This window comes from Amycolatopsis sp. NPDC048633, assembly GCF_040650695.1.
In the GTDB taxonomy this organism is placed as follows: Bacteria; Actinomycetota; Actinomycetes; order Mycobacteriales; family Pseudonocardiaceae; genus Amycolatopsis.
This window is the reverse complement of the sequence record NZ_JBEZHS010000022.1, coordinates 1-57,671: the sequence shown is the minus strand read 5'-3', so window position 1 is coordinate 57,671 and position 57,671 is coordinate 1. Positions and strand designations below refer to the sequence as shown.

General features: G+C 71.3%; 48 protein-coding genes and 1 other RNA gene (1 of these 49 running past the window's edge). 34 read left to right on the top strand and 15 right to left on the bottom strand.

Translation table 11 applies throughout. From position 1 onward, the window contains the following. The 12 genes from AB0C38_RS31710 to AB0C38_RS31655 form a co-directional block, all read left to right on the top strand. On the top strand, positions 1-728 hold the 3' portion of the coding sequence (locus AB0C38_RS31710; RefSeq protein ID WP_360680583.1) for a ferredoxin. 79 nt of this gene lie to the left of the window's left edge; the window shows 728 of its 807 coding nt (coding positions 80-807); its start codon lies beyond the left edge, outside the window; it ends in the stop codon at positions 726-728. Then, positions 725-1,975, top strand: a complete 1,251-nt coding sequence (locus tag AB0C38_RS31705) for an FAD-dependent oxidoreductase (RefSeq protein WP_360680580.1) — start codon at positions 725-727, stop codon at positions 1,973-1,975. Before AB0C38_RS31710 ends, AB0C38_RS31705 begins: the two co-directional genes overlap by 4 nt. 20 nt (positions 1,976-1,995) lie before the next feature. After that, positions 1,996-2,391, top strand: an RNA gene (rnpB, locus tag AB0C38_RS31700) — RNase P RNA component class A. 195 nt (positions 2,392-2,586) lie between these two features. Then, entirely contained in the window at positions 2,587-3,444 is an 858-nt protein-coding gene (locus AB0C38_RS31695; protein WP_360680577.1) for a hypothetical protein, read from the top strand. A 452-nt stretch (positions 3,445-3,896) separates the two neighbouring features. Continuing rightward, positions 3,897-4,163: a hypothetical protein gene (locus tag AB0C38_RS31690; protein WP_004562703.1), complete on the top strand. Its 267-nt coding sequence runs from the start codon at positions 3,897-3,899 to the stop codon at positions 4,161-4,163. A 13-nt stretch (positions 4,164-4,176) separates the two neighbouring features. Then, positions 4,177-4,656 (top strand): hypothetical protein, encoded by a 480-nt coding sequence (locus AB0C38_RS31685; RefSeq protein ID WP_360680574.1) that lies wholly within the window; start codon positions 4,177-4,179, stop codon positions 4,654-4,656. 3 nt (positions 4,657-4,659) lie between these two features. Next, positions 4,660-7,656, top strand: coding sequence for an ATP-binding protein (locus AB0C38_RS31680; RefSeq protein ID WP_360680572.1), 2,997 nt, complete (start codon positions 4,660-4,662; stop codon positions 7,654-7,656). A 94-nt stretch (positions 7,657-7,750) separates the two neighbouring features. Then, positions 7,751-9,832: a magnesium transporter gene (locus tag AB0C38_RS31675; protein WP_360680569.1), complete on the top strand. Its 2,082-nt coding sequence runs from the start codon at positions 7,751-7,753 to the stop codon at positions 9,830-9,832. Between the two features lie 3 nt (positions 9,833-9,835). Next, positions 9,836-10,438: a hypothetical protein gene (locus tag AB0C38_RS31670; RefSeq protein WP_360680566.1), complete on the top strand. Its 603-nt coding sequence runs from the start codon at positions 9,836-9,838 to the stop codon at positions 10,436-10,438. Positions 10,439-10,440: 2 nt separating this feature from the next. Next, positions 10,441-11,442, top strand: coding sequence for a C40 family peptidase (locus tag AB0C38_RS31665; protein ID WP_360680564.1), 1,002 nt, complete (start codon positions 10,441-10,443; stop codon positions 11,440-11,442). Between the two features lie 121 nt (positions 11,443-11,563). Continuing rightward, positions 11,564-14,569, top strand: coding sequence for a hypothetical protein (locus tag AB0C38_RS31660; protein WP_360680562.1), 3,006 nt, complete (start codon positions 11,564-11,566; stop codon positions 14,567-14,569). Positions 14,570-14,600: 31 nt separating this feature from the next. Continuing rightward, positions 14,601-14,789: a hypothetical protein gene (locus AB0C38_RS31655; RefSeq protein WP_360680560.1), complete on the top strand. Its 189-nt coding sequence runs from the start codon at positions 14,601-14,603 to the stop codon at positions 14,787-14,789. On the opposite strand, the gene AB0C38_RS31650 is transcribed toward AB0C38_RS31655, so the two are convergent. Further along, on the bottom strand, positions 14,786-15,730 hold the full coding sequence (locus tag AB0C38_RS31650; RefSeq protein ID WP_360680557.1) for an ATP-binding protein: 945 nt from the start codon (positions 15,728-15,730) through the stop codon (positions 14,786-14,788). The genes AB0C38_RS31655 and AB0C38_RS31650 overlap by 4 nt on opposite strands. 130 nt (positions 15,731-15,860) lie before the next feature. On the opposite strand from AB0C38_RS31650, the gene AB0C38_RS31645 reads away from it, so the two are divergent. Together AB0C38_RS31645 and AB0C38_RS31640 are read left to right on the top strand one after the other, a co-directional pair. Then, entirely contained in the window at positions 15,861-17,267 is a 1,407-nt protein-coding gene (locus tag AB0C38_RS31645; protein WP_360680824.1) for an RNB domain-containing ribonuclease, read from the top strand. Further along, positions 17,264-18,037 carry a helical backbone metal receptor gene (locus AB0C38_RS31640; RefSeq protein WP_360680554.1) on the top strand — a complete coding sequence of 258 codons (774 nt, stop codon included), beginning with the start codon at positions 17,264-17,266 and terminating at the stop codon, positions 18,035-18,037. The genes AB0C38_RS31645 and AB0C38_RS31640 overlap by 4 nt, the downstream gene beginning before the upstream one ends. Here AB0C38_RS31640 and AB0C38_RS31635 read toward each other — a convergent pair. The 3 genes from AB0C38_RS31635 to gabT are packed head-to-tail and all read right to left on the bottom strand — an operon-like array spanning position 18,012 to position 21,138. Continuing rightward, on the bottom strand, positions 18,012-18,302 hold the full coding sequence (locus AB0C38_RS31635) for a hypothetical protein (RefSeq protein ID WP_360680551.1): 291 nt from the start codon (positions 18,300-18,302) through the stop codon (positions 18,012-18,014). The two genes, AB0C38_RS31640 and AB0C38_RS31635, sit on opposite strands and share 26 nt — an antisense overlap. A gap of 56 nt (positions 18,303-18,358) precedes the next feature. Next, positions 18,359-19,786, bottom strand: coding sequence for an aldehyde dehydrogenase family protein (locus AB0C38_RS31630; protein WP_360680549.1), 1,428 nt, complete (start codon positions 19,784-19,786; stop codon positions 18,359-18,361). After that, positions 19,783-21,138 (bottom strand): 4-aminobutyrate--2-oxoglutarate transaminase, encoded by a 1,356-nt coding sequence (gene gabT, locus AB0C38_RS31625; RefSeq protein WP_360680546.1) that lies wholly within the window; start codon positions 21,136-21,138, stop codon positions 19,783-19,785. The genes AB0C38_RS31630 and gabT overlap by 4 nt, the downstream gene beginning before the upstream one ends. A gap of 106 nt (positions 21,139-21,244) precedes the next feature. Here gabT and AB0C38_RS31620 point away from each other — a divergent pair, with 106 nt between their 5' ends. After that, complete coding sequence (locus AB0C38_RS31620; protein WP_360680543.1) at positions 21,245-22,693, top strand: PucR family transcriptional regulator; 1,449 nt, start codon at positions 21,245-21,247, stop codon at positions 22,691-22,693. 15 nt (positions 22,694-22,708) lie between these two features. On the opposite strand, the gene AB0C38_RS31615 is transcribed toward AB0C38_RS31620, so the two are convergent. After that, positions 22,709-23,422: a cache domain-containing protein gene (locus AB0C38_RS31615; protein ID WP_360680540.1), complete on the bottom strand. Its 714-nt coding sequence runs from the start codon at positions 23,420-23,422 to the stop codon at positions 22,709-22,711. Between the two features lie 34 nt (positions 23,423-23,456). Next, positions 23,457-24,185, bottom strand: a complete 729-nt coding sequence (locus tag AB0C38_RS31610; protein ID WP_360680538.1) for a GntR family transcriptional regulator — start codon at positions 24,183-24,185, stop codon at positions 23,457-23,459. A gap of 111 nt (positions 24,186-24,296) precedes the next feature. On the opposite strand from AB0C38_RS31610, the gene AB0C38_RS31605 reads away from it, so the two are divergent. From AB0C38_RS31605 to AB0C38_RS31585, 5 genes are read left to right on the top strand one after another with little or no spacing between them, the layout of a single operon-like run. Further along, the gene (locus AB0C38_RS31605; protein ID WP_360680535.1) at positions 24,297-25,718 is read left to right on the top strand and encodes a gamma-aminobutyraldehyde dehydrogenase; all 1,422 of its coding nucleotides are present in this window, start codon (positions 24,297-24,299) and stop codon (positions 25,716-25,718) included. 8 nt (positions 25,719-25,726) lie between these two features. Next, positions 25,727-26,803 carry an ABC transporter ATP-binding protein gene (locus tag AB0C38_RS31600; RefSeq protein ID WP_360680532.1) on the top strand — a complete coding sequence of 359 codons (1,077 nt, stop codon included), beginning with the start codon at positions 25,727-25,729 and terminating at the stop codon, positions 26,801-26,803. A 20-nt stretch (positions 26,804-26,823) separates the two neighbouring features. Then, the gene (locus AB0C38_RS31595) at positions 26,824-28,026 is read left to right on the top strand and encodes an ABC transporter substrate-binding protein (RefSeq protein ID WP_360680530.1); all 1,203 of its coding nucleotides are present in this window, start codon (positions 26,824-26,826) and stop codon (positions 28,024-28,026) included. Between the two features lies 1 nt (position 28,027). Continuing rightward, complete coding sequence (locus AB0C38_RS31590; protein WP_360680528.1) at positions 28,028-28,867, top strand: ABC transporter permease; 840 nt, start codon at positions 28,028-28,030, stop codon at positions 28,865-28,867. 9 nt (positions 28,868-28,876) lie between these two features. Then, positions 28,877-29,674: an ABC transporter permease gene (locus AB0C38_RS31585; RefSeq protein ID WP_360680526.1), complete on the top strand. Its 798-nt coding sequence runs from the start codon at positions 28,877-28,879 to the stop codon at positions 29,672-29,674. 51 nt (positions 29,675-29,725) lie between these two features. Here AB0C38_RS31585 and AB0C38_RS31580 read toward each other — a convergent pair whose 3' ends face one another. Continuing rightward, a complete protein-coding gene (locus AB0C38_RS31580) occupies positions 29,726-30,505 on the bottom strand; it encodes an SDR family NAD(P)-dependent oxidoreductase (protein ID WP_360680524.1) in 780 nt (259 codons plus the stop codon). Positions 30,506-30,564: 59 nt separating this feature from the next. On the opposite strand from AB0C38_RS31580, the gene AB0C38_RS31575 reads away from it, so the two are divergent. Next, the gene (locus tag AB0C38_RS31575; RefSeq protein ID WP_360680521.1) at positions 30,565-31,119 is read left to right on the top strand and encodes a TetR family transcriptional regulator; all 555 of its coding nucleotides are present in this window, start codon (positions 30,565-30,567) and stop codon (positions 31,117-31,119) included. Here the strand turns inward: AB0C38_RS31575 and pip are convergent. Further along, positions 31,105-32,049 carry a prolyl aminopeptidase gene (gene pip, locus AB0C38_RS31570; RefSeq protein ID WP_360680518.1) on the bottom strand — a complete coding sequence of 315 codons (945 nt, stop codon included), beginning with the start codon at positions 32,047-32,049 and terminating at the stop codon, positions 31,105-31,107. The two genes, AB0C38_RS31575 and pip, sit on opposite strands and share 15 nt — an antisense overlap. 425 nt (positions 32,050-32,474) lie before the next feature. On the opposite strand from pip, the gene AB0C38_RS31565 reads away from it, so the two are divergent. Both AB0C38_RS31565 and AB0C38_RS31560 read left to right on the top strand, forming a co-directional pair. Further along, the gene (locus AB0C38_RS31565) at positions 32,475-33,401 is read left to right on the top strand and encodes an undecaprenyl-diphosphate phosphatase (RefSeq protein WP_360680515.1); all 927 of its coding nucleotides are present in this window, start codon (positions 32,475-32,477) and stop codon (positions 33,399-33,401) included. A gap of 1 nt (position 33,402) precedes the next feature. Continuing rightward, positions 33,403-34,269 carry a cytochrome c oxidase assembly protein gene (locus tag AB0C38_RS31560; protein ID WP_360680512.1) on the top strand — a complete coding sequence of 289 codons (867 nt, stop codon included), beginning with the start codon at positions 33,403-33,405 and terminating at the stop codon, positions 34,267-34,269. 110 nt (positions 34,270-34,379) lie between these two features. On the opposite strand, the gene panB is transcribed toward AB0C38_RS31560, so the two are convergent. Further along, complete coding sequence (gene panB / locus AB0C38_RS31555; RefSeq protein ID WP_360680509.1) at positions 34,380-35,261, bottom strand: 3-methyl-2-oxobutanoate hydroxymethyltransferase; 882 nt, start codon at positions 35,259-35,261, stop codon at positions 34,380-34,382. 239 nt (positions 35,262-35,500) lie between these two features. Between panB and lysX the strand changes: the two genes are divergently transcribed. Both lysX and AB0C38_RS31545 read left to right on the top strand, forming a co-directional pair. After that, positions 35,501-38,824, top strand: coding sequence for a bifunctional lysylphosphatidylglycerol synthetase/lysine--tRNA ligase LysX (gene lysX, locus AB0C38_RS31550; protein ID WP_360680822.1), 3,324 nt, complete (start codon positions 35,501-35,503; stop codon positions 38,822-38,824). A gap of 63 nt (positions 38,825-38,887) precedes the next feature. Beyond that, on the top strand, positions 38,888-39,460 hold the full coding sequence (locus tag AB0C38_RS31545) for a hypothetical protein (protein ID WP_360680506.1): 573 nt from the start codon (positions 38,888-38,890) through the stop codon (positions 39,458-39,460). Here the strand turns inward: AB0C38_RS31545 and AB0C38_RS31540 are convergent. Continuing rightward, entirely contained in the window at positions 39,423-39,869 is a 447-nt protein-coding gene (locus AB0C38_RS31540) for a MarR family transcriptional regulator (RefSeq protein WP_360680503.1), read from the bottom strand. The two genes, AB0C38_RS31545 and AB0C38_RS31540, sit on opposite strands and share 38 nt — an antisense overlap. 130 nt (positions 39,870-39,999) lie before the next feature. Between AB0C38_RS31540 and AB0C38_RS31535 the strand changes: the two genes are divergently transcribed. After that, positions 40,000-40,590: a DinB family protein gene (locus tag AB0C38_RS31535; protein ID WP_360680501.1), complete on the top strand. Its 591-nt coding sequence runs from the start codon at positions 40,000-40,002 to the stop codon at positions 40,588-40,590. Between the two features lie 449 nt (positions 40,591-41,039). On the opposite strand, the gene AB0C38_RS31530 is transcribed toward AB0C38_RS31535, so the two are convergent. Beyond that, the gene (locus AB0C38_RS31530; protein ID WP_360680499.1) at positions 41,040-41,573 is read right to left on the bottom strand and encodes a methylated-DNA--[protein]-cysteine S-methyltransferase; all 534 of its coding nucleotides are present in this window, start codon (positions 41,571-41,573) and stop codon (positions 41,040-41,042) included. Positions 41,574-41,664: 91 nt separating this feature from the next. Between AB0C38_RS31530 and AB0C38_RS31525 the strand changes: the two genes are divergently transcribed. Beyond that, positions 41,665-43,005: a S8 family serine peptidase gene (locus AB0C38_RS31525; protein ID WP_360680497.1), complete on the top strand. Its 1,341-nt coding sequence runs from the start codon at positions 41,665-41,667 to the stop codon at positions 43,003-43,005. Between the two features lie 7 nt (positions 43,006-43,012). Next, a complete protein-coding gene (locus AB0C38_RS31520; RefSeq protein WP_360680494.1) occupies positions 43,013-43,627 on the top strand; it encodes a VOC family protein in 615 nt (204 codons plus the stop codon). Between the two features lie 58 nt (positions 43,628-43,685). Here AB0C38_RS31520 and AB0C38_RS31515 read toward each other — a convergent pair whose 3' ends face one another. Next, the gene (locus AB0C38_RS31515; RefSeq protein ID WP_360680492.1) at positions 43,686-45,407 is read right to left on the bottom strand and encodes an NAD+ synthase; all 1,722 of its coding nucleotides are present in this window, start codon (positions 45,405-45,407) and stop codon (positions 43,686-43,688) included. 124 nt (positions 45,408-45,531) lie between these two features. Here AB0C38_RS31515 and AB0C38_RS31510 point away from each other — a divergent pair, with 124 nt between their 5' ends. Next, complete coding sequence (locus tag AB0C38_RS31510; RefSeq protein WP_360680489.1) at positions 45,532-46,116, top strand: hypothetical protein; 585 nt, start codon at positions 45,532-45,534, stop codon at positions 46,114-46,116. Between the two features lie 3 nt (positions 46,117-46,119). On the opposite strand, the gene AB0C38_RS31505 is transcribed toward AB0C38_RS31510, so the two are convergent. Together AB0C38_RS31505 and secA2 are read right to left on the bottom strand one after the other, a co-directional pair. Beyond that, positions 46,120-46,671, bottom strand: coding sequence for a DUF5565 family protein (locus tag AB0C38_RS31505; RefSeq protein WP_360680486.1), 552 nt, complete (start codon positions 46,669-46,671; stop codon positions 46,120-46,122). Between the two features lie 79 nt (positions 46,672-46,750). Continuing rightward, positions 46,751-49,102 carry an accessory Sec system translocase SecA2 gene (secA2, locus tag AB0C38_RS31500; RefSeq protein ID WP_360680483.1) on the bottom strand — a complete coding sequence of 784 codons (2,352 nt, stop codon included), beginning with the start codon at positions 49,100-49,102 and terminating at the stop codon, positions 46,751-46,753. Between the two features lie 155 nt (positions 49,103-49,257). Here secA2 and AB0C38_RS31495 point away from each other — a divergent pair, with 155 nt between their 5' ends. Then, positions 49,258-50,820, top strand: a complete 1,563-nt coding sequence (locus AB0C38_RS31495) for an alpha/beta hydrolase (RefSeq protein WP_360680480.1) — start codon at positions 49,258-49,260, stop codon at positions 50,818-50,820. Beyond that, positions 50,805-52,259, top strand: a complete 1,455-nt coding sequence (locus AB0C38_RS31490; RefSeq protein WP_360680477.1) for an alpha/beta hydrolase — start codon at positions 50,805-50,807, stop codon at positions 52,257-52,259. Before AB0C38_RS31495 ends, AB0C38_RS31490 begins: the two co-directional genes overlap by 16 nt. Here the strand turns inward: AB0C38_RS31490 and AB0C38_RS31485 are convergent. After that, positions 52,256-52,918, bottom strand: coding sequence for an LppX_LprAFG lipoprotein (locus tag AB0C38_RS31485; protein ID WP_360680474.1), 663 nt, complete (start codon positions 52,916-52,918; stop codon positions 52,256-52,258). The genes AB0C38_RS31490 and AB0C38_RS31485 overlap by 4 nt on opposite strands. Before the next feature lie 98 nt (positions 52,919-53,016). Here AB0C38_RS31485 and AB0C38_RS31480 point away from each other — a divergent pair, with 98 nt between their 5' ends. The 3 genes from AB0C38_RS31480 to AB0C38_RS31470 all read left to right on the top strand — a co-directional run bounded on the left by AB0C38_RS31480 (position 53,017) and on the right by AB0C38_RS31470 (position 57,261). Beyond that, a complete protein-coding gene (locus AB0C38_RS31480; protein ID WP_360680471.1) occupies positions 53,017-54,297 on the top strand; it encodes an MFS transporter in 1,281 nt (426 codons plus the stop codon). A gap of 61 nt (positions 54,298-54,358) precedes the next feature. Continuing rightward, the gene (gene glnA, locus AB0C38_RS31475) at positions 54,359-55,702 is read left to right on the top strand and encodes a type I glutamate--ammonia ligase (protein WP_360680469.1); all 1,344 of its coding nucleotides are present in this window, start codon (positions 54,359-54,361) and stop codon (positions 55,700-55,702) included. Then, positions 55,702-57,261, top strand: coding sequence for an amidase (locus AB0C38_RS31470; RefSeq protein ID WP_360680466.1), 1,560 nt, complete (start codon positions 55,702-55,704; stop codon positions 57,259-57,261). The genes glnA and AB0C38_RS31470 overlap by 1 nt, the downstream gene beginning before the upstream one ends. The last annotated feature ends 410 nt before the right edge of the window (positions 57,262-57,671 follow it).

Below are 57,671 nucleotides of genomic sequence, written 5' to 3'. Positions count from 1 at the left end.
TCACCTATCTCTGCATGTGCCTGACCCTGTGCTGGGGCGTGCTGGCCGCCACCGGCTGGGTCCGCCGGTTCAGCGGCCAGGACGCGCTGCGCGCCGGGCACGTCCTGCTCGCCGCGTTCACCCTCGCCACCGGCACCCTGCACGGGCTGACGTTCCTCTTCCTCGAGGACGACCCGTTCGGCGTCGCCGACCTGCTGCTCCCGTTCTACGACGGCACGCCGAGGCACGCGCTCGGCATCGCGGGCCTCGAGCTCGTCATCGCCGTGTCGGTCACCGCGGGCCTGCGCCGCGGCGCGCGCGAAGGCCGCTGGCTCCGCTTCCACCAGGCCGGCTACCTCGCCATCGGGCTGCTCGCCGTGCACGCGTGGCTCGGCGCCGTCTCGAGCGGGCACCTGTCGGTCGTCTGGCTCGCCGGGATCACGCTGCTCGTGCCGCCGGTGGTGCTGTCGGCCCTGCGGGTGCTGCCCGCGTCGGCCCTCGTCCGGGCCGGGCTGATCGAACCCGCCCCCGAAGAACCCGAGCCCGACTCGTTGCGGATCGACGTAGACAGCGACCTCTGCCACGCGTACGGCGTCTGCCAGTCCGAGGCGCCCGGGGTCTTCCAGCTCGGCCACGACGGGCAGCTGGAGTACGAGAAACGCCCCGGAACCGGGGAAACACCGAACGTCCGCGCGGCCGCGCGCGCCTGTCCCATGCGAGCCATCCACCTGTTGGGAGCCACTTCGTGAGCGAACGCATCGTCATCGCCGGAGCCGGCCTCGCCGGCCTGCGCGCCGCCGAACGGCTGCGTGAGCTCGGGTTCGAGGGGGAAGTCGTCGTCCTCGGTGCCGAGCCCGACATCGCCTACCACCGCCCGGCGCTGTCCAAGAGCCTGCTCACCGGCGCGGTCAGCCGGGCCCAGACCCTGCTCGCCGACCCCCTCGAGGTCGACGCCGAGTGGTACTTCGACACCCCGGTCACCGCGCTGTCGCCGAATCGGCAGGTCGTCCACCTCGACGGCGAGGAGCTCCGCTACGACGGCCTGATCATCGCCACCGGCGTCGAACCCCGCCGGATGCCCGGCGCGCCGCACGGCCACCCGCGGGTCGTCGTCGTCCGGACCCTGTCCGACGCGACGGCGCTGCAGCGCGCCCTCGCCACCAACTCCGGCACGGTCGCCGTCATCGGCGACGGCTTCATCGGCTGCGAAGTCGCTTCGAGCCTGCGGGAGATGGACCGCGACGTCGTCCTCATCGGCCGGTCGCGGGCGCTGCTGGCCGACGTCCTCGGCCCCGACATCGGCGACTGGCTCACCGCGCTGCACGCCGCCCGCGGCGTCCGGCTGGAGCTCGGGACCACGATCCGCCGGTGGCGGCCGGGGACGACGTCCGTCGGCCTGGAGTTCGCGGACGGCCGCGCGATCGACGTCGCGTGCGTCGTGGTCGCCGTCGGCAGCGTCCCGGCGGTGTCGTGGCTGCGCGGGGCGAAGCTGCCCCTCGACGACGGCGTCGTCTGCGGGCCGACCTGCCACGTCCTCGGCTCGGACACGATCGTCGCGGCCGGCGACGTCGCCCGCTGGCCCAACCTCCGCTACGACGCCACGCCGCGGCGCGACGAACACTGGCTCAACGCCGTGGAGATGAGCCGCACGGCGGCCGAAAACCTCCTCTCCGGGCCTTCGTGTTCGCCGGCGTACACGCCGGTGCCGAGGTACTGGTCCGAACAGCACGGCGTCCGGATCCAGGTCGCCGGCCGGCCGATGCTGGGGAGCGACACGGTCCTGCTGGAGTCGCCGGTGTCCGGGACCCGGCCGATCACGGGCTTCGTGCGCGACGGCGGGCTCGTCGGGCTCATCGGCCTCGACAGCCCCGCGGCGGTGCTGCACTGGACGGCCGAGCTGGCCCGTCGGCGCCCGGCGCCGTCGATCGTCCCGCCGCAGCGGCCACCGGAACCCGAGCGCCTCCGCCACCACAGCCGGGCGGCGGCCGGGTACTGAGCTACGATCTGCTCCGCGGACGAGCTGGCAGGGCGGTCGCGGGCCGGGGCGACCCGGTCCGAGGAAAGTCCGGACTCCACAGGGCAGGGTGGTTGCTAACGGCAACCCGGGGTGACCCGCGGGAAAGTGCCACAGAAAACAGACCGCCTCGGCCCGCGAGGGCCGCGGTAAGGGTGAAACGGTGGTGTAAGAGACCACCAGCGTCCCGGGTGACCGGGACGGCTGGGTAAACCCCACCCGGAGCAAGGCCAAGAGGGAGCGCGAGCTCCTGCGCAGGCGTTCGAGGACGGCCCGTCCGAGCCTGCGGGTAGGCCGCTGGAGCCTGCCGGCGACGGCAGGCCGAGATGGATGGCCGCCGCCCGGCGAGCCGCAAGGCGACCCGGGAACAGGATCCGGCTTACATGCCGGCTCGTCCGCCTCACGTACCCGAAACGGCCGCGTGATCGGCCACGGGACCCGCGTGATCGGAGCCGTGATCCGCGTGATTGAAGCCGGAACTCGCGAGTTACGGCTTCAATCACGCGAGTTCCGGCTCCGATCACGCGAGTCACGGGCCTGATCACGCGCCGTGGGCGGTTCCGCCGGTGGTTACTCGGTAGTAGGGTGCCGCTATGGCGGGTGACGAGAAGCGGTTCAAGTCGGCCTTCGATTCCTTGCACGCTCTGGCGTACTTCGCGCCCGAGGTGGATCAGGCCCTCACCGGCATCGGGCTGCGGCCGGGGCGGATGCCCTACTTCGCCGGCCGCTCGGCCGCGATGGGCGCGGTCGGGCCCGAGGTCGTCGCCGCCACCTTCTACAACTTCAACCCCGAGGTCGTCGCCCGCGTGATCCCGCGCGCCTGGACCCTCGCGACGCCTGAGCAGGTCCTCGAGGCCCGGCTCGAAGGCGTCGACAAAGCCCTGACCCGGCTTCTCGGCGAAGGCGAGCTCAAGAGCGACCAGGTCGTCGAGGCTGCCGAGCTGGCCCGCGAGGCGACCGCCGGGTGCACGGTCGAAGGACGTCCCCTCTACGCCGCCCACGCCGGGCTGGACTGGCCCGAGCCGCCGCACCTCGCGCTCTGGCACGCCATCACGCTGCTGCGTGAGCACCGCGGCGACGGCCACATCGCCGCCCTCCTCCTCAACGGCCTGAGCGGCGTCGAAGCCCTCGTCACGCACGTCGCCACCGGCCACGGGTTCACCGTCGACGCCGCCAAGCTGACGCGCGGCTGGAGCGACGAGCAGTGGACCGCCGCCGGACAGCGACTCGGGGAGCGGGGGATCCTCGACGGCGAAGGGGCGCTCACCGCGGAGGGCGCCGCGGTGCGGGACAGCGTCGAGACGGCCACCGAAGCCGCCGCGCGCGGGCCGTGGGAGCACCTCGGGCCGGAGAAGACGGCCCGGCTGGAGGAGCTCGGCCGGGACCTCACCCGCCGCGTGGTCGCGGCCGGGGCGTTCCCGGAGGGCGTCTTCGCCAAGCGCCGCTCCTGAGGACCAAGATCACGCTATGTAGTGAAAATCGTGTGAGGTTCTGAGCGCCGTGTGACGGACAGTACGAGCGGTCAAGATCGACATGGGTGCCGACCGGCCGGAGGGCGGTCACGGAGCGGACTCGCGCGACGGGACCGTTCGGGTCATGTCACACTGTTCCAGGCCGCACAACGGCCACGGTGCAAGTACCCACAGTGAACAAATCCCGGGCAATGGGGTGAGTTCGTCAGCACACTGAGAAGTATGGGTGCCCGGGCTTTAACCCGAGGGCCCTTGCCGCGATGATGGGGGCGTGGAGTTTTCGTGTGCCGTGCGCGCCACACCGGTTGACAAGGCAGCCGTTATTTACGCAGCGCGCTTTGACCACTACCCCTCGTAGCCCCCATGATGTTGCTCGAAGCACCGCCTGAGCCAGAACCGCGCGGCCCCCACCGCGCACCGGGAGTAACGCGATGATGACCTTGACCACCCTCGACACGTTGGCCGCCGGCGAGCTGGGCACGGGAAACGTGCGCCAGTGGCTGCTCGACAACGTCATCCCCCTGGTGCTGCTGGCCGTTGCCCTCCTTCTTCTCTGGCTGGGTGGCGGCAAGGGCGACAACGCCGGTGTCATGCGGCGGCTCGCCGGCGTGGTCATCGCGCTCGCCATCATCGGTCTCGCGGTCAGCGGCGCGGGCGTGAACGTGGGCCAGTGGATCGCCGGCCTGTTCACCGGCTGAGAGGCGGGCCCGCGTGCGCATCAGGACTGATGACGAGGTCTACCGGGTCGACGCCGTGTGGCTCGGCCCGCCGAAAGCGACTTTTCCCTGGAGAGCCCGCTACGTCGCGTGGCTCATCGGCATCCCGGCGTTCTTCGTCGTCCTCGGCGTCGAACGCTGGGCGGGGTGGAGCTTCGGGTTCTTCTCGACGGCGTGGGCGTTCATCGCCACCATCGTGATCACCCGGCTGCTCACGGCCAAGATCAGCCACGAACGCCCGCTGGGCACCGTGGTCTCGATGGCCGGGCGCGAGCTCAACACCCCCCGCGAGCGGACCACGGGCACCGGCGGCGCCGTGAGCGCCAGCCGCGTCCGGGTGCGGGCCGAGCGCCCGCTGCCGAAACATCGCCGGAAGCGGCAGTACCAGCACCACGGCGGGCCGCCGGGTGCTGCGGTCCAGGGAACACCACGAGCGCGCCGGAGCCGCGGCAACGCGGCTCGGGCCGGGAGGTAGTCGTTGTTCGGTCGCGGCGGTAGCCGAGGAAAACGGGGTCGGGACGCACACTCGGGCGCGTGGCAGCCGCCCGAGCAGGTCCGCGCGGCGCGGAACGGCTCGGGCGGCGGTAACGGCCGTCGCCTGACCGGCGAGCAGGCGATCCCCGCGTACACCCCGTCGATCGCGGTGCGCAGCATCGACGGGCACCTGGTCCGCACCGGCGTCGAGGTCTACGCCTGGTACCGGCTGGCGCCGCAGCGCTGGTCGTTCCGCTCGGACTCGCAGCGGCGCGACCTCGTCGCGGCCATCGCCGGCCAGTACTCCGAGCTGCAGGGCCGCTGGCTGCACCTGCGCGTGACGAACCGGCCGTACCCGATCCGGATGTGGGCCGAGGCGCACGTCTACAACGCCCACGGCCGCCCCGGCGACGTCTCGGGCGCCCTGTCGTTCGACGACTACCTGATCGGCGAGCAGCAGCAGCTGATGGGCCGCTCGATGGCCGAAAAAGAGGTCTACATCGGGGTCCAGGTGCAGACCCGGCGGATGGTCGACCGCGCGGTCGAGCGGGCCGCGCCGGTGCTGCGCAAGATCCTGCCCGAGGCCGTCGACGCCGAGCTGACCGCGCTGGACTCCGAGGTCGAGCACCTCGACCAGGTCATCGGCAGCGCCGGGCTGGAAGGCCGTCCGGTGCACGCCGAGGAGATGTCCTGGCTGATGCACCGCTCGTGCTCGCTGGGCCTGCCCGCGCCGCGGAACATGCCCGCCGTGCCGGGCGCGGCCTGGGAGCCCGAGGACCTGGCCAGCTTCACCGACGCCGCCGACTACTACGCCGACCCGTACGCGCCGACGGTCACCGTCCGCGGCCGCACCGGCTCCAACGCCGGCGTCTCGCGGCACCTGGCCATTTTGACGGTCGGGCAGATGCACGGCCTGCAGATCCCCGAGGTCGACGACCCGTGGATCCAGCACGCCGACCGGCTGCCGGCCGCCGTCGAGGTGTCCGCGCGCATCTACGTCCGGCGTCCCGAAGAGGTCGCCGGCGAGCTGCAGCGCCAGATGAACAAGGTCCGTTCGCAGGTCAAGCACTACACCGACGAGCACGAGCTGGAACCACCGCAGTCGCTCAACCGGCAGGCCGGGCGGGTGCTGGAGATCGACGACGAGATGACGTCGGGCTTCACCGCGCTCGCCACCCGCGTGCGGTCCTGGTGGCGGCTGGCGGTGTCCGGTCCGACCGAGCGCGACGCGCTGCGCCTGGCCCAGCAGCTGCTGGACCTCTACAAGCCGAAGATCGCCATCGAGCATCCCGAGGCCCAGTACGCGCTGGCCCGGGAGTTCATCCCGGGCGAGCCGCTGGCCTCGGCGGCGTACATGCGCCGCGGCTCGGTGGTCTGGGCGTCCTCGGCGGTCCCGACGGCGACCGCGGAGGTCGGCGACCGCCGCGGCATCCTGCTCGGCGAGACGTGCACGGCGACCCGGCGCCCGGTGGCCTGGGACCCGTGGATGGCCCAGGAGATCCGCGACGGCTCCGGCCTGACGGCGATGGTCGCCGGTCTGGGTGGTGGTAAGTCGTTCCTCGGCGGCGGCATCGTCTACAAGACGCTGCGGGCCGGGGCGAGCTGGACGGTCCTCGACCCGTCCGGCCCGCTGTCGCGGCTGTGCGACCTGCCGGAGCTGCGGCCCTACGCGCGGCCGATCAACCTGCTCAACGCCCAGCCCGGGATCCTGAACCCGTACCGGGTGGTCGCCGAGCCGCTGATCGAGCACTTCATGGACGAGGACGACCCCGAGCGCTCGTGGCGCCGGGAGAAGGCCCTGGCGGGTGCGACGCGACGGCGTCTCGTGCTGGACGTCCTCAGCGGTGTCCTGCCGTACGAAGTCTCGCGCATGGCGCAGACCCGGATCGTGCTGCTGCGCGCGGTCCGCACGGTCGGCGGCCGGTTCGACGCCGACCCCGGCCAGGTGATCGACGCGCTCCGGCGCGATTCGAGCGAGCACCACGAGCACGCGGGCGTCGTCGCGGATTTCCTCGACGAGATGCGCGAGCGGATGGCGCTGCTCATCCCGGAGACGGACGCGGACCCGTACTCGGAGACCCGCGACGACCGCCTGACCGTGCTGACGATGGCCGGGCTGACCCTGCCGAAGGACGGCGTCCCCCGCGAGTACTGGACGGACGCGGAGTCGCTCGGCGTCGAGATGCTGAACCTGGCGGCGTGGCTGACCCAGCGGTCGGTGTACGAGAAGCCGAAGGAGATGCGCAAGGGCGTCTGGATCGACGAGGCGTTCTTCCTGTCCGAGGTCCCGACCGGCCGCGTGCTGATGAACCGCTTCGCGCGTGACTCGCGCAAGTGGAACGTCCGTGTCCTGCTGTCGTCCCAGATCCCGGCGGACTTCCTGAAGATCCAGGGTTTCGTGACCCTGCTGGACTCGGTGTTCGTCGGCCGCTTGGACGACGACGACGCCCAGGCCGACGCGTTGCGCCTGTTGAAGGTGCCGGTCGGCGTGGGGTACGAGCAGGTCGTCGCGGCCCTGGGCCGCCGCCCGGGCGCGCAGCAACGCGGCCTGGAGCGCGACATCGAGCCCCGCCAGTTCATCTTCGGCGACGGCGCGGGCGGGGTCGAGCGCATCCGCGTCGACTTCTCCGGCCCGCACCTGGACCACCTCCGGGCGGTCATGGACACGACACCGGGTTCGAAGGACGCGGAGAAGCCCCGCCGCCCGGGCAACGAGCTGGCCCTGCCGCACACGTCGCCGGACGGGAAACCGTTCGTGGCGGCCCCGCCGGAGGACGACATCGAGCTGGAGCAGGACTTCGAGCTGGCGGCAGAGCTGGAGGTCGGCTTGGCCGACGAGAACCTCCTCGGGGCCCCGGACCCCTTGGCGTCCGAGACAGGCGAAGTGGAGGGCGGCGTCGAGCAGCCCGGCGCCAACGGTGCCAACGGGTCCAACGGTCACGGCGGGCAGCAGCACGCCCGCACGGGTGGAAAGGGCGGCACCGGCCGGGACGCCGCATGAACGCCGCCCGGACCCGAAGTAGCCGCACCGCCCCCGGCTGCGAGGGACGGGCCTGCCGTTCCCCGCGGGCGGCCGTACCCACGCGGGCGACCGCATGAACACCCTGCTGACGTTGGCGGTGCTGCTGACGCTGGCCGCTGCCTGGCACGCGCTGAAACGCCGGCTCAAGGAAGGCCCGAAGGCGCGCCGCGTCCCCAGCCGCAAGGCGACGATGTTCGCCGTCATGCTGGTCCTCGGCCTGCAGGCCATCGCCACGGCGCCCGCGGCGAGCGCGGCGGCCTGCGGCGAGGCGCCGAACCCGGAGCGTCCGGGGGCCGGCATGGTCGGCGCGATCGACCCGCCGGAGGGCCACGGCGAACCGAACAGCGCCTACATCGACTACGGCTACGCGGGCATGGTCTGGAACACCTTCGAGACCGACTGCTCAGGGATCAGCCTCACCCCGGCTGGGTCCACTTTGGACACCTGGGGCGGCACTCAGCTGTTCAGCCTGGGCAAGAACATCGTCGGTGCCACCAACTCGCTGCACTACACGGTGCTCGAGGGCGGTCTGCTGAACCCGATCTACGCGGCGGTGAAGTCGGGCGCCGAGAAGGTCTACAACAACATTTACGCCCAGTTGTTCGGCCTGGTCGCGCTCATCCTGTCGATCATGATGTTCCGCAACATCTGGCGGGGTGACCTGGCCGCGGTCAGCAAACGGGCGCTCTACGCGCTGGCCGGGATCTGGCTGGCCGCGTCGTCACTCGCGATGCTGCGGTACTTCGACCCGATCGACAAAGCGATCGTCCAGACCACCACGAACATCCAGGCGGGCTTCGTCGACGAGAGCGGCGACCGGATCGTCCGCGACATCCTGCCCACCCAGCTCCACACGCAGATCGTCTACAACAACTGGCTGCGCGGGGAGTTCGGCACACCGACGGCGCCGCAGGCCGAGCAGTACGGCAAGCCGCTGCTCGACGCCCAGGCGTTCACCCGCAACCAGCTGGTGAACGGCGACGACGCCAACCAAAGTGTCATCGACGGCAAGAAGAACGCCTACAAGGACATCTCCACCAAGCTCGGCCCCGCCACCGGCTACTTCACCGGCGAAGCAGGCGGCCGCACCGGTGCCGGCTTCCTCTCCCTCGGCCAGGCCCTCGTCTACTCACTCTTCCAGCTCCTGGCGAAAGCGTCAGTGCTGCTGGCCCAGGTCCTGATCCGCCTCTTCGCGCTCACCGCGCCGCTGATCGGGCTCGTCGCCCTGCTGCACCCGGAGATCCTGCGCCGCGTGCTCAAGGTCGCCGGCGGGGTCGCTTTCAACCTCGTCGTGCTCTCGGTGCTCGCCGGGGTGCACGCGCTGCTGCTGCAGGCCATCTTCGACGCCGGCAACTCGCTGAACATGCTCACGCAGATGGTCCTCGCCGGGCTGATCACCGTGCTGCTGTTCATGGTCGGCCGCCCGGTGCGGCGGTTGTGGCAGATGGTCGAAATGTCGGTCAGCATGGTCGGCGCCGCCGTGCCGTCGCCCGGGGGCGGGATCTTCTCCCGCTTCAAGCGCAACCGCACCGGCCCGACGCCGCAGGACGAGTTCTGGCAGAACGTGCGGGACACCGACGACGTCGTCGACGGCGAGCAGCGCGGCCCGCTCGGCGCGACCCACGGTGGCGGCCGGTTCCGGCCGGAGGCCACGATCTTCGCCAACTCCCAGCGGCTCGACAACACCTCGGGCGCGTCCCGCCCGGCCGCGGCCTGGTCCGGCGCCTGGCCGGGGGCCGTCGGCGGGGGTTCCGCGGGCGCGCTGCCCGCGGGGGGCCGCCCCGGCGCACCGGTGTTCGGCCAGTACAACCCGGCCGGCGGCGACTCCGGCGACTACGTCGTCGTCGGCGCGGGCGGCCGTCCGACGACCCGGCGAGAGGAGAGCCGGCGCGTCGACACCTCGCCGGTGGCCGATCGCCGCTGGACCGACGAGCCCGAGCCCGTCGTCGTGCCGTCCGACCTGCGCACCCCCGAGTCCGGCTTCAGCGACTACACGCCGCAGGACGTGCCGCGGACCCCGGGCGTGCGGGCGCAACCCCGGCGCGTCGACCCCGAAGTCGTCGCCGGAAAGCCGGTCTTCGTGCTGTACCGGCCGTCCCGGGGCATCGAGGTTCGCGAAGAACCCCGGGACACCGACCAAGTCATGGGGCGGTGACCGATGCCGATCCGCACCAACCGCGGCCGCGCCGCGGTCTACCGGCGCCTGTGGGGCTGGCCGCTGCGCTCGCCCCGCCACCTGATGGGGACCCTGGTCTTCCTGGCGATCCTGGTCACCGCGCTCGGCATCGTGCTGCCGAAGGTGGTCGGCAAGCCGCAGGCCAAGGCGTCGCCTCCGACAGGGACGACGACCACGTCCGTCACGGCGACCCCGCCCGGCGTCGCGGCGCCGGTGCCGACGTCCAACCTGCCGACGCGGCTGTCCGCGCCGCTGGCCACCCCGACGACGGCGGCGCCGAACGGGGACGCCGTCCGCGTCGCCGAGGAGTGGGCCGCGGCCTGGGTCGACCACCCGGCCGGGATCACCTCCGAGCAGTGGCTGGCCAAGCTGAAACCGTTCACCACCGAGGAGTACCTGCCGGTGATGGCGTCGGTCGACCCGGCGAACATCCCGGCGACGAAGGTCACCGGTGAGCCCGTCGTCGGGACGTCGTACAGCAGCTCGGTGCAGCTGACGATCCCGACCGACGGGCCGAAGCTGGCCATCACGGTCGTGAACACCAACGCCGGCTGGCGCGTCGCCGACTACGACCAGGCGAGCTGACCGTGCGGCGGCTGGGGCTGTGGCTGGGACTGGTCGTGTTCGTCGCGATCGGCGCCCTGATCGTCACCGCCGTCGCCGCCAAAGTCGTCATGGACAACCAGCAGGCGCAGGCCCACGGCGTGTCGCTGATGAGCTGCGACGCCTCGGTCGGGCCGACCCAGCCCGGCGAGGGCGAGCGCGGCACGGTCGACGCGTCGAAGCTGGACGACGAGCAGAAGGGGACCGTCGCGCTGATCATCACGATCGGCAAGCAGCGATCGCTGGCGCCGCGCGCGTGGCAGGTCGCGATCCAGGCCGGGATGACCGAGTCCGGGCTGCACAACCTCACTTACGGTGACCGCGACTCCCAGGGCATCTTCCAGATGCGCCCGTCGATGGGCTGGGGTTCGATCGCCGAGGTCACCAACCCGACCTACGCGGTCAACAAGTTCTACGACGTGCTGCTCGCGGTCCCGGACTGGGAGAACAAGCGCCCGGGTGACGCGGCGCAGGCCGTCGAGCGCTCGGGCTTCCCGGACCGCTACCACAAGTGGGAACCGATGGCGGCGACGCTGGTGGAGAACGTCGGCCAGGTCGTCGACGTCGTCGCCTGCGGCACCGGCCTCGGCCAGCTGCTGCCGCCGAGCCAGGCCGCCGGGAAGGCGATCAGTTTCGCGCTGGGCGAGCAGGGTAAGCCCTATGTGTGGGGCGCCACGGGCCCGAATTCGTACGACTGTTCGGGTCTGATGCTGCGCGCGTACGAGTCGGCCGGGATCATCCTGCCGCGCGTTTCGCGCGACCAGTACCACGCGGGCGCGTTGCTGCCGGTGCGCGAGGCGCAGCCCGGTGACCTGCTGTTCCTGGCCAACGACCCGTCGAACCCGGACACGATCCACCACGTGATGATGTACCTGGGCGACGGCAAGATCGTCGAGGCGCAGCAGACCGGTGTCCCGGTGCACACACGGGCGTTCTCGTTCGACGAGGCCGAAGTGGTGCCGCAGGCCGTCCGTCCCGGCGTTTAGCATGGGTTGAAGGCCCAGGGCACGACCGGGGCCGGCAGATCCGGCCGACAGCGGAATCGATTCACCCGACGTCGCGGCGCTTCCACGAGCAGGTGGCCGCGTACTGGCAGAGGATGAGCACGTGGGACGGAAATTCGGCAAGCGAGGCAAGTCTGGTTCGGGCGAGCCCCAGGACCCGGCGGCGCTGTTCGGCGCGCCCCAGCCGGCCCGGCAGTCGGCTCGCCCCGCGTCCAGCACGCCCTTGGCCGACCAGCTGGGCCAGGGCTATCCCGGCGTCGATCCGGGGTACGTGGTGTTGCCCCGGTCGTTGGCGGAGGGGATGTCGCTGCCGTGGCAGCACCAGATGGCGGCGCTGCTGGCCCAGTTCCACGCCGAGCACGCGTCGCTGGCCTGGCCGATCTACCGGGTGGTGCCTTCGCGCTACGAGAGGCTGGCGGACCTCGACGAGGAGCAGCTCGCGGAGGCGGGCTACCTGGTGGAGATGGACGCCGACGGCGAGATGGTCTACCGCGAGCGGAGCGGCCGGAAGGTCGAGGACCCGGACAACACGTCGGTGCTGGTGTCATCCCTGGACCCGATCCCCCGCCCGGCGGCGCGTCCCACACCGCCGCCCCCGGGCACCGCCCGGCCGGGTCAGGCGCCGGCCCCGATGAACATCGGGCCGGCCCCGGTGTGGCGGACGGTGCCCCACCCGCCCCCGCCGGCGCAATCGGTACCGGGGACACCGCAGCAGCACGTGCCACCGGGGCGGTCCGCTTCGGGGGTGAGTTCGACGTGGAGCCAGGAGCAGTCCCGCGGACGGCCGCAGCCGGACGATCGCGAGTGGTCGGTGGCGGCGGAATCGGACCTGCCGGTGCGGGCGGCTCGTCACGCGGCTCCGGAGGTCGAGGAGCGTCCGGTTGGTGGGTCGCCGGGTGGGGCTTCCGCGTTTTCGGTGGAGGTCGACGAGCCGACGACGGAGTCCAGTCCGCGACAGCCTGAGATCGCGGCTCGGTCGGAGGAGCCGGTTGCGGAGACGCGGCCGGACAGGCCAGAGGTGGCGGATCCGTCGATTGCCGAGTCCGCGCTCCGGCCCGAGCCGGAGGTGGGTGCGGAGCCGGAATCGGCTTCGGCTTCGCCGGCCGAGCCGATGCCCTGGAATGTGGTCGAGCCGGCGGGGTCTTCGCCGGAATCAGCCGAGCCGAAGCCGTGGGACGAGGCAGAGGCGCCTGAACCCGCGCCGGCCGAACACGAGCCTGATGCGGCGCCGAGCGAACCGAAGCCATGGGAGGCAGTTCAGGCCGAGGGGACTGTGCCGGAATCGTCCAAGCGTGAGTCGGTTGCGCCTGACTTCCCGGCGGAGCCGCCGACAACACCGCAGGACGCCGATGAGGAGCGTTCGGCCGAGCGCGGCGCTCCCGACTCTCCTGATGCCGAGGCGCAGCAACAAGTGATTGCTGCGGAGCAGCGGTCACTTGATGCGCCGTCGGAGAGTGCGCAGCTGGTGGAGCCGCCCGAGGCACCGCACTCGGCAGCCGTGCAGGAAGCGTCGCCGCCGGAGTCGGACGTGCCAACCGCATCGCAGGTGCCTTCGGCGCAGCAGCCGCCCGTGGCCGGACAGCAGCAGCCCGACGAGTCGCCGTCGGCGGCGCAGCAACAACCGACTGCCGTGTCCCAGTCGCCGGCCGCATCGTCGGCGCAGCAGTCGCCTGCCGCTGGGCAGGAGCCGCAATCGCTGGGCGCGGTCCAGCAGCCTGTCGTGCCGGAGTCGTCTACGGCCGCGCAGCAGTCGGCTGGCGTTCCGCAGTCGCAGTATCCGCCGGCCGTGCCGCAATCGCAGCCTGCTGCGGTGGAGCCGCAGCAGCCTGACGTGCCGTCCGTATCGCAGCCGCAAGCGCCTTTGGTGCCGCAGCCGCAGCCGCAATCGCCAGCCGCGGTCCAGCAGCCTGACGTGCCGGAGTCGCCTGGCGGTCCGCAGCCGACGGTCCAGCAACAACCGTCGGCCATGCCGCAATCGGCTCCTGCGGCTCCGCCGCCGCAGGAGCCTGCCGGATCCTCGCCGCCCTCGGCCACAGCGCAGCACCACTCGTCCGGCGATGCGCAAGCGCCCGGTGAGCAGCCGCCTGCTGTGCAGCCGCAGTCACCCGGCCTACAGCAACCGCCTTCCGGCCCTCAACCGCCGACCCAACAGCAGCCCGCTGCCGGTTCGCGGCCTCCGAGCCAGCAGCAGCCTGCCGGATCGGCCTCGGCGCAGCACTACTCGCCTGGCGGTCCGCAAGTGTCCGGGCAGCCCTCGGTGCAGCCGCAGTCACCAGGGCAGCAGCCACCTGCCGGTCAGCAGGCGCCTCTCCTGCAGCAACCGCCCTCCGGTCCGCAGCCGGCCCAGCAACCGCCTGCCGGCTCGCAGCCGCCGACCCAGCAACCGCCGGCTGGCCCGCCGCCGCAGTCGCCGGGGCAACCGCGGCCGCCCGCCGTACAGCAGCAGCCGCCGGGTCAGCAACCGCCTGCCGCGCAGCAGCAGCCGAGTCAGCAACTGCCCGCCGCGCAGCAATCACCTGCCCAACAGCAGGCGCCCGGCCCTCAGCAACACCCCGGCCAACCGCAGCCCCCAGCCGCGACCAACCCTCCCTGGAGCCAGCCCAGCCAGCCCAGCCAGCCCAGCCAGCCCAGCCAGCCCATCCGGACCGGCCAGACCGGCCAGCCCGCTCAGTCCAGCCAGACCGCTCAGACCGGCCAGCCCGCTCAGCCCAGCCAGCCCAGCCAGACCGGCCAGCCCGCCCAGGCCGGCCAGCCCGCTCAGCCCAGCCAGACCGCCCCTCCGGCGCGCTCCAAGCCGGTCTTCCCCGGCCCCGAGTCGACCCCCCAACCCTTCCCGGCCCGCCACGCCGCCCCCGCGCGCCCGGTCTTCCCCGGCCCCGGCACCACACCCCCCGTCCCCCCGAACTCGGCGCCTCCCGTCTTTCCCGGCCGGGATACCGCCCTCCCTCAGCCCTCCCGTCAAGAACCCCCCACCCCGCCCCGGGGTACTCCGCGCGGCTGGTTCGACGAGTTCAGCGACCAGCCCGCCGCGCCGGATGACGACGAAGGAACTCCGGACTTCGGGCCCACCGGGACGCCGACCGAGATCCCGTACCGGTACAAGCGCTGACAGCCGGGCCCGCGGATGCGAATCTAGGACCATGGCGAACGACCCGAACCCGGACCAGGGGTGGTACTACAACACCCGCACCAACCAGGTCGAGCACCTCGAACGCAGCCGCGGCATCGACCTGCTCGGCCCGTACCCCGACGAGGCCACCGCCCGGCGGGCCCTCGACATCGCGCGGGAACGGACCCGGCGGGCCGATGCCGAGGACGCCGACGACTAAACCGACAGCCCCGGGCCCAGCACGAACTCCGGGTCGACCTGGGACGCCAGGTCGGCTCCGGCCCACGCCCGCGCGTTGCGCAAGTGGAACTCGACCGCTTGACGCTGGTAGCGCGCCCAGTCGCGCTGCTCCGCGTCGACCGCCGCCTGCATCGAACGCAGCGTCGAGAGGTTGCGCGGCTCGAGCTCGGTGATCGGCCGGGCCGTGCCGCGCTCCGCCGCGCGTACGTGGCGCGAAGCCGACATCCACCCCAGCAGCGCCCCGCCGACCTGCTCCTGCAGGAACTCGACGTCTTCGGCGTCCGTCACCTTGTTGCCCACCACCACGAGCCGCACGCCGAAGTCGCGCGCGTAGTCCGCGTACTGGCGGTAGACGCCCACGCTGCGCACCGTCGGCTCGCACACCAGGAACGTCACGTCGAACCGCGTGAACAGCCCCGACGCGAACGCGTCCGCGCCCGCGGTCATGTCCATGACGACGTACTCGCCCTCGACGTCCACCAGGTGGTTCAGCAGCAGCTCCGCCGCCCCCACCTTCGAGTGATAGCACTTGACGCCCAGGTCGTCCTCGTCGAACTGCCCGGTGACGCCCAGCCGCACGCCGCCCAGCTGCCGGAAGCACGCCTCGAACACGGGGTTGTCCTCGAACGGCCGGACGAGCCGCGAGCCGCGGCCCGGGGGTGTCGTCTTGATCATCGACGCCGCGTCCGCGATCCGCGGGTTGTCGCCGCGCAGGTAGTCCTTGATCAGGGCCATGTTGTCGCCGAGCGTCGGCCAGGCGAGCGCTTCCTCCTCGGGCGCGCCGAGCGCCACCGCGAGGTGCTGGTTGATGTCGGCGTCGATGGCCAGCACCGGCAGGCCGGCGTCGGCGAGGTACGCGACGAACAGCGACGACAGCGTGGTCTTCCCGCTCCCGCCCTTGCCGACGAACGCGATCTTCACGGTCGGAGCTCCTTCTGGAAATGAAGACGGTTTTCATTATTGCGGAAGTCAACGTACACCCGACCGGCCCGCGCCCGATCGGGCGATCATCGGGCCCTTCGAGGGTTAGGGTTGGGGGGTGCCTCCCCTCGTGATCAGGACACACTCGGCGGGCGGGGACTTCGGCCCCCTGCGTGCCGAGTTTTCGCTGCCGGAGTCGTTCGGGCCCGAGGTGCTGGCCGAGGCGGAAGCCGCGGTGCTCGACCCGCTCGCGAGCGCCGGGCCGCGTGAAGACGCGACGGACCTGCCGTTCGTCACCATCGACCCGCCCGGCTCCAAGGACCTCGACCAGGCGATGGTCGTCGAGCGGACCGCGCACGGCTTCCGCGTGCACTACGCGATCGCCGACCTCGCCGCGTTCGTCCCGCCCGGCGGCGCGCTCGACCGGGAGTCTCGCTCGCGCGGGCAGACGCTCTACCTGCCCGACGGGAACGTCCCGCTGCACCCGCCGGTGCTGTCCGAAGGCGCGGCGAGCCTGCTGCCCGGCGAGATCAGGCCCGCGGTGCTCTGGACCATCGAGACCGATGAAGCGGGCGAACCGACGTCGACGCGGGTGCGCCGCGCGCTGGTCCGGTCCACCGAGCAGTTCGACTACGAGACGGTGCAAGCCGCGCTCGACGCCGGGAACCCGCACCCGTCGGTGGCCGCGCTGCCGGAGCTCGGACGGCGGCGGCGCGAGCTGGCCGTCCGGCGCGGCGCCGTCGAGCTGCAGCTGCCGGAGCAGGAGATCAGCGGCGACCCGGACGGCGGCTGGGTGCTCGCCCGCCGGCCGCGCACCGCCGTCGACGCCTGGAACGCCGAGATCTCGCTGCTCACCGGGATGGCCGCGGCGCGGATCATGATCGACGCGAAGGTCGGCGTCCTGCGCACGCTGCCCGATCCGGAGCCCGAAGCCGTCGACTGGCTGCGCCGGTCGGCCGAAGCGCTGGGCATCGCCTGGGCGCGGGAGGAGACCGTCTCGGAGTTCCTGTCGCAGCTGGACCCCGGGCAGCCGGCGTCGATGGCGCTCTACGCCGACACGACACGCCTGCTGCGCGGTGCGGGCTACACGGCGTTCGACGGTGAGCTGCCCGCGTTGACGACGCACGCGGGCATCGGCGGCGCGTACGCGCACGTCACGGCGCCGATCCGGCGGCTGGTCGACCGGTTCGCGACGGAGATCTGCCTCGCCGTCTCGGCCGGGCGCGAGGTGCCGGAGTGGGTGCGGGCGGCGCTCGCGGACGTCCCGGACCGCATGACGGCGTCGGACACGCTCGCCGCGAAGGTCGAGCGGGCGTGCATCGACCAGGTCGAAGCGTGGGTGCTGGCCGAGCACATCGGCGGCGAGTTCAGCGCGGTGGTGCTGCGCGCGGACGAGAACAAGGCGGAGATCCTGGTCGAGGACCCGACGGTGATGGCGAAGTGCGCGGGGGAGAAGCTGACCGCGGGGGAGCGGATCGGGGTCCGGCTGACCGCGGTCGACGTCGAAAAGCGGAAGGTGTCGTTCGAACGCGCATGACGCATCTCGTCGATGACCTCGGGGAGCCGGTGCCGTTGGGCGGCCCGGCTTCCCGCGTTGTTTCGTTGGTGCCGTCGCTGACCGAAGCGGTCGAGGTCAGCGCGCCGGGACGGCTCGCGGGCGCCACCGACTACTGCACGCATCCATCCACTTTGGACGTTCCGAGGGTCGGTGGCTCGAAGTACCCGAAGCTCGACGACGTGCTGGAGCTGGCACCGGACCTGGTGCTGGCGAACTCGGAGGAGAACCGCCCGGAGGACGTGGAGCGCCTGCGCGCCAACGGGATCCCGGTGTGGGTGATGGCCGCGTCGGCCACGGTCCCGGCCGCGCTGGGGTCGCTGCGGCGGATCCTGACCCAGGCGTACGAGCTCGAGGAGCCGGGCTGGCTGGTCGAGGCCGAGGAGGTCTGGCGCGAGGTCCGGCCGGCGCGGTTCCACGCGGTGGTCCCGGTGTGGCGCAAGCCGTGGATCGTCCTGGGCCGCGAGACGTTCGGCGGCGACGTCCTGCGCCGGGTCGGCGTGACGAACGTCTACGCGGCGTCGGAAGAGCGCTACCCGCGGCCGGACGTGGACGAGCTGCGGGCGCACTTCACGGCGGACGCGGACCTGCTGGTGCTGCCGGACGAGCCGTACCTCTTCACCGAGGAGGACGGCCCGGACCACTTCCCGGACGTGCCGTACGTCCTGGTCTCGGGCCGTCACCTCACCTGGTACGGACCTTCACTCGTCGAGGCCCACGCCGCTCTTACCGAGGCACTGGCCGGGCTGTGAAGTCGAAGCCGCGGGCCAGCGCGGCGCGCACGCCGTCGGCGACCTCGGCCGGCCGGACCGGCTCGGTCGCCAGGTGCAGCCAATTGTCCGGCCGCGGCCGTCCGGTGTCGACGACCAGCGTCGCGCCGGGCCGCTCGGCGAGCTCGACCGCGAAGGTCATCGTCGAGCCGAGCCCCTGCGTGTAGGTCGGTTTGGGGCGGACCGTCCAGCGGTAGTCCGTGCCGTCGACGGTGATGAGCCGTGAACCCTTGCGTGCCAGTGTCATGAACCCTCCCTGCCGGGCCCGAACCTACGCCGGGACCGAGCAGGCGGCGAGCGATTTCAGAGCGTCAATCCCGTCAGGACCGTGACCCGCTCCTCGGTGAAGTCCGCCATCGCCGACGCCGGGCCTTCGCGGCCCACGCCCGAGTCCTTCACCCCGCCGTACGGCATCTGATCGGCTCGGAAGCTCGGGACGTCACCCACGAGCACCCCGCCGACCTGCAACGCCGCCGACACCTCGAACGCCGTCGGGAGGTCACGGGTGAACACGCCCGCCTGCAGGCCGAAGCGGGACGCGTTGATCCGCTCGATCCCCTCGGCCACCGACGCCACCCGGATCAGCGAGACCACCGGGCCGAAGACCTCGTCGGCCATCACCGACGCGTCTTCCGGGACGTCCGCGAGCACTGTCGGCTCGAAGGTGGCGCCCGAACGCGAGCCGCCGGTCAACAGCTTTCCGCCGGCGGAAACAGCGGCTGAGACCCAGGAAGAAACCCGAGCCGCCGCGTCGTCGTTGATCATCGGGCCGACGTCGACACCCTCCGCACGCGGGTCGCCCGTGCGCAAAGCGCTGACCTGCGAAAGGACCTTTTCGACCAGAGCGTCGTACACATCGGTGTGCGCGTACACCCGCTGCACCGAAATGCACGACTGCCCCGCCTGGTACATCGCGAACGTCGCGATGCGCTGCGCCGCGAAGTCGAGGTCCGTCCAATCCGGACAGACGAGCACCGCGCCGTTGCCGCCCAGTTCCAGGGCCACGTGCTTGCGCGGCACGCGGTCGCGGATCGCCCAGCCGACCGGCACCGAGCCGGTGAACGACACCACCGGCAGCCGCGGGTCCTCGACGAGGCGAGACGACGTCTCGTTGTCCACCGGCAAGATCGACCAGGAGCCCGCCGGTAGATCAGTGGAAGCCAGGACCTCGCCGAGCAGCAACGCCGTCAGCGGCGTCGCCGGCGCGGGCTTGAGCACGATCGGCGCGCCGACCGCGATCGCCGGGGCCACCTTGTGTGCCACCAGGTTCAGCGGGAAGTTGAACGGCGTGATGCCCAGCACCGGGCCGCGCGGGACCCGCCGGACCAGCGCCAGCCGGCCGGTGCCGCCCGGGTCGGTGTCGAGCCGCTGCAGCTCGCCCGAGAAGCGCCGCGCCTCTTCGGCGGCCCAGCGGAACGTCGAGACCGCGCGCCCGACCTCGCCGCGCGCCCACTTCAGCGGCTTGCCGGACTCCGCCGTGATCAGGGCCGCGATCTCTTCGGACCGCTCGCCCAAGGCCCGGGACACGTGGTCCAGCGCCCCGGCGCGGACGTGCGCGGGCAGCGTCGCGAACTCGTCGCGGACTTCGTGCGCGGCCTGCACCGCGGCCTCGACGTCCGAAGTGGACGGTATGAAGTGCGACCCGGCGAGCGAGCCGTCGAAGGAGTGGCGGATGTCCGCCGTCGAACCGCCGGCCACCGGCTTTCCGGCGACCCAGAAGGGGAAAGTCATGCGCGAGCCTCCGTGCGGACAGCGTGCTCGAGGACCGAGAGGCCCTCGTCGAGCAGGTCGGTGGACAGGGACAGCGGCGGCAGCAGCCGGACGACGTTGCCGTACGTGCCGCAGGTCAGCACCACCACGCCGGCCCGGTGGCAGGCCGCGGCGACGCGCTTGGTCAGGTCGGCGTCGGGTTCGGTCGTCCCGGGCTTGACGAACTCCGCGGCCAGCATCGCGCCGCGCCCGCGGACGTCGCCGATGACGCCGGTCTCGTCAGCCAGCGCGCGCAGCCGCGGCAGGACAACCCCTTCGATGCGCTTCGCCGACGAAGCGAGGTCTTCGGCGCGCATGGTTTCGATCGAGCCGAGCGCCGCGGCGCAGGCGATCGGGTTGCCGCCGTACGTGCCGCCGAGGCCGCCCGGGCCGACGGAATCCAGGAGTTCGGCGCGGCCGGTGACCGCCGAGAGCGGCAGGCCGCCCGCGATGCCCTTGGCCGTCGCGATCAGGTCCGGCACGACGTCCTCGTCGGTGGACGCGAACCAGGATCCGGTGCGGCAGAAGCCCGTCTGGACCTCGTCGGCGACGAACACGACGCCGTTTTCGCGGCACCACGCCGAAATCGCGGGCAGGAAGCCGCGCGCGGGCTCGATGAACCCGCCCTCGCCCTGGATCGGCTCCAGCACCACCGCGGCCACCTGGTCGCCGCCGATCTGCTTCTCGATCCGGTCGATGGCCAGCGCCGCCGCTTCGGGGCCGGAGAGGCCGTCGCGGTACGGGTACGAGCCCGGCACGCGGTAGACCTCGGGCGCGAACGGCCCGAAGCCGTGCTTGTAGGGCACCGACTTCGCGGTCATGCCCATCGTGAGGTTGGTGCGGCCGTGATAGGCGTGGTCGAACACGACGACGGCCTGGCGCCCGGTCGCCGTGCGCGCGATCTTCACCGCGTTCTCGACGGCTTCGGCGCCGGAGTTGAACAGCACCGACTTCTTCGCGTGGTCGCCCGGCGTCAGCTCGGCCAGCGCTTCGCAGACCTCGACGTACCCCTCGTACGGCGTGACCATGAAACAGGTGTGGGTGAACCAGCACGCCTGCTTGCGGACGCGGTCGACGACCGCGGGCGCCGAGTGCCCGACGTTGGTCACCGCGATGCCGGAGCCGAAGTCGATCAGGACGTTGCCGTCGGCGTCGGTGAGCAGGCCGCCGCTGGCGGAGGTGACGTAGACGGGCAACACCGAGCTGACTCCGGCGGCGACGGCGTCGAGACGGCGCTCCTGCAGCTCGCGCGAGACGGGGCCGGGGATCTCGGTGCGCAGCCTGCGCTGCCGGGGCGCCGGGGCCTGCGGCTCGGCGGTGGTGCTTGCGGTCACGGCGTGCTCCTGCGGACGCGGGTGGGGGGACGTCCTCAGGATGAGCCGCGTCCTGGGCGTCGTCAGCTCGCCGTTGTGTACAAATCGCCGCGTACAATTGGCCGTTATGGCACTCACGCTGGCCGGACTGGCCGCCGACCGCCCGCTCGGGCTTCGGGTCCTGACCGGCGACTCGGCGCTCGACCGCCCGATCGGCTGGGTTCACCCGACGGAGCTGACCGACCCGCAGGCGTTCCTCGAAGGCGGCGAGCTGCTGCTCACGACCGGGCTGGCGCTGGACGAAGAGACGTCGCCGGCGTACGTGCGCCGGCTGGTCGAGGCCGGGGTGGCGGGGCTCGGCTTCGGCGTCGGGCTGAGCCACGACTTCGTCCCGCGTTCGCTCGTGTCGACGGCGGCCGACGTGGGGCTGCCGGTGCTGGAGGTGCCGCGCGAGACGCCGTTCATCGCGATCACCCGCGCGGTCTCGCGGGCGGTGGCGGCCGACGAGTACGCGACGACGGTCCGGATCGGCAAGGCCCAGCAGGAGCTGACCCGCACGGCGGTCGGCAAGGGCGGGCCGGCGGGCGTGCTGCGCAAGCTGGCCAAGCTGGTCGACGGCTGGGTCCTGCTCTTCGACCGGACAACGGTCACGGAAGCCACTCCGGCGAGCGCGCGGACTTACGGTGCTTCGCTGCGCGAAGAGCTGGAGCGCCTTCGGACCGGTACGCGCGTGGTGTCACTCGACGGCCAGGAAGTCGTGCTGCAGACCCTGGACACCGGCGCGCGCCGGGTGCTCGCTGTCGGCGCGTCGCTCGACTCGGCGGGGCGGCACATCGTGAACACCGCCGTCTCGGTGCTTTCCCTTGCCTTGGAACAGGATCGTGCGCAGGCTTCGGCGCGGCAGGCGCTGCGGTCCGGGTTGCTGGAGCTGCTGGCCGGCGGGCAGGACGAGCTGGCGCTGCGGGTGCTGACCACGACGGGTGCCGAGCCGCCGGAAGCGCCGTGGTCGGTGCTGGTGTTCGCCGGGGCGGCCGCGTCGCGGCGGAAACTCCTGGAAGCGCTGGAGGGCGAGCCCGTGTTCGCGGCCCGCTGGGAGGCGTTGGTGGTCGCTTTCGGCCCGGGCACGGTGGTCGACGTGGTGGCCGGGGCGGCGCTGCGGATCGGCGGCCTGCACGGCGGGGTCGCGGGGCCGGTGACCCCGGCGGACTTCGCGGCCGGGCTGGGGCAGGCGGAGCTGGCCGCCCGGGCCGCGGAGGCCGAGGACAAGCTCCTGCTGTCGGCGGCCGAGCACACCGGCCGCGGCTTGCTCTCCCTCATCGACCCGGTGGTGGCGCAAGCGTTTGCCCACGGGGTGCTGGCCCCGCTGCGAGAGCACGACGAGACGGGCCGCGGCGACCTGGAGACGTCACTGCGTTGCTGGCTGGAGCACCACGGCCATTGGGATGTGGCGGCCGCGCGGCTGGGAGTCCACCGGCACACGCTGCGGAACCGGATCAAGAGGGCGGAGGAACTGCTGGGCCGTGACCTGGACTCACCCGGAGTCCGCGCGGAGCTGTGGGTGGCGCTGCAGACCTGACCTCAAGCGCCCGCGCTAATCCCCGGTCACCAGCACGATCGGCGAGTCGCCGCAGCGGCGCAGGACCGGGCTCGGCTCCCCGCCGGCCGACCACCACGCCGGGACGTCGGCCTCGCGCACCAGCGACCCCGTCGGCTGGCGGACGCTGTTGGACACGATCACCCGCCCCTGCGCGTTCAGCAACGCCGCCCCGCGCCCCAGCGACCGCAGCCGGGGACGTACCGCCCGCTCGAACTCGCGCACGTACACGTCCGCGCCCACGACTCCCGCGAACGCCCCGCTCAACAAAACCGGGATCGTGAACGTCAGCGTGTACTCGTCGGTGCACAGGTAATCCACGTACGGCCCGTTGATGTGCCGCCGGCCGGTGTCGCGCGGGACCGTGAACCACGACTGGCGCGTGTAGTCCAGGAAGTTCTCGCTGCCCGGGTCGAGGCTGATGAACAGCTGGGACGGCGGTTCGTCACCCGGGCCCGTCCACCACTCGAAGCCGAACTCCGAGTCGGACAGCACGTGCGGTGCGCTGACGAAGCCCGCGCCGACGATCAGGCCGCCGAGGGCCTCGGTGACCTGCGGCCGGATCCGGTGCAGCGCCGCCGCGGCCGGGGCGTCGGCCAGCACCGACTCGGCCGCCGCCAGCAGGGGCTTCAGCCGTTCGAAGACCCCTTCCACCAACGCCGAGACCTGCTCGACGACCTCGTCGCCGGTCAGCGTGCGGGTGTCGTTCACGGTGCTCACCTCGATGCGCGGAGTGTTCCGAAGTTTAGGGGGCCAGGAGGTCGAGGTGCACGTCCGCGAGCCGGTCGAGCGCCCCGAGGATGTGTTCCTCGGTGAGCTTGCGGGCCAGCTCGCCGTCCGCGGAGGCGATCGCCGCGGTGATCGCCGCGTGCTCCTCGTGCGGGTGCGCCCCGAGCGGGAGCCACAGCAGCCCGCCGCGCTCGCTCTGCAGGCTGAGCTCTTCGTGCGTCAGCCGCGGTGACTGCGCCGCCGCCGCGACCTCCAGGTGGAACTGCCGCTCCGCCCGCGTGAAGTCGATGCCGTGCGCCGTGCGGAGGTCGTCGGTCGCCAGCCGCAGCCGGGCGACGTCCTCGGGTGAGCTGCGTTCGGCGGCGAGCTTCGCGGCGGCCCCGGCGATCGCGAGGTAGTGGTCGCCGACGTCGCGCAGATCGGACAAGGACACTTCGCGCAGCCGCGAGCGCCACTCGTCCGGAGGCGGGTTGGCCGGCGCGCGGACGAAGCTGCCGCCGCTGCGGCCCCGGCGCGTCTCGACCAGTCCCTGCTGCCGCAGGGCCACGAGCGCTTCCCGGACCGTCACGGTCGAGACGCCGAACTGCGCCGACAGGTCGGCCTCGCTGGGCAGTTGCTCCTCGTCGGCGAGCAGGCCGAGCGTGATGGCGTCGGCCAGCCGCGCCGCCACCGCTTCCGCCCGGCCGACCTGGCCGAGCGGCGCGAACATGGCGGACCGCGCGCTGTGCGACATGCCCTTGCGCATCGTGACCCTTCGCCCGTCGAGTACCCGTTCGCACCAATCTTGCCTGATCCTCTTGTCCTATTACATATGGACTTATATGTTTTAGCCTCCGATCGCAGCTAGGAGTCACTCGTGCAGGAGCTGAAGCACTACGTCGGTGGCGCGTACGTCGAGTCCGAGTCGGGCCGGACGGCGGAGCTCGTCGACCCGGTCACCGGGCGCGTCTTCTGCACGGCGCCGATCGCCGGGCCCGAGGACGTCGACAACGCGCTGCAGGTCGCCGCGACCGCGTTCGAGACCTGGCGCGCGACGACGCCGGCCCAGCGTCAGCTCGCGCTGCTGAAGATCGCCGACGCGCTCGAAGCCCGCGCCGAGGAGCTCGTGCGCGCCGAGTCCGCGAACACCGGCAAGCCGATCGCGCTGACCATGGCCGAAGAGATCCCGATGGTCCTGGACCAGGTGCGGTTCTTCGCCGGTGCCGCGCGCGTGCTGGAGGGCCGCTCGGCCGGCGAGTACATGGAAGGCCACACCTCCTTCGTCCGCCGCGAGCCCGTCGGCGTCTGCGCGCAGGTCACGCCGTGGAACTACCCGCTGCTGATGGCCATCTGGAAGATCGCGCCCGCGCTCGCCGCCGGCAACACGATCGTGCTCAAGCCGTCCGACACGACCCCCGCGTCGACGCTGCTGCTCGCCGAGATCGCCGGCGAGATCCTTCCGTCGGGCGTGTTCAACGTCGTCTGCGGCGACCGCGACACCGGCCGCGCGCTGGTCGAGCACGACATCCCGGCGATGGTGTCGATCACCGGCTCGGTCCGGGCCGGCATCGAGGTCGCCAAGTCCGCCGCCAGCGACGTCAAGCGCGTGCACCTGGAGCTGGGCGGCAAGGCGCCGGTCATCGTCTTCGGCGACGCCGATCTCGAAGCCGCCGCCGAAGCGATCGCCGTCGCGGGCTACTTCAACGCCGGCCAGGACTGCACCGCCGCCACCCGCGTACTGGTCGCCGACGAGGTGCACGACACGTTCGTCGCCGCGCTCACCCGGCAGGCCGAGAACACCAAGACCGGCAAGCCGGACGACGAAGACGTCGCGTACGGCCCGCTGAACAACGCCGCGCAGCTGGAGAAGGTGTCCGGGTTCATCGACCGGCTGCCGGCGCACGCGACCGTCCACTGTGGAGGGCACCGTGCCGGCGACGAAGGCTACTTCTACGAGGCCACCGTCGTCTCCGGGCTGAAGCAGGACGACGAAATGAGCCAGAACGAGATCTTCGGCCCGGTCATCACCGTCCAGCGGTTCGGTGACGAAGCCGAAGCCCTCAAGTCCGCGAACGACGTCCAGTACGCGCTCGCGTCCTCGGTCTGGACCCGCGACCACCAGCGCGCGATGCGCCTCGCCGCGAAGCTCGACTTCGGCTGCGTCTGGATCAACACCCACATCCCGCTGGTCGCCGAGATGCCACATGGCGGGTTCAAGAAGTCCGGCTACGGCAAGGACCTCTCGCTGTACGGGCTGGAGGACTACACCCGCGTCAAGCACGTCATGAGCGCACTGTGAGGCTGGCGATGCCCAACCAAGCACCCACCGGGACGCGGGAGGACTCCGCGCCGTCGAGCGAGACCGAGGGGCCGGCGATCCGGCTTTCCGGGCTGCGCAAGCACTTCGGCGACGTCCACGCGGTCGACGGCGTCGACCTCGACATCCCGCCCGGCGAGTTCTTCTCGATGCTCGGCCCGTCCGGCTCCGGCAAGACGACCGTGCTGCGCATGATCGCCGGCTTCGAGCTGCCCACCGAGGGCACGATCGAGCTCGGCGGCCGGGACGTCAGTCGGCTGGCGCCGTTCGAGCGGGACGTCAACACGGTGTTCCAGGACTACGCGCTGTTCCCGCACATGTCCGTGCAGCAGAACGTCGAGTACGGCCTGCGCGTCAAGCGCGTCCCGAAGCAGCAACGCCGGGAGCGGGCCCTCGAGGCGCTGAAGACCGTCCGGCTGGAGGACTACGGCTCGCGCAAGCCCACGCAGCTGTCCGGCGGCCAGCGCCAGCGCGTCGCGCTCGCCCGCGCGCTGGTGAACCGGCCCAAGGTGCTGCTGCTCGACGAACCGCTCGGCGCGCTGGACCTCAAGCTGCGGCAGGCGATGCAGGTCGAGCTCAAGCAGATCCAGCGCGACGTCGGCATCACGTTCGTCTTCGTCACCCACGACCAGGACGAAGCCCTCACCATGAGCGACCGCATCGCGGTGTTCAACGACGGCAAGATCGAGCAGGTCGGCCCGCCGGAAGAGGTCTACGAACGGCCCGCCAGCGCATTCGTCGCCGGATTCGTCGGGACGTCGAACCTGCTGGGCGGCCGCGGCGCCGAGTCGGTGATCGGCCGGCCGGGGCTGTTCAGCATCCGGCCGGAGAAGATCCGCATCGACGGCGAGCTGTCCGAACCCGCCGCCGCGGGGGACACCAGTGCGACCGGCACGGTCACCGACGTCGTCTACGCGGGGGCGACCGTGCGCTACTCGGTCGCGCTCGACGCCGGGGGACAGCTGTCGGTCGTCCGGCAGAACCTCGACGGCGGCGCCACCTTCGCCGACGGGCGGGTGCGGCTGAGCTGGCGCCACGAGCACAGTTTCCAAGTTCCCGGGCAATGAGGCCCGAAGGAAGGGATGCCATGAAGAACAGGAAGACGCGGCTGGCCGGGCTCCTCGGCGCCAGCCTGCTGTTGGCTGCATGTGGCACGTCGGGTTCGAACTCCGCCGCGCCGCCCGGCGCGCAGGGGTTCACCCCGCCGAAGCTGGAGGCGCTCAAGGCGCTCGGCCAGCCGGAAGGGCAGCTGAACGTGCTGGCCTGGCCCGGGTACGCGGAGAACGGCTCGAACGACCCGAAGGTCAACTGGGTCACGCCGTTCGAGCAGCAGACCGGCTGCAAGGTGAACGTCAAACCGTTCGGCACGTCCGACGAGGCCGTGACGCTGATGAAGACCGGGCAGTACGACGTCGTCTCGGCGTCCGGTGACGCGTCGTTGCGGCTCGTCGCCTCCGGGGACGCCGAGCCGGTGAACACCGCGCTGGTGCCGAACTACGCCGACGTCCAGCCGTTCCTCAAGGACAAGTCGTGGAACAGCGTCGGCGGCGTGTCCTACGGCATCCCGCACGGCTGGGGCGCGAACCTGCTGACCTGGCGCACCGACAAGGTGACGCCGGCGCCGACGTCGTGGTCGGTGATGTTCGACGCGAACTCGCCCTACAAGGGCAAGGTGATCGCCTACGACTCGCCGATCTACATCGCCGACGCCGCGCTGTACCTGATGACGCACCAGCCGGACCTCGGCATCAAGAACCCGTACTCGCTGGACGACAAGCAGTTCACCGCCGCGGTGAACCTGCTCAAGCAGCAGCGTCCGCTCGTGTCCGAGTACTGGTCGGACTACCTCAAGGAGTCCCAAGCGCTGAAGAACGCCGACGCCGTCGTCGGCACCGCCTGGCAGGTCACGGTCAACCTGACCAAGGGCGAGGGCGCGCCGCTGGAGTCGGCCGTGCCGAGCGAAGGCGCGACCGGGTGGTCGGACACCTGGATGGTCGCGGCGAAGTCGGCGCACAAGACGTGCGCGTACAAGTGGCTCGACTACATCATCAGCCCGAAGGTGAACGCCCAGGTCGCCGAGTACTTCGGTGAGGCGCCGGCGAACACGAAGGCGTGCGCGGAGATGACGGACAAGACGCTCTGCGACACCTACCACGCCAACGACTCTGCGTACGCGTCGAAGATCGCGTACTGGACCACGCCGATCCCGCAGTGCCTCGACGGCCGCACGGACGTCAAGTGCAAGGACTACGGCGAGTGGACCAAGGCGTGGACCGAGATCAAGGGCTGACATGACCGCGCTCTCGGCCTTCTTCTACCGGAAGCCCAAGCTGCGCTTGGGCTTCCTGCTCTCGGCCCCGCTGCTGTGGCTCGGCTTGGCCTACCTGGGCGCGCTCGCCGCGTTGTTCGTGACGGCGTTCTGGCACACGGACGCGTTCACCGGCCAGGTCGTCATCGAGTGGTCGCTGGACAACTTCAAGACGTTGTTCAGCGACGCGGTGTACCGCACGATCACTTTCCGGACGGTCGGGATCGCGGCGCTCGTGACGGTGATCGACGCTGTCATCGCGTTCCCGATGGCGTTCGCGATGGCCAAGCTGGCTTCGCCGCGGGCGCAGCGGATCCTGGTGATCGCGGTGATGACGCCGCTGTGGGCGAGCTACCTGGTGAAGGCCTACGCGTGGCGGTCGATGCTGTCCGGAAACGGCGCTCTGAGCTGGCTTTCGCCGGGTTACGGCGTCACGGCCACGATCATCACCTTGTCGTACTTGTGGCTGCCGTACATGATCCTGCCGATCTACGCGGGCCTCGACCGGCTGCCGGACTCCCTGGTGGACGCGTCGGGCGACCTCGGCGCGAAGTCCTTCCGGACGTTCCGGTCGGTGATCCTGCCGCTGACGTTCCCGGCGATCGTGGCGGGGTCGATCTTCACTTTTTCGTTGTCCCTGGGCGACTACATCGCGGTGAAGATCGTCGGCGGCACGTCGCAGATGCTCGGCAACGTCGTCTACGACAACATCGGCGCGGCGAACAACCTGCCGTTCGCGGCGACGGTGGCGACGGTGCCGGTCGTGATCATGCTCGTGTACTTGGCCGCGGTGCGCCGCACCGGTGCGCTCGACAACCTCTAGGAGCCTTTCATGCGTACCTCCCGGGTGGTGCTGTGGACGGCGCTGGGGCTCGGCTTGGCCGTGATCTACTTCCCGCTGCTGGTGGTGCTGCTCAACTCGTTCAACGCGGACACGACGTTCGGCTTCCCGCCGACCCGGTTGACCCTGGAGTGGTGGAGCCGCGCTTCGTCGAACGAGGGCGCGTTGAACGCGTTGTGGACGAGCGTGGAAGCGGGGCTGGCGGCGACGGCGATCGCGCTGGTGCTGGGCACGATGGCGGCGTTCGCGTTGCAGCGCTACCGGTTCTTCGGCCGGAATCCGGTGTCGCTGCTGATCATCCTGCCGATCGCGCTGCCGGGGATCGTCACGGGCATCGCGCTGAACAACGCGTTCCGGACGATCCTGGGCATCGACCTGGGCCTGCTGACGGCGATCATCGCGCACGCGACGTTCTGCATCGTGGTGGTGTTCAACAACGTCGTCGCGCGGTTGCGCCGGATGGGCTGGAACCTGGAGGAGGCGTCGATGGACCTCGGCGCGACCGGGTTCACGACGTTCCGGCTGGTGACGTTCCCGATGCTGCGATCGGCATTGCTGGCGGGCGGGCTTTTGGCGTTCGCGCTGTCGTTCGACGAGATCATCGTGACGACGTTCACCCTGGGTACGGGCATGGAGACGCTGCCGATCTGGATCTACAATAACCTGTTCCGGCCCAACCAGGCGCCGATCGTCAACGTGGTGGCGGCGGTGCTGATCGTGGTGTCGACGGTCCCGGTGTACCTGGCCCAGAAGTTGTCGGGCGAAACGGCGTCCGGTGGTCGGCTCTAGTGCACTGCCGCCGTGAACGACTCGTTCATGACGTTTCGGTTCCGTAGGCGGTCAGTGCACTGACCGGATCGTGCCACCGTCCACGCGGATCGTCGCGCCGCTCACGTAAGCGGCCGCGGGGCTCACCAAGTACCCCACCGCCGCCGCGATCTCCTCCGGGCGGCCCAGCCGGCCGACGTCGTTCGGGACCAGGTCCCGCGCCGCTCCGCGTTCGATCTCTTCCCAAGAGCTGCCCCACCCCTGCGCGGGGGCGATCGACGTCAGCAGCTCGCGCACGGAGTCCACCAGGATCGCGCCCGGGGACACCACGTTCGACGTCACGCCCGTCCCCGCCAGGTCGCGCGCCAGCGACACCGCCAGGTTGTGGCGCGCCGCGAGCGTCGCCGTGTAGTGCGGTTGCATGGCCATCGGCTGGATCGCCAGCCCGCCGCCGATCTGGATCACCCGGCCCCAGCCGCGCGAGCGCATGCCCGGCACGAACCGGTGGATCATCCGGACCGCCGAGACGACGTTCGCCTCATAGATCGAGGCCCAGGCTTCCGGCGTCGCCTCGGACCACGACAGGTGGTCGTACGAGCCGGCGTTGTTCACCAGGATGTCGACGTCGCCGGCCGCGGAGGCCACGGCGTCCGCACCCGCGTCGGTCGACAAGTCGCCGATCGCCACCCCGGCCGCGCCGATCGACTCGGCGACCCGCGAAGCCCGGGAGGCGTCCCGGCCATGCACCACCACCGAAGCCCCTTCGGCGGCCAGCAACCGGGCGATCACGGCACCGAGACCGGCGCTGGAGCCGGTGACGAGAGCGCGTTTACCAGCGAGTTCGAGATCCATGAAGCACCTTCCCAAGAGGTATACACCTGTAGACTTAGTTCAAGTCTACACTCGTATACATGAGACCCCGCAACGCCGTCGCGACCAGGGAAGCGATCCTGAACTCGGCGCTCGAAGCCTTCACCCGGGCCGGGTACGACGCCGTCGGCGTGCGCGAGATCGCCGAGTCCGCCGGCGTCACCGCGATGCTCGTCAACCGCTACTTCGGCTCGAAGGAAGGCCTTTTCGCCGAGGTCGTCGAGGCGGCGATGGCCGAGCGGACCGTGCTCACCGACGACCCCGCGACGCTCGCCGCCGACGTCGCGGCCGTGCTCGTGCGCCGGACCGCCCCGGACGCCGAGCGGCTCGACCCGTTCCTGCTGATGCTGCGGTCGGCGCCGAACCCGCGCGCCGCGGAGATCCTGCGCGCGGGCATCGAGCGGCACGTCGAGAAGCACCTGACCGACGTTCTCCCGGCGAAGAAGAACACCGAGGGGCCGGCGCTGGCGCTCGCGATGATCGCCGGCTTCTGGGTGATGCGGACGCTCATCGGCAGCACCGAGCTCGCCCGCGCCGACGAAGCCGTCGTCAAGGACAAGCTCGAGAAGGTGTTCGCGGTGCTACTGGCGGAATGAGTCCGTCGCCGCGCGCAGGGCGGCCAGCACGCCCGGGTCCGTCACGGCGTGCCCAGCGCCCTCGAGGAGCTTCAGCTCCGAACCCGGCCATGCCTGGTGCAGCTCGTACGCGGTGGTCGGCGGGCACACCGTGTCGTAGCGGCCCTGCACGATCACGCCGGGAATGCCGGCGAGCTTGCCCGCGTCGCGGATCAGCTGCCCGTCGTCGAGCCAGGCGCCGTGGCGGAAGTAGTGGACGGCGAGCCGGGCGAAGGTCAGCGCGAACGCCGGTTCCGCGTACTGGCGGACGAAGGCTTCTTGGGGCTGCACGGAAACCGTCGCCCCCTCCCAGGTGCTCCACGCGACGGCCGCGCGGTGCCGGACCTCCTCGGCCGGGTCGTTCAAGAGGTCGCTGTACGCCGCCAGCGGGTCATCGCGCAGCGAAGCCGGGATCGGGGCGAGGAAGGCCTCCCACTCGCGCGGGAACAGGTTCGCGGCGCCGCCCCGGTAGATCCAGTCCAGCTCGCTCCGCCGCACGGTGAAGACGCCCCGCAGGATGATTTCGCTGACGCGCGAAGGGTGCGTCTGGGCGTAGGCGAGCGCGAGGGTCGCGCCCCAGGAGCCGCCGAAGAGCTGCCAGCGCTCGATGCCGAGCCGCTCGCGCAGGGCCTCCATGTCGGAGACCAGGTGCCACAGGGTGTTCGCGCCGAGGTCGTCGGCGCCCGGTGTCGACTGTCCCGAGCCACGCTGGTCGAACAGGACGATCCGGTAGGCCGCGGGGTCGAAGTGCCGCCGCGCCATCGGCGCGATCCCGCTGCCGGGCCCGCCGTGCAGCACCACGACCGGCTTCCCGGCCGGGTCGCCCGCTTCCTGGCACCGGATCCGGTGCCCGTCGCCGACGTCCAGGAACCCTTCGGCCCGCGGGGGAACCGGCGGGTACAGCTCGTCCATGACCCTCACTGTGCCGGAGGGGCCTGGCCGTCGTCCCGACACCCCGCCGCCAGAGGCCGGGACGACGACCAAGAAAGGTGGGAGCCCGCCCCCGCCGCCGGGCTGAGCGGGCTCCCGTCCGTGGGTCAGCCGCCGGGGCTGACATCCGAGCGAGGAGGAGTTACGCCTTCGGGGTGGTCACGACGGCCGGTGGTCCGCACACGCATTTCCGTCCTCCTCGTCGAGGTTCGAATCTTCGTCGTGGCGGCGACGGGCTAAACGCTAAGCCAAGGTCCGAACGGTAGTCAAGGACATGATTGAAGTTCATGTACGTGAACACGCGCTGAGGGGACGCTGAGTGCGGCTGTGCCCCTTGCCGGGCGTTAACGAATAAGCCGGTACGTTCCGGTGTCGGGGTTTCCAGAAGTGGTACGGAAAGGCTCGGAATGTCCGCGGTGACCTATCTCGAGGCGATTGTCGTCGGCGCCTTGCAGGGGGTGTCGGAATTGTTTCCGGTGTCCAGTCTCGGCCACAGCATCCTGCTGCCCGCCTGGCTCGGCGGGCAATGGCAGCAGGACCTGAGCATCGGCAAGGATTCGCCGTACCTCGCGGTGCTCGTCGCGATGCACGTCGCCACCGCGCTGGCGCTCGTGCTGTTCTTCCGGAAGGACTGGGTGCGGATCATCGGCGGCCTGTGGACGTCGATCCGCCACCGCGAAGTCCGCACCCCCGACCAGCGGCTCGCGTGGCTGCTCGTGCTCGCCACGATCCCGGTCGGGCTGGCCGGCCTGCTGCTCGAAGGGCTGCTGCGCGACGTCCTCGGCAAGCCGGTGCCGTCGGCGATCTTCCTGGCGCTCAACGGCGGGGTTCTTTACGCCGCCGAGAAGTTCTCCCGGCGGCGGCCGGACGCCGAAGCGGACACTGTGGACTTCTCGACCGAGGAAACCCTCGTGATGCGGGCGGTCACGGTCGAGGAGCGGACCGACGTCCGGCTGGCGAAACTGGGTGTCGGCGAAGCCGTCCTGATCGGTGCCGCGCAGATCTTCGCGCTGCTGCCGGGCATCAGCCGCTCGGGCATCACGATGGTCGCCGGGCTGCGCCGCGGGCTGGGCCACGAAGACGCCGCGCGCTTCGCGTTCCTCCTCGCCACCCCGGTGATCCTCGCCGCCGGCGTGCTGAAGATGCCGACGCTGTTCGCGCCGGAGAACCACGCCTCGCTCGGCCCGGCACTCGTCGGGAGCGTCATCGCCGGGGTCGCTTCGTACATTTCTGTCCGGTTCCTCACCGGCTACTTCGAAACGCGCACGCTGACCCCGTTCGCCATTTACTGCGTCGTTGCCGGAATCGGCAGCCTGATCTTCTTCGCGGTCTGACGTGCCGCTGACGTTCGACGCCCCGGCGGTGCTCGCCGTGCTCGTTCTCGGCACGCTCTACGTGCGCGCTGCCCGCCGCCTCGACTGGCCGCGGGGCCGCACGGTGGCGTTCCTCGCCGGGCTCGCGACGGTCCTGGTGGTCACCTGCTCGGCGCTGGCCGTCTACGACACGACGTTCTTCTGGGTCCGTGCGGTCCAGACCACGACGCTGCTGATGATCACGCCGCTGCTGCTGGCCCTGGGCGCCCCGATCCAGCTCCTGCTGGACACGCGGCCCGTGACCTGGTTGCGGCGCCACGGCCGCGGCAAGGTGGCGCGGGCGCTGACGTTCCCGCCGGTCGTCACGCTCACCCTGGTCGTGCCGGTCCTGGTGCTCTACCTGACCCCGCTCTACGACCTCACGCTGCGCTCGCCGGTGGCGGACGGCCTGGTCCGGCTCGCGCTCGTCCTGTCCGGCTTCACGTACTTCTGGACCCGGCTCGGGCTCGACCCGACGCCGCGCACGGACCCGCACCTGGTCTCGGTGTGGATCGCGTTCACCGAAGTGATCTTCGACGGCGCGCTCGGCCTGGTGCTGTGGCTCGGCCCGCTGCTCGCCCCGGCGCACTACGCGGCCGCGCACCCGGGCCGGGGCCCGGACCCCCGCACCGACCAGATCATCGGCGCGGGCGTGCTGTGGATCGGCGGCGACGTCGCCGGCCTGCCGTTCGTGGTGGCGCTGTTCATCCGCTGGGCCCGCGACGACGAGCGGCGCGCAAAGCAGATCGACGTCCAGCTGGACGAGGAAGCCGCTTCGGGCGCCGCATCGATGTCGGGCCTGTGGTGGGAAAACGACCCGGCGCTCGAGGAACGGTTCAAGCGCCGGTGACCGAGGTTCCCCAGCGCCCCAATGTGGCCTTGGTTGCGTCAGACGCACCCAATGTGGCCTTCGGTGCGTTCAACGCACCGAAGGCCACATTGGGGCGCTCGGGGCCGGGCCTAGTCGTGGAAAGCGTGTTCCGGCGCCGGGAACTCGCCGCGCCGGACGTCTTCCGCGAAGGCCGTCGCCGCGTTCTGCAGCACCGTCGCGACATCGGCGTAGCGCTTGACGAACCGCGGTGCCTTCCCGCGCCGCAGCCCGGCCATGTCCTGCCAGACGAGCACCTGCGCGTCGCAGTCCGGCCCGGCGCCGATGCCGACCGTCGGGATCTTCAGCTCCGCCGTGACGCGCTTCGCGGCTTCGGCGGGCACCATCTCCATCACCACCGCGAACGCCCCGGCCTCCTGCAGCGCCAGCGCGTCGGCGAGCAGCACGTCCGCCGCTTCGCCGCGCCCCTGCACCCGGTAGCCGCCGAGGTTGTGTTCACTCTGCGGGGTGAACCCGATGTGGCCCATCACCGGCACGCCGGCCGACGTCAGCGCCTCGACGTGCGCGGCGAACCGCCGCCCGCCTTCGAGCTTCACGGCGTGCGCGCGGCCCTCCTTCATGAACCGCACCGACGTCTCCAGCGCCTGCTGCGGCGAGAGCTGGTAGGAGCCGAACGGCAGGTCGGCGACCACGAGCGCCCGTTTGACCGACCGGGTGACCGCCCGGACCAGCGGCAGCAGCTCGTCGACCGTCACCGGCAGCGACGTGTCGTAGCCGAAGACGTTGTTGGCCGCGGAGTCGCCGACGAGCAGCACGGGGATCCCGGCTTCGTCGAACAAGGCGGCGGTGTACATGTCGTACGCGGTGAGCATGGGCCACGGCTCGCCACGTTCCTTGAGCTCCCGCAGGTGGTGGACGCGGACCTTCCGGCCCGGGCCCGGTGCCGCGGGAGCGGCGGATCCGGTGCCGTAGGGGGCCGTTTCTTCAGGTCCGTTCGCGCTGGCAGCAGACATCGTCGTCGACCGTCCTTCCCTCGAGGCCTCGGTGAGGTCCCCGGGTCGTGGAGCAGAGGCGTCTCGAAGCGTGACACGCTCCCGGACGCGCCCCAACCGCGTGCGACAAGCTTCACACCCTCGGGGACCACCCGGCCGTCAGCCTTCAGGTTGACGCCGGTGGACAACCAACCCGGGTTCACTTACGTCAAGAAGAGGGCATGACGACCGATCGGCCGCGAAAGGCGACGAAAGCAACGATGGGAACCCTCGCGAGCACACGCCCGCGCCTCCCCGCCTGGAAGGCGAAAGCGGGCGGCATCGTCGCGACCGTGGTCCAGCTGGCCGCGGTCTTCTCGGTGCTCCTCCTGTTCACGAACGGCCCGCACGGGCACCTGCTCAACGGCATCGACATGGCCTTCTCGAGCCTGAGCGTGCCGACCAGCGCGAGCCTGGTGATGGTGCTGCTGCTGGTGGTGCTGGGTGCCGCGCTGCGCCGCCGCAAGAAGGCCGCGCTGTACACGCTCGTGCTGTTCCAGGTCATCGGGCTGGTGCTCACCCTCGCCCTGCAGGCGACGCTGCTGTGGTCGCCCGAGCTGCTCTCGCTCGGGTCGAAGCAGGTCCGGCACATCCCGGTCCAGCTGTGGGCCCTCACCGTCGCCGACGTGCTGTCGGTCGCCCTGATCGTGTTCCTGCTCGCGCTGCGCAAGGCGTTCCCCGCCCGGCTCGCGCCGAGCGCGTGGCGCGACGGCTTGACCATGCTCTTCGGCGGCCTCGCCGCGGTCATCCTGGTCGGCTGGGGACTGGCGGAAGCGTTTCCCGGCCAGCTCGGCGACTCGTGGGAGCGCTTCGCCTGGGTCGTCAACCACGCCACCGGCGAGAACCTGCAGCTGCGCCGGATCGGCGTCGGCGAGGGGCCGGCCTGGCTGGACGTGCTCATCGACCTGAGCGCGACCGCCGTCGCCACCGCCGCGCTGTACATGCTCTTCCGCGGCGTACGCAGCCGTCGCCTGCGGACGGACGAAGAAGAGCTTCGCGTGCGCCGGCTGCTCGCCGAGCACGGCGAGGACGACTCCCTCGGCTACTTCGCCACCCGGCGCGACAAGAGCGTCGTCTTCTCGCCGAACGGCCGCGCGGCGGTGACCTACCGCGTGCTCGGCGGCACCAGCGTCGCCAGCGCCGACCCGGTCGGCGACCCCGAGGCGTGGCCGGACGCCGTCCGCGCGTGGCTCGACGAAACGCGCACGTACGGCTGGACGCCGGGCGTGCTCGGGGCGAGCGAGCGCGGCGCGAAGGCGTACACCGACGCCGGCCTGCGAGCCCTGGAAATCGGCGACGAAGCCGTGCTCGACATCCGCGAGTTCAGCCTCGCCGGGCCCGAGCGGCGTTCGGTGCGCCAGGCCGTGAAACGCATCGAGCGCGCCGGCTACACCTCGCGCGTCCGCCGCCACGGCGAGATCCCCGACGGGGAGATGGCCGAGCTGCTCGCCCGCGCCCAGGCCTGGCGCGGCGCCGAGACCGAACGCGGGTTCTCGATGGCGCTGGGCCGGCTCGGCGACCCGAGCGACGGCCGCAGCGTCATGGTCGAGGCCTACGACGCCGACGGCGACCTGCGCGGCCTGCTGTCGTTCGTCCCGTGGGGCCGGCGCGGGCTCTCGCTCGACCTCATGCGCCGCGACCGCGACGCCGAGAACGGCCTCAACGAGTTCATGATCGCCGAGGTCGTCGCGGCCGGGCAGCACCTGGGCGCGCAGCGGATCTCGCTCAACTTCGCGATGTTCCGCGCGGTCTTCTCCGAAGGCGAGCGGATCGGCGCCGGCCCGGTGCTGCGGGCGTGGCGCGGGGTCCTCAGCCTCGCGTCGCGGTTCTTCCAGCTGGAGTCGCTGTACCGGTCCAACGCCAAGTACGGGCCGGACTGGGAGCCGCGGTTCCTCTGCTACTCCTCGGCGCGGCGGCTCCCGCGCGTCGGCATCGTCGCGGGCGCGCTCGAAGGGTTCGTCCCGACCGGACGGTCGCGGGCGCTGCGGCTGGAGACGGTCGGCGACGACTTCGCCGCCCGCGTCCGGGAGATCGAGGAGTCCGCGGCGGTCCCGGCGGCCAAGCCGGCGCGCCGGCCGGAGCAGGTCCGCGTCCGCATGGCCAAGCTCGCCAAGCTGCGCGAAGCCGGGATCGACCCGTACCCGGTCGGGTTCCGCCGGGACGACCACATCGGCGACGTCGTCAAGAAGTTCGGCGACCTGCGGCCGGACAGCGCCACCGGCCACCGGGTCCGAATCGCCGGGCGCGTGCTGGCGATGCGCACGCTCGGCGGGCTGTGCTTCGCGCGCGTCAAGGACTTCAGCGGCGAGATCCAGCTGATGCTGGAGGCCGGCGAGCTCGACCTCACGGGCTGGCGGACCGGCGTCGACCTCGGCGACCACGTCGGCGTCAGCGGCCAGGTCGTGACGTCGAAGCGGGGCGAACTTTCGGTGCTCGTCGACGAGTGGACGGTCACCGCGAAGTGCCTGCACCCGTTGCCGGACAAGCGGAAGGGCCTCACCGACCCGGAGACGCGGGTGCGGCAGCGCTACCTCGACCTTGCGGTCAACCCGGACTCGACGGCCATGCTGCGGCTGCGGTCCACGGTGGTCCGCGCGGTGCGCGACCGGCTGCACCACGCCGACTACCTCGAGGTCGAGACGCCGATGCTGCAGACGGTCCACGGCGGCGCGAACGCCCGGCCGTTCGTCACGCACATCAACGCCTACGACATGCGGATGTACCTGCGGATCGCGCCCGAGCTGTACCTCAAGCGGCTGTGCGTCGCCGGCGTCGAGCGCGTCTTCGAGCTGAACCGGAACTTCCGCAACGAAGGCGTCGACGCGACGCACAACCCCGAGTTCACGATGCTCGAGGCGTACCAGGCGTACGCCGACTACGACACGATGCGGACGCTGACGCGCGAGCTCGTCCAGCACGCGGCCGAAGCCGCGTACGGCGCTCAGGTCGTGCGCAGGCCCGACGCGGACGGCACGGTCGTCGAGTACGACATCTCCGGCGACTGGCCGGTGATCACGGTGCACGACGCCGTTTCGGCGGCCTTCGGGGAGCAGGTCGACTCGGGGACCTCGGTGGCGGAGCTGCGCCGCCTGTGCCTGGCCGCGGGCGTGCCGGTGGGGGAGGACCCGAGCCACGGCGACCTCGTGCTCAAGGCGTTCGAGCACCTCGTCGAGGGCGCGACGGTGCTGCCGACCTTCTACACGGACTACCCGACCGACGTCTCGCCGCTCACCCGCCAGCACCGCGAGGACCCGCGGCTGGCCGAGCGCTGGGACCTCATCGCGTTCGGTTCCGAGGTCGGCACCGCCTACACCGAGCTGACCGACCCGATCGAGCAGCGGCGGCGGCTGGAGGCGCAGTCGCTGCGCGCGGCCAGCGGAGACGTCGAAGCGATGGAGCTGGACGAAGACTTCTTGCTGGCCCTGGAGCACGGGATGCCGCCGACCGGCGGGCTCGGGCTGGGCGTCGACCGGCTGCTGATGATGCTCACCGGGGCCTCGATCCGCCAGACGGTCCTGTTCCCCTTCGTGCGTCCGCAGGCGTAACGACTCGGTCGATCTGATCACGCGATGGGGCCGAGGCGCCCGGGGTCGCTTAATGTGTGCCACGTGCGCACGGCTCGGATCGCCTCGGCCCTCCTCATGGGAGTCGCCGTCCTCGCGTATTCCGGCTGGCTGCTGGAGTTCTTCCTGCCGACGGGCGTGTCGCCGGTCCGGGACCCGGTCGAGGCGCTGCTCGGCGGGCCACCGGTGTTCCGGGTCCTGCTCGCCGTCTCGGGGGTCGCTTTCCTGCTCGCCGGGCCGCCGCTGCACCGGCTCGGGCCGGTCCAGTGGACGGCGCGGCTCAGCTCGATCTCGGTGAGCGCGTTCGGGCTGGTCGTGCTGGTCCAGGCCGCCTACCCGGACAGCAGCGACTGGGTTTCGCCGCTGCTCAGCACCGTACTGATGGTCGGGGTGATCAGCCTCGTGCTGTGGTGGCCGCCGGGCTGGCGCACGCTCGCCGTCGCCGGGCTCATCCTGGTGATGGCGACCTGGCTGGCCGTCGTGCTCGCCCGGCAGCTGGACACCTTCGAGGGCGTCTTCACGCGGATCCAGCTCGTGGTGCGCGCGGTGCTCTTCGGCGTGGGCGGGGCGTACGCCTTCATCAAGCCCGCGCCACGACATGCGCCTCGAGGCGGCTGAGCAGCTCCAGCAGCGTCTTGCGCTCGACCGGGTCGAGCACGCTGAACGTCTCGTCGGCGTGCCCGTGCCGGATCTCCTCGATCTCCACGAGCCGCGCGCGGCCGGCGTCGGTGACGGCCAGCAGGCTCGCCCGCCGGTCGGTCGGGTCCGGTTCGCGCCGCAGCAGCCCGTCCCGCTCGAGCGCGTCGACGGCCGAGGTGATGGCCCGGCCGGTGACGCCCAGGCGGCGCTTGACCTCGCCCATCCGCGGCCGGTCGCCGAGCAGGTCGACCATCAGCAGCAGCTGGATCTGGGCCGTCGGCCAGCCGCGCTTGGCGTAGGGCGCGCCCGCGTACCGGCGCAGGACGTGCGTGATGCGCCGCAGCGCGTCGGCCAGCTCCGCGCCGGTGGGGATGTTTTCGGTGGACACGTCCGCGACTCTACCCGCAAAGTACATAGACGAAATTGATACTGACTACTTTGCGCCTGGGGGAAGTTGTGCCGGAAATGTCGGTGGTCGGTGGCAGGATCCGGGGACGAGCGCGAAGGAGCTGATCTCGATGGCGGGAAACGTGCCCCCGGTGGCCGACGAACGTGACGGGCTGCTGCGGTACCTGGAGCAGCAGCGGCACGTGCTCAAGGTGGCCGCCCACGGGCTGACGGACGAGCAGGCGCGGCTCGCGCCGACGAAGAGCGCGCTGACGGTGGGCGGCCTGGTCAAGCACGTGGCTTCGACGGAGGACGGCTGGCTCGACATCATCCTGCAGCTGCCGCAGAAGCCGTTCGACGAGGCGATGGCGGACTACCAGGCGGGATACCGCCTGGGCCCGGACGAGACGCTGGCGAGCGTGTTGGCCCGCTACGACGAGGTGGCGGCGCGCACCGCGGAGCTGATCGCGGGGATCGACGACCTCGGCCAGCCGGTCCCGGTGCCGAAGGGCGTGCCCTGGTACCCGCAGGACGTGCCGGCGTGGTCGGTCCGCTGGGTGCTGCTGCACCTGATCGAGGAGACGGCCCGCCACGCGGGCCACGCGGACATCATCCGCGAGCACGTCGACGGCGGCACGGCGATCCCGTTGATGGCCGCGGCGGAGGGCTGGCCGGAGACCCCGTGGATGAAACCCTGGACCCCCGAACCCCAACCCGCCTAACCCCACCCTGCACGCCCGCCTGCGCACGGCACCCGCCCCGCCCCTCCAGGTACGCGAGCCGACGGCCTGGGTGCGCGAGCCGACCGCCTGGGTGCGCGGGCCGACCCTCCAGGTACGTGAGCCGACCCTCCAGGTACGCGGGCCGACCGCCTGGGTACGTGAGCCGACCCTCCAGGTACGCGGGCCGACTCTCCAGGTACGTGAGCCGACTCTCCAGGTACGTGAGCCGACTCTCCAGGTACGTGAGCCGACTCTCCAGGTACGTGAGCCGACTCTCCAGGTACGTGAGCCGACGGTCCAGGCACGCGTGTCGTCCGTTCGCGACCCGGCTCCGGCCCGGCGGCGAGGCTAGCCGGGCCGTGTCGACCCTTCAATCACGCGTGTCGACCCCTGGATCACGCGAGTCGACCCGCCGATCACGCGAGCCGGCCGTCCGCGCAAGGGCCGAGTCAGAACAACGTCGGCTCGTCCGCCAACGCCCCTTCGATCACGAGCATCCGGCGCTTCGTCGCGACCCCGCCACGAGCCGAAAACCCGCCGTCCTTGCCGCCCGCCGCCAGGACCCGGTGGCACGGCACCACGATCGGGAACGGGTTGTTCCCCATCGCCTGCCCGACCGCCTGCGCCGAGCCCGGCATCCCCAGCCGGTGCGCGATGTCGCCGTAGGTCAGGGTCTTGCCCGGCGGGATCGTCCGCGCGATCTCGTACGCGCGGCGGTTGAACTCCGGCACGCCCGCAAAGTCCAGCGGAACCGAAGTCAGGTCGTCACGCGCGCCGTCCAGCAACGCGACGATCCCGGCCATCGCGGCCTGAACCGGCGCAGGCGGCGAACCTTCGACGGCGTCCGGGAACCGCTGAGCCAGCCGCGCGCGCACGCCGGCGGCGTCGCCTTCGGGCAGCGACGTCCCGATCACGACGTCGTCCCGCCACGCCAGCCCGCACGGCCCGATCGCCGTGCCGAACACCGTGAACCCCGTTGTCATGCGATCAGCCTACGACCGAAGAGGGGTACCGCGGACGCGTTTGATCGCTAGGTTCGGTTTGGGTGGTTTGCCGAGTTCGAGGAGGCTGTCGGTGCGACGCGCGATCCTGGTGGCGACAGCGATGATCGGCCTGAGCGCGGCCCCGGCGACGGCGACAGCCGACCCACTCGTCATGCCGCACGTCGTCGTCGCCCACAACACGGGGTGGGCCGAATGGACCGTCCGCCAAGCGGGCGGCACGGTCGTCGCGAGTTACCCGCAGATCGGCGTCGTCGTCGCGTACACGGCGAAGGACGACTTCGCCGCGAAGGTCCGAAGGACACCGGGCATCGACGCCGTCGGAGCGACGCGCACCGCGAAGATCCCGAAGGAGTTCTTCGCGCCCCGCAAGGACGTCCGCTACACCGGGCCGAACTCGCCGAACTCCGGCCAGGTCCCGCCCGAGGGCACCGCGTGGGACGTCCCGGCGCTGCACCTGCCCGAAGCGCACCAGGTCACCGACGGGAGCAGGCGCACCGTCGTCGGCGTGCTCGACGTCGGGGTCGACGACACCCACCCGGACCTGAAACCGGCCTTCGACGCGAAGAACTCGGTGTCCTGCCTCGCCGGCTGGGCGGACCGCAGCCCTGGCGCCTGGCGGCCGACCCTCGACGGCCACGGCACGCACGTCGCGGGCACGATCGCCGCGGCCCGCAACGGATCCGGCGTCGTCGGGGTCGCGCCCGGCACCAGGATCGCCGCGGTGAAGCTCGCCGAGCTCGACGACACCGAGACGGCCGAAAGCATGGTCTGCGGCTTCGTCTGGGCCGCCGAGCACGGCTTCGCCGTCACCAACAACAGCTACCGCTCGATCCCGTGGCGCTACAACTGCGACGACCAGCCGGACCAGGCCGCGGCCAAGCTCGCCGTCGGCCGCGCGGTCGCCTACGCCCAGCGCCGCGACGTCCTCGTGGTCGCCTCGGCGGGCAACGCCGGGATCGACCTCGACACGCGCTCGGTCGACCGCGAGAGCCCGGCCGACAGCACCCCGGTGGAACGCGCGATCGACCCGACGTGCACCCGGCTGCCGCACGAGCTCCCCGGCGTCGTCGGCACCGGCGCGCTCGACGAAAACGCGCTGAAGGCGAGCTTCTCCAACTACTCCGCTTCCCGGATCAGCGTCGCGGCACCCGGCGCGCGCGTCTGGTCGACCTGGCCGAACGGCGAGTACCGCTCGGCGAGCGGGACGTCGATGGCCGCGCCGCACGCGAGCGGTGTCGCCGCACTGATCGCGAGCGAACATCCGCGCTGGGGCGCCGAGCGGATCAAGCGCGCCCTCTACGCGACCGCGACACCGCTCGAGTGTCCCGACACCGTCTGCCGGCCGACAAACCAAGGGACGACCTACGGCCACGGAATGGTCGATGCGGCGAGCGCCGTCGGCGCGGGATGATGACGCGGTGCTCGATCACCTCGTCTACGCCGGGCCGGACCTCGCCGAGGCCGTCGCCCGCGTCACCGAACTCACCGGCGTCACGCCCGCGCCCGGTGGCAGTCACGTCGGCCTCGGCACCGCCAACCACCTCGCCGACCTCGGCGCCGGGATGTACCTGGAGGTGATCGGCCCGGACCCGGCGCAACCGGAGCCCGAAAACCCGCGCCCCTTCGGCATCGACGACCTGACCGGGCCCGCGCTGGTCGCCTGGGCGGTCCGCACCACGGACCTCGACGCCACGATCAAGAACGCCCGCGCCCACGGCTTCGACCCGGGCGACGCGCGGGAAATGTCCCGCGAGACGCAAGACGGCGAACTGCTGCGCTGGCGCCTGACCCCGCCGAGCACTCCGGGCACGCTCCACCCGTTCCTCATCGACTGGGGTACGACGCCGCACCCGACCACGCGCGGCCTGCCGTCCCTGCCGCTGCTGATGGTGACGGGCACCCACCCGGACCCGGACTCGGTCCTCGCCGTGACGGACGCCCTCGGCCTCGAACTCCTGGTGCGCCGCGCGGCAAAGGCCGGCCTGAGCGCCGCTCTCCGAACTCCCGAAGGCCGCCAGGTCGCGCTCAGCTAAAAAGCCGTGAAGGCCTCCTTACCGGCCCAAGATGCCGGTAAGGAGGCCTTCACGGACTTCAGGCCTTGCCCTCGCGCCACAGGTTGGTCATCGGCAGCCGCCGGTCGCGGCCGAACGCCTTGAACGTGATCTTCGTGCCCGGCGGGTACTGGCGCCGCTTGTACTCGGCCTTGTCGACCATCCGCACCACGCGGTCGATCGTCTCCGGCTCGAACCCCGCGGAAACCAGGTCCGCGTACCCGCGGTCGCCCTCGACGTAGTCGTCGAGGATGTCGTCGAGCAGCGCGTAGTCCGGCAGCGAGTCCGCGTCCACCTGACCCGGCCGCAGCTCGGCCGACGGCGGCTTCGAAATGGAGTTCTCCGGGATCGGCGGCGTCTCGCCCCGCTTCACGGCCTCGGCGTTGCGCCACCGGGCCAGCTGCCACACGTGCGTCTTGAAGACGTCCTTGATCGGGGCGAACGCGCCGACCGCGTCGCCGTAGATCGTGGAGTACCCGACGGCCAGCTCGGTCTTGTTGCCGGTGGCCAGCACCAGGTGACCATCCAAGTTGGACAGTGCCATGAGGAGCATGCCCCGCGTCCGCGCCTGGATGTTCTCCTCGGCCAGACCCGTCAGCGAAAGCTGCTCGACGTACACCCGGACCATGTCCTCCACCGGCTCGACGCGGTAGTGCGCCCCGATCCGCCGCGCGAGGTCGGCCGCGTCGTCCTTCGAGTGGCCCGACGAGTACTTCGACGGCATCGAGACGCCGTAGACGTTGTCGCCGCCCAGCGCGTCCGCGGCCAGCGACGCGCAGACGGCCGAGTCGATGCCGCCGGAGAACCCGAACGTCACCGACGAGAAGCCGTTCTTGTGCACGTAGTCGCGCAGCCCGACGACCAGCGCCGACCACACCTCGGCCTCGTCCGACAGCGGCTCGCTGATCACCGGCTCGGCGGTCGGCTCGTAGGAAGGCAGCGGTTCCGAACTCAGCACCCGGCGCCGGACGTGCAGGCCTTCGAGCTCGCCGTCGCCGGCGTGCCCGCCCGCGGTGAGGTCCATGTCCAGCACGAGCAGGTGCTCGACGAACTGCGGTGCGCGCGCCAGCACCGCGCCGTCCGCGCCGACGACGAGCGAGTCGCCGTCGAAGACGAGGTCGTCCTGGCCGCCGACCTGGTTGGTGTAGACCAGCGGCGCGCCCGCTTCGGCGGCGCGGCGCGCGATGAGCGGCAGCCGCTGCTCGTCCTTCGACCGCTCGTACGGCGACGCGTTCGGCGCCACGACGAGGTCGACACCCGCGCGGCCCAGCGCCGAGATCGGCCCGCCGTCCTGCCAGATGTCCTCGCAGACGACCATGCCGATGTCCAGCCCGTGGAACCGGACGACGTCGAGCTCGGTGCCCGGCTTGAACCAGCGGTGCTCGTCGAACACGCCGTAGTTCGGGAGGTGGTGCTTGAACTGCCGCGCGACGACCTCGCCGCGGTAGAGCGCCGCCGCCGCGTCGCGCGGGCCGACCTCGTCGAGGTCGAGGTAGCCGACGTAGGTCAGCACTTCGCCGCAGCCGGCCTCGTCGAGGCGGCGCGCCAGCGACTCGACGCCCTGCCGGGAGGCGGCGGCGAAGGTCTTGCGCAGCGAGAGGTCCTCGACGGGGTAGCCGGTCAGGGACATCTCGGGGAAGACGACGACGTGGGCGCCGGCTTCGGCGGCCCGGCGGGTCCAGGCGACGTGCAGGTCGGCGTTGCCGTCGAGGTCACCGACGGTGGGGTTGACCTGGGCGAGCGCGATGCGCAGTTGCGGCATACCGCCATTCTGTCCCACGGCCACCCGCTCAGCCGAGCGAATGTGGGCGAAACGCCACGCGGCGCGCGGGCCGTCCGGGTACGTTGCGCCTGATCGGAGGAATCGGACAGGGGGACCACCGAAAATGACGTACCCGCCGCAGCAGCCAGGACCGCCGTACCCGCCGCACGGCCAGTACCCGCAGCAGGGCCAGTACCCGGGCTACCCGCCCCAGGGCTACCCGCCGTCCGGCTACCCGCAGTACGGCGGCCGGCCGCCGAAGAAGGGCAACGGCCTGCTCATCGGCCTGATCGCCGGCGGTGTCGCGTTCCTGCTCGTGGTCGTCTTCGTGATCACCGGCTTCTTCGCGCCGGGTTTCCTGGTCTCGCAGAACGAGCGGCCGGACGGACCCGCCGGGAACAGCCCGCCGCTGGACCTGAACTCGGGCAGCGTCGTCGCGGGGAAGTTCATCCTCGCCGTCTTCGGTGACGACGCGACGGCGGGCCGGGAAGCGGCGTGCGCTTCCGCGGAGGGCGTCGTCGCCAGTGCGGTGCGGACGCTCGGCAGCCGCAACGCCCAGCTCAGTGCCGGCCCGCCGATCCAGGCCGCGGCGAACGAGATCCGCGTGCCGCTGAACGGGACGATCGGCAGCAAGTCGGTGCACGGCGAACTGCGCGTGCTGCGCATCCAGGAGAAGTACTGCATCTCCGAGGTCACCGTGCCGTCGTGACCGCTAGGCCGACGCCTTCGCGTCCCGGTGCTTGAGCTTCGCCATCCGCCCGTCCCGGTGGTGCCAGACGACGCCCTCGAACTCCGGGTGCGCGAGCAGCCACGCCATCAGCCCGTCGAAGTCGCGCGGGACGCCGGCGAACTCCTGCGCGGTCGCGTGCGGGACCAGCCGGTGCGTGCCGAGCTCCTCCGGATCGCCGTTGATCTTCGGCCCGCACAGCTCGTAGGTGCCGGGCGCCGCACCGAAAAGGCGCTCCTGCGCTTCCTCGAAGAACGCCGCGAACGACGACTGCCCGACCGGTTCCCAGCCGACGGTCTTACCCGTCTCCGGATCGGTCTGGACGGCTTCGAAACCGTCCGGCGCGCTCTTGCCCGCCTTCACCTCGCGCCGCGCCCACCAGTCACCGGACTCGTCGAGCCGGACGCAGGTGCCGTCGTACTTGCGGGTGGCCACGCCTTGGCCGTCGAGCACCCACTGGCACGCCGGGTGCACTTCGCGGGTCACACGCCGTAGGTCTTCGGGGTCGCGACGGAACAGCGTCGGGATCTTGCGCATGGCCCCATCCTTCCGTTCGGGGCAAACGAGAAAACCCCCGCCCGGGCTAATCGGGCGGGGGTTTTCCGGGAAGAAGGGGCTACTTCCGCTTGATCATGCTCCGGACCTTCTTGATGGTCTGCTCGAAGTCGGAGTCGAACGGGTTGTCGTGCACGAGGTACGTCCACGTCGTGTTCGCCCGCCGGACGCCCGCCTCGCCGAGGTCGATGCCCTCGTCGGTCAGCTCGGCCTCTTCGAGGGTCTTCGCCGCCCGCGTGTTCGCCTCGTCGATGATCTTGTGGAACTCCGGGATCGCCGCGCGGTGGAACTCGTCGAGCGGCGTCTCGCGCGCCAGCGCCCGGAGGTGGATGCTCTCGCGGACGTCGGTCAGGAACGCCAGGTGGTCGGACCAGAGCTGGTCGACGTGGAACAGCAGCACCTCGCGGCACATCTGCTCCAGCTTCTCCTGGCCTTCTTCGCCGTCGCCGAGCTTCTCCTTCAGCTCGCCGAACTTCTCCTCGTGCGCCTTCTCCAGCTGCTCCGCCGCGTACCCGGTGCGAAGCACCTTGTCGCGGTGCACCAGCAGGTCACGGCGCTGCCGCTCGATCAGCCGCGTGTAGCGCCAGGTGTTGCGGTGGATCTCCAGGTCGACGCCCTCGGCGACGCGCTGGGCGTGGTTGAGCTGCCGCAGCGCCGCGTTGTCGACGATCTCGCCGGTCTCTTCGTCGTCGGTGATGCCCTCGGGCACGTCCGGCGCGTTCGACAGCACGAGCTCGTCGTTCAAGCTCGCGAAGAAGATCGCGCTGCCCGGGTCGCCCTGCCGGCCGGAGCGGCCGCGCAGCTGCCCGTCGAGCCGGCTCGACGGGTACCGCGCGGTGCCGATGACGTGCAGCCCGCCCAGCTCGACGACCTCTTCGCGGGTCGCGCCGTCGGTGCCGCCCAGCCGGATGTCGGTACCGCGGCCGGCCATCTGCGTGGACACGGTGACCGCGCCCTTCTTGCCGGCCTCGGCGATGATCCCGGCCTCTTCGGCGTCGTTGCGCGCGTTGAGCACGACGCACTCGAGGTCGACCTTCGCCAGCTTCTCGGCCAGCTCTTCGGACTCGGCGACGTCCTGGGTGCCGACGAGGATCGGCCGCCCGGTCTCGTGGACCGTGCGGATCTCCTCCTCGATCGCCCGCAGCTTCTGCGACGGCGACGCGAAGACCCGGTCTTCCTGGTCTTCGCGGATGTTCGGGGTGTTCGGCGGGATGACCGCGACCTCGAGCTCGTAGAACTCCCGCAGCTGCTCGGCGACGGCGACCGCGGTACCGGTCATGCCGGCCACCTCGGGATACCGGGCCAGCAGCGCCTGGACGGTGATCGAGTCCAGGATCTCGCCGCGGTCGGTTGCGGTCACCTGCTCCTTCGCCTCGACGGCGGCCTGGAGGCCGTCCGGCCAGCGCTGCAGCTCGGCGACGCGGCCGCGGGCGGCGTTGATGAGCTGGACCTTGCCGTCGCGGACCAGGTAGTCGACGTCGCGGGTGAGCAGCGCGTGCGCGTGCAGCGCGACGTTCACCGCGGGGAGCCGGTCCGAAGCCGTCTCGCCGTAGAGGTCGTCGACCTCCAGGCCGAGCGACTTCGCGACGACGGACGCGCCGGCGTCGGTCAGCCAGGCGTTGCGGCCCTCGCTGTCGGTCTCGTAGTGCAGGTTGAGCCGCAGCCGCCGGACGACCTTCGCGACCTCTTCGTCGGCGTCGGTGTGGTCGATCGAGCCGGCCATCACCAGCGGGACGCGGGCCTCGTCGACCAGCACCGAGTCCGCCTCGTCGACGATCGCGACTTCGGGGTCCGGCTGGACCAGGTCGTCGACCGCGGTGACCAGCCGGTCGCGCAGCACGTCGAAGCCGATCTCGGCGACGGCGCCGTACGTGACGTCCTTGGCGTAGGCCACCTTGCGCTCCTCGCGGGAGTGCGCGGGCTCGACCCACCCGACCGACACGCCGAGCAGGGCGTACACCGGGCCCATCCACTCCGCGTCGCGCCGGGCCAGGTAGTCGTTGACCGTGACGACGTGGCTGCGCTTGCCGCGGATCGCGTAGCCGGCCGCGGCCAGCGCCCCGGCGAGCGTCTTGCCCTCACCGGTCTCCATCTGCACGACGTGCTTGCTGAGCAAGCCCATCGTGCCGAGGATCTGGACGTCGAACGCGCGCTCGCCGAGGGCCCGCCGCGCGGCCTCGCGGCCCAGCGCGCACACCTCGATCAGCTGGTTGTCGCCGAACGCGGTGTCCTTCAGCGTCTCGCGGAGCTTGCCCGCCCGCTCGGTCAGCTCCTCGTCGGAGAGCTTCTCGAGCTCGGGTTCGAGCTTCTCGACTGCGGGCAGCAGTGCTTCGTAGCGGGTCAGCTCGACGCTGCCCGGACGCTGGATGATCCGGCGGAGCCGCTTGCCCACCCGGCTGATCAGTGCTGCCACCCCTGGTCTCCCGTTCTCTCTCGCTCGACCGGCCTGCCCCACCCAACGTGGCGGTGGTGCGTTCGAGTTCCGCGGCCGGATGGGACGATCCAACCGTGTTCCCTCATCCCAGCGCCAGGTCCCGTAGTCGCAGGATCACCGCAATTGCGACATCCGTGCTGCTAGCGGCCTCGCTGACCGCGTGCACGTCCACCGGCAAGTCCGCGCCGCCCGCGCCGACCACCGAATCGCACCAGCCGTCCGGGCCGGTGCCCGCCGGGCTGGAACGGTTCTACGGCCAGAGCCTGACCTGGGCCGAGTGCGCACCTTACGCGACGTCGGAAGACGCGAGGTCGGCGTTCCAGGCGAAAGACGTCCAGTGCGCCCGGCTGACCGTGCCGCTGGACTACACGAAGCCGGCCGGCGACACCGTCACGCTGGGCCTGCTCCGGCACAAGGCGACGGACGAGGGTTCCCGGATCGGGTCGCTGGTCGTCAACCCCGGCGGCCCGGGCGCGTCGGGCATGGTCGCGGCCGCCGGGCTGGTCAAGCCGGTGGCGAGCACCGGCCTCGGCAAGCGCTTCGACCTGGTCGGGTTCGACCCGCGGGGGATCGGCGCCAGCCAGCCGGCCATCCACTGCCTCACCGACCAGGAGCGCGACACCGACCGCGCGGACGACAGCGAAACCGACGGCTCGCCCGAAGGCGTGCTGAAGCAGGAAGCGCAGGAAAAGGACTTCGCCGCGAAGTGCGCCCAGCGCACCGACGACGGCACCGGGATGCTGGCCAACGTCGGCACCCGGGACGTCGTGAAGGACCTGGACGTCCTCCGCTCGGTCCTCGGCGACGAAAAGCTCACCTATCTGGGCTACTCCTACGGCACCCGGATCGGGTCGGCCTACGCCGAGGCGTTCCCGAAGAACGTCCGCGCGATGATCCTCGACGGCGCGGTCGACCCGGAGCAGGACGCGGTCGAGTCGCTGGTCGCCCAGGGCCAGGGCTTCGGGACGGCGTTCACGCAGTTCGCGAAGTGGTGCACCGCCCAGCAGGACTGCGCGCTCGGCCAGGACGCGAACATCGCGGTCAAGGCGTTCCAGGACCTCGTCCGCCCGCTGATCGACTTCCCGGTCCAGGTCGGTGACGGCCGCAAGCTCTCCTACGAGGACGCGACCACCGGCGTCATCCAGGCGCTCTACCAGGAAAGTCTCTGGGACACGCTGAACTCGGGCCTGAACGAGCTGAGGCAGCAGCGCGGCGTGACGCTGGAGAAGCTCGCCGACATCTACAACGAGCGCGACTCCGACGGCCGCTACGGCACCACGCAGGACGCCTTCACCGCGATCCGCTGCGTCGACGACCCGCGCGTCACCGACCCGGCCGTGATCCTCAAGGCGCAGGAGGAGTACGTGAAGGTGGCGCCGTTCCTCGACGACGGCCGCCCGGCGAGCGCGGCCCGCGACGCGTGCGCGTTCTGGCCGGTGCCGAACACGTCGGAGCCGCACGTGCCGAGCGTCGAGGGCCTGGCGAAGACGCTGGTCATCTCGACGACCAACGACCCGGCGACGCCGTACCAGGCGGGCGTCAACCTCGCGAAGGGCCTGAAGGGCGCTTTGCTCACCTTCGAGGGCACGCAGCACACGGTGTTCCTGCAGGGCGTGAAGTGCGTGGACCAGGCGGGCACGGACTACCTCGTCGACGGCACGCTGCCGCCGGAGGGGACCCGGTGCACCGGGCAGTAGGCCTCGCCGCCCTGGTCGTGCTGCTGGCGGCGTGCTCGGGTGCGCCGGAGCCGCCGCCGCGGCCGCCTGACCTGGGGAAATTCACTCAGCAGAAGCTCGCGTGGAGCCCGTGCGGCGAGGCACTGGACTGCGCGCACCTGACCGTGCCGCTGGACTACGCGGCACCGGACGGACCCACCGTCACGGTCGGCTTGCTGCGGCACAAGGCGGCGAAGCAGCGGATCGGGTCGCTGGTCGTCGACCCCGGCGGGCCCGGGGCCTGGGGCACGTCCACGGCGGCGTCGCTGGCGAAGACGCCGGCCGCCGGGCCCCTGCTCGACCGCTTCGACCTGGTCGGCTTCGACCCGCGCGGCGTCGGCACGAGCGAGCCGCGGATCACCTGCCGCACCGACGCCGAGCAGGACGCGGACCGCGCGTCCGACGTCGAAAGCGACATGTCGCCCGACGGCGTGCGAAAGCAGCTCGCCGAGACGACCGCGTACGGCGCGAAGTGTGCCGAAGCGACGAAGTACGGCAAGACGTTCCTCTCGAACATCGGCACGCGAGACGTCGTACGCGACCTCGACGTCCTTCGCGCCGCGCTCGGCGACGAGAAGCTCACCTATCTCGGCTATTCGTACGGGACCCAGATCGGTGCGGCCTACGCCGAGGCGTACCCGCACAACGTCCGCGCGCTGCTGCTCGACGGCGCCGTCGACCCGGCGCAGGGCCTGGTGGAATCGCTGGTCAAGCAGGCCGCGGGCTTCCAGGACGCGCTGAACGAGTTCACGAAGTGGTGCGCGTGCCCGCTCACCGGCGGCACCGAGGGGCTCCAGCGGCTGGTGCGTCCGCTGATCACGAAGCCCATCCCGGCCGGGACGCGGAAGCTGTCGTTCGAGGACGCGATCACGGGCACGTTCGCCGGGCTCTATTCACGCGGCGACTGGCCCGCCCTGAAAGCCGCGCTCGCGCAGGTGGCCCAGGGCAACGGCCGGACCCTGCTGGCCTTCGCCGACGACTACTACCAGCGCGACCGCGACGGCCGGTACAGCGGCGCGATCGACGCGTACTTCGCGGTCCGGTGCGTCGACCACAACCGGCTGACCGACCGCGCCGAGATCGACCGCGCGCACCAGTCGATGCTGGCCGGCGCGCCGTTCCTGGCCGGCGGCACACCCGACACGAGCGAACTGGACATCTGCTCGACCTGGCCGGTCCCGCCGACGTCGGCCGAGCACGCGCCGCGTCCCGAAGGCCTGCCGAAGACGCTGGTCGTCTCGACCACCCATGACCCGGCGACGCCGTACCAGCAGGGCGTCGACCTCGCGAAGGACCTCAAGAGCGCGTTGCTGACCTACGAGGGTGTCCAGCACACGGTGTTCCTCGACGGCAACGCGTGCGTCGATCGCGCGGGCATCGCGTACCTCATCGACGGCACCGCCGCCGACACCCGCTGCTAGCCGAGGTCGACCGGTTCGTTCTGCTTGGTCAGCGACAGTTCGAACATGACCGGGCTGAGGTGGTCGCCGGCCGAGGGCACCTGCACCCAGAGCCGGGCGAACCGCCGGGGTCCGTCCGCGGAGACCCACACCTTGACGATGACGTCGTCGGTGACCTGCGGAAGCACGCTGTGCGCGACGGCCTCGGGCACCCGGCCGCCGACGCGCAGGGCCGCGGCGCCGTCGACGTTCTCCTTGCCCTCGGTCTTGGCGTCGGTCACGCCGTCGAGCAGCCGTTTCAACCCGGCGGACGGGCCGAGGAACCGGCCCACCGCGTACATCTCGGGGAGCCGGCCATGGGCGACGTCGGGGTCCGTGGTGAGCTCGCCGTCCTTGACGGTGAAGCGGAACTTCGTGTGGTCGTCGCCGAACTGGACGTCGGCCGTGCCGGTCGCGGACCCGCCGTCGTCGAGGCTCGCGTCGCCTTCGATCAGCCGGAGCGGGAAGCCCGGCAGCACGCCGTTGACGCCGGCCGCGAAGTGCACGCTGCGCACCGAGGCGAACGACGCCGCGGCGTCGCCGACCAGCTCGGCGCCCGCCGGGAACGGCCCGCGCGTGTCCGGCGATCCGGTGCAGCCCGCCGTCAGCAGGAGCACGAGCAGGAGGGTGAAGCGGGACATGCCCCGAGCCTACTGAGCACGACGGCGTGGCCTGATCCTTACGGATGATGTCCTTCAGGCCACTTTCGGGTCATCGCGCGCGCGATGACACTGCACTGGTGACTGTTGAGACCCGCCCTGCCCCGAAGCTTCACCGCGCCTGGCTGATCGCCGGTGCCGCCTTCGTCGCGCTGCTCGCCTCCGCCGGCTTCCGGTCCGCCCCCGGCGTCCTCATCGACCCGCTCCACCAGGAGTTCGGCTGGTCGACGGCCACGATCAGTTCGGCCGTCTCGGTCAACCTCGTGCTCTACGGCCTCTTCGCGCCCTTCGCGGCCGCGTTGATGGAGCGGTTCGGCATCCGCCGGGTCTCGGCGACGGCGTTGTTCGTGATCGCCGTCGGCGCGGCCGGCACGGTCTTCATGAGCGCGAGCTGGCAGCTGATCCTCTGCTGGGGTGTCCTGATCGGCGCGGGCACCGGCTCGATGGCCATGAGCTTCGCCGCGACCGTGGCGGCCCGGTGGTTCGTCCGCAGCCGCGGCGTCGTCACCGGCGTCCTGACCGCGGCCGGCGCCACCGGCCAGCTGATCTTCCTGCCGCTGATCGCGAACCTCGCGGTCGGCTCGGGCTGGCGGACGGCGTCGCTGGTCATCGCGATCGCGGCGCTCGCCGTCGTCCCCGTGGTCCTGCTGCTCATCCGCGACCACCCCGCCGACGTCGGCACCACGGCCTACGGCGCGCCCGCCGACGCCGAGGTCACTCGCCCCGCCCCGAAGACCGGCTCCGCCCGCCGCGCGCTGAGCGTCCTCAAGACGGCGGCCCGCACCCGGACGTTCTGGCTGCTCGCGGTCGGGTTCGCGATCTGCGGCGCGACGACGAACGGCCTGGTCGGCACCCACTTCGTCCCCGCCGCGCACGACCACGGCATGCCGCAGACGACGGCCGCGGGCCTGCTCGCGCTGGTCGGTGTCTTCGACGTCGTCGGCACGATCTTCTCCGGCTGGCTCACCGACCGCGTCGACCCGCGGATCCTGCTCGGCGTCTACTACGCCCTGCGCGGGCTCTCGCTCGCCCTGCTCCCGCAGCTGTTCACGGACTCGGTGCAGCCGAGCATGTGGGCGTTCATCCTGTTCTACGGCCTCGACTGGGTGGCCACTGTCCCGCCGACGGTCGCGCTCTGCGTCCGCGCGTTCGGCGACGCCGGCCCGATCGTGTTCGGCTGGGTCTTCGCCTGCCACCAGCTCGGCGCCGCGTTCGCCGCGTCGGCCGCGGGCCTGGTCCGTGACCAGCTGGGAAACTACAACCTGGCCTGGTACGCGGCCGCGGTCCTGGCGGTTCTGGCGTCCGCGGCCTCGCTGGCCATCAAGCGGGCGAAGAAGCCCGTTCCGGTGCTCGCGGCCTGACTTCGTCACCCTCGGCGCGTCGTGAAACATCCCGTTAACACGCTGTCGTTAGGGTGCGGCCATGGATCGCCAGCAGGAATTCGTGCTCCGCACGCTCGAGGAGCGCGACATCCGTTTCGTCCGTCTCTGGTTCACCGATGTGCTGGGGTTCCTCAAGTCCGTGGCGGTCGCGCCCGCCGAGCTGGAGGGCGCGTTCACCGAGGGGATCGGCTTCGACGGTTCGGCCATCGAGGGCTTCGCCCGCGTCTACGAATCGGACATGGTCGCCAAGCCCGACCCGGCCACGTTCCAGGTCCTGCCGTGGGAGACCCCGGACGGCGGCCCGTACTCGGCCCGCATGTTCTGCGACATCGCGATGCCGGACGGCTCGCCGTCGTGGGCCGACCCGCGGCACGTGCTGCGGCGCCAGCTGTCGAAGGCGGCTGAAGCGGGCTTCACCTGCTACGTGCACCCGGAGATCGAGTTCTTCCTGCTCTCGACCCTGCCGGACGACGGCAGCGAGCCGGAGCCCGCGGACAACGGCGGCTACTTCGACCAGGCCAGCCACGCCACGGCGACGCACTTCCGCCGGCACGCCATCGAGACGCTCGAGGCGATGGGCATCTCGGTCGAGTTCAGCCACCACGAAGGGGCACCGGGCCAGCAGGAGATCGACCTCCGCTACGCCGATGCGCTGACGATGGCCGACAACGTGATGACGTTCCGCTACGTCGTCAAGGAGGTCGCGCTGACCCAGGGCGTGCGCGCGACGTTCATGCCCAAGCCGTTCACGGACCAGCCCGGTTCCGGCATGCACACCCACATCAGCCTGTTCGAAGGCGACCGCAACGCCTTCTACGACGCCGAAGACCCGCACGAGCTGTCGGAGACCGGCAAGGCGTTCGTCGCCGGCCTGCTGCACCACGCCAAGGAGATCTCCGCGGTCACCAACCAGTGGGTGAACTCCTACAAACGCCTGATCAGCGGCAGCGAGGCGCCGACGACGGTCTCGTGGGGCCGGGCGAACCGCTCGGCGCTCGTCCGGGTGCCGATGTATTCACCCGGAAAGGCGTCATCCCGACGGGTGGAGATCCGTACCCTGGACTCGGCGTGCAACCCGTACCTGGCGTACTCGGTCATCCTGGCCGCCGGGCTCAAGGGGATCGAGAAGGGCTACGAGCTGCCGCCACCCGCCGAGGACAACATCTGGCAGCTGAGCGACTCCGAGCGGCGCGCCGCCGGGTACGCGCAGCTGCCGCAGAACCTGGGGGAGGCGCTGTCGGAGATGGAGAAGTCCGAGCTCCTGCCGGAAGCCCTCGGCGAACACGTCTACGACTTCTTCCTCCGGAACAAACGCGTGGAGTGGGACAACTACCGCAGCGCGGTCACCCCGTACGAGCTCCGAACCCTGCTCCCGGTGCTCTGATGGGGCGGCGGCCGGTGTTCCTCGCGATCCTGGCCGCCGCACTCGTGCTCGTCCCCACGGCACCGGTGGCGTCTGCGTCGTCTTCGAAGTTCGACCTCGACTCGGCCGACATCCCGGCGCTGCAGGCGCGGATGGCGTCCGGCCGGCTCACCGCGGTGGGCCTGACCGGCACTTATCTCGACCGGATCCACCGGGTCGACGGCAAGGTCAACGCCGTCCTGGCGCTGAACCCCGCTGCCTTGAGCCAGGCCGCTGCGAGTGATGCCCGGCGGCGCGCGCACCACCTGCGCGGCCCGCTCGACGGCATCCCCGTGCTGGTCAAGGACAACGTCGACACGCGCGACCAGTGGACGACGGCGGGGTCACGCGCTCTGCGCAGCTACCCGGCGAAGGACGCGACGCTGATCACGCGGCTTCGCGCGGCCGGCGCGGTGATCCTCGGCAAGGCGAACCTGTCCGAGTGGGCGAACTTCCGCGCCGCGAAACCGACCTCCGGCTGGTCGGGCGTGGGCGGGCAGACGAACAACCCGTACGTGCTGGACCGCAACCCGTGCGGGTCGTCCGCCGGGTCCGCGGCCGGCGTCGCCGCGTCGCTGGCCCAGGTGGCGATCGGCAGCGAGACCGACGGCTCGATCGTCTGCCCCGCGGGGATGACGGCGACGGTCGGGCACAAACCGAGCCTCGGCCTGGTCAGCCGCACCGGCGTGGTGCCGATCTCGGCCGAGCAGGACACCGCCGGGCCGATCGCCCGCAACGTCGTCGACGTCGCGCTGACGCTGTCGGTGCTGCAGGGGCGGGATCCCGCGGACCCGGCGACGTCGCAATACCCGAAGTCGCAGCCCACGGACTACGCGAAGCTGCTCAAGCCGGGTGTCCTGCGCGGCGCGCGGATCGGGCTCTGGCGGCTGCCGGTGCTCGGCCCGGCGACGGACGCGGTCATGACGTCCGCACGGAACTCCCTGGTCAAAGCCGGTGCGACGGTCGTCGAGGTGACTCCGCCGTACCAGGCGCGGCTCGGCGAGCTGGAGTTCCCGGCGCTGCTCACGGAGTTCCACCGCGACATCGACGCCTACCTGGCGACCCGCCCGAAGGGGCCGCGGAACCTGGCCGAGCTGATCGCTTACAACCGGGCGGACCCCCTGGAACAGACGTGCTTCGCCGGTCAGGAGCTGTTCGAGCAGGCACTCGCCGCGCCGCCGCCGACCGACCCCGGCTACCTCGCCGGCCGCGCCGAGCTCACTGACCTCGCGAAGCGGTCCCTCGACGAGACGCTGGCGAAGTACCACCTGGACGCGATCGCGTCGCCGACCAACCCGCCCGCGTGGAAGACCGACTGCGCGGTGGGGGACAACGACGTGATCCCGTCGTCGACCCCCGCCGCGGTCGCCGGCTACCCGGACGTGACCGTGCCGGCCGGGTTCGCCGGACCCCTCCCGGTGGGCATCTCGTTCATGGGCGCCCGGTGGTCGGACGCCCGGATGCTCGCGCTCGCGGCGGACTTCTCGCGAGTGGCGCCGGCCCGGGTACCGCCGCGGTACTTGCCGACCTTGCCGTCGTAGGGGTGTTGGATAGGCTCTGACCTGCGTCAATGGCGTTAAGTGACCCCCCTGTTCGGGACCGGTTTCGGGGCATGTAATCTTCTCTTCGTCGCCAGGAACACCGGGTCGCCCCGGGGCCGCAAGCCCCGAAGATCCGGCCGGGCCGAGCGGGTTGACACCGCGGATCGGACCGGGTAATGTTCAGCGTCGGCCCACGAGCGGCCGCCGAATCCCTACGACTAACCTCGTAGACTGAGGCATGCTCGACCAAAAGCTTTGAATATCGCTTGGAACAACTGCCGAGGATATAGCCGCTGATAAGGCGGCGGGTCCAGAGTGTGTTGCTTGAGAACTCAACAGTGTGCTAGTGAACTAAGCCAGTAGAGCTTATGTTTTGAACCTCGTATGAGGTTCCTTTGAGAGCATTAAAT

What these genes read in the sequence shown, in the direction of transcription:
- AB0C38_RS31695 (WP_360680577.1), top strand. Translation starts at nt 2,587, where the DNA reads ATGGCGGGTGACGAGAAGCGGTTCAAGTCGGCCTTCGATTCCTTGCAC.
- AB0C38_RS31690 (WP_004562703.1), top strand. Translation starts at nt 3,897, where the DNA reads ATGATGACCTTGACCACCCTCGACACGTTGGCCGCCGGCGAGCTGGGC.
- AB0C38_RS31675 (WP_360680569.1), top strand. Translation starts at nt 7,751, where the DNA reads ATGAACACCCTGCTGACGTTGGCGGTGCTGCTGACGCTGGCCGCTGCC.
- AB0C38_RS31670 (WP_360680566.1), top strand. Translation starts at nt 9,836, where the DNA reads ATGCCGATCCGCACCAACCGCGGCCGCGCCGCGGTCTACCGGCGCCTG.
- AB0C38_RS31655 (WP_360680560.1), top strand. Translation starts at nt 14,601, where the DNA reads ATGGCGAACGACCCGAACCCGGACCAGGGGTGGTACTACAACACCCGC.
- AB0C38_RS31640 (WP_360680554.1), top strand. Translation starts at nt 17,264, where the DNA reads ATGACGCATCTCGTCGATGACCTCGGGGAGCCGGTGCCGTTGGGCGGC.
- AB0C38_RS31635 (WP_360680551.1), bottom strand. Translation starts at nt 18,302, where the DNA reads ATGACACTGGCACGCAAGGGTTCACGGCTCATCACCGTCGACGGCACG.
- AB0C38_RS31630 (WP_360680549.1), bottom strand. Translation starts at nt 19,786, where the DNA reads ATGACTTTCCCCTTCTGGGTCGCCGGAAAGCCGGTGGCCGGCGGTTCG.
- AB0C38_RS31620 (WP_360680543.1), top strand. Translation starts at nt 21,245, where the DNA reads ATGGCACTCACGCTGGCCGGACTGGCCGCCGACCGCCCGCTCGGGCTT.
- AB0C38_RS31610 (WP_360680538.1), bottom strand. Translation starts at nt 24,185, where the DNA reads ATGCGCAAGGGCATGTCGCACAGCGCGCGGTCCGCCATGTTCGCGCCG.
- AB0C38_RS31600 (WP_360680532.1), top strand. Translation starts at nt 25,727, where the DNA reads ATGCCCAACCAAGCACCCACCGGGACGCGGGAGGACTCCGCGCCGTCG.
- AB0C38_RS31595 (WP_360680530.1), top strand. Translation starts at nt 26,824, where the DNA reads ATGAAGAACAGGAAGACGCGGCTGGCCGGGCTCCTCGGCGCCAGCCTG.
- AB0C38_RS31590 (WP_360680528.1), top strand. Translation starts at nt 28,028, where the DNA reads ATGACCGCGCTCTCGGCCTTCTTCTACCGGAAGCCCAAGCTGCGCTTG.
- AB0C38_RS31585 (WP_360680526.1), top strand. Translation starts at nt 28,877, where the DNA reads ATGCGTACCTCCCGGGTGGTGCTGTGGACGGCGCTGGGGCTCGGCTTG.
- AB0C38_RS31580 (WP_360680524.1), bottom strand. Translation starts at nt 30,505, where the DNA reads ATGGATCTCGAACTCGCTGGTAAACGCGCTCTCGTCACCGGCTCCAGC.
- AB0C38_RS31575 (WP_360680521.1), top strand. Translation starts at nt 30,565, where the DNA reads ATGAGACCCCGCAACGCCGTCGCGACCAGGGAAGCGATCCTGAACTCG.
- pip (WP_360680518.1), bottom strand. Translation starts at nt 32,049, where the DNA reads ATGGACGAGCTGTACCCGCCGGTTCCCCCGCGGGCCGAAGGGTTCCTG.
- AB0C38_RS31565 (WP_360680515.1), top strand. Translation starts at nt 32,475, where the DNA reads ATGTCCGCGGTGACCTATCTCGAGGCGATTGTCGTCGGCGCCTTGCAG.
- panB (WP_360680509.1), bottom strand. Translation starts at nt 35,261, where the DNA reads ATGTCTGCTGCCAGCGCGAACGGACCTGAAGAAACGGCCCCCTACGGC.
- lysX (WP_360680822.1), top strand. Translation starts at nt 35,501, where the DNA reads ATGGGAACCCTCGCGAGCACACGCCCGCGCCTCCCCGCCTGGAAGGCG.
- AB0C38_RS31535 (WP_360680501.1), top strand. Translation starts at nt 40,000, where the DNA reads ATGGCGGGAAACGTGCCCCCGGTGGCCGACGAACGTGACGGGCTGCTG.
- AB0C38_RS31530 (WP_360680499.1), bottom strand. Translation starts at nt 41,573, where the DNA reads ATGACAACGGGGTTCACGGTGTTCGGCACGGCGATCGGGCCGTGCGGG.
- AB0C38_RS31515 (WP_360680492.1), bottom strand. Translation starts at nt 45,407, where the DNA reads ATGCCGCAACTGCGCATCGCGCTCGCCCAGGTCAACCCCACCGTCGGT.
- AB0C38_RS31510 (WP_360680489.1), top strand. Translation starts at nt 45,532, where the DNA reads ATGACGTACCCGCCGCAGCAGCCAGGACCGCCGTACCCGCCGCACGGC.
- AB0C38_RS31505 (WP_360680486.1), bottom strand. Translation starts at nt 46,671, where the DNA reads ATGCGCAAGATCCCGACGCTGTTCCGTCGCGACCCCGAAGACCTACGG.
- AB0C38_RS31485 (WP_360680474.1), bottom strand. Translation starts at nt 52,918, where the DNA reads ATGTCCCGCTTCACCCTCCTGCTCGTGCTCCTGCTGACGGCGGGCTGC.
- glnA (WP_360680469.1), top strand. Translation starts at nt 54,359, where the DNA reads ATGGATCGCCAGCAGGAATTCGTGCTCCGCACGCTCGAGGAGCGCGAC.
- AB0C38_RS31470 (WP_360680466.1), top strand. Translation starts at nt 55,702, where the DNA reads ATGGGGCGGCGGCCGGTGTTCCTCGCGATCCTGGCCGCCGCACTCGTG.